44 protein-coding genes (1 of these 44 running past the window's edge) are annotated in these 57,671 nt (G+C 42.3%); 15 read left to right on the top strand and 29 right to left on the bottom strand.

Going from position 1 to position 57,671, the window contains the following annotated elements; translation table 11 throughout:
- Positions 1–1,368: the 5' portion of a cytochrome ubiquinol oxidase subunit I gene (locus FN961_RS03645; protein WP_143563190.1), read on the bottom strand. Its footprint begins 189 nt before the window's first position; only the first 1,368 of its 1,557 coding nucleotides appear in the window; the start codon lies at positions 1,366–1,368; its stop codon lies off the left edge, out of view.
- A gap of 1,308 nt (positions 1,369–2,676) precedes the next feature.
- On the bottom strand, positions 2,677–6,558 hold the full coding sequence (gene purL / locus FN961_RS03640; RefSeq protein ID WP_143563358.1) for a phosphoribosylformylglycinamidine synthase: 3,882 nt from the start codon (positions 6,556–6,558) through the stop codon (positions 2,677–2,679).
- 440 nt (positions 6,559–6,998) lie between these two features.
- On the opposite strand from purL, the gene mltF reads away from it, so the two are divergent.
- On the top strand, positions 6,999–8,441 hold the full coding sequence (gene mltF / locus FN961_RS03635) for a membrane-bound lytic murein transglycosylase MltF (protein ID WP_143563189.1): 1,443 nt from the start codon (positions 6,999–7,001) through the stop codon (positions 8,439–8,441).
- A gap of 193 nt (positions 8,442–8,634) precedes the next feature.
- On the opposite strand, the gene tadA is transcribed toward mltF, so the two are convergent.
- The 4 genes from tadA to guaB all read right to left on the bottom strand — a co-directional run bounded on the left by tadA (position 8,635) and on the right by guaB (position 14,573).
- Positions 8,635–9,168: a tRNA adenosine(34) deaminase TadA gene (tadA, locus tag FN961_RS03630; protein ID WP_143563188.1), complete on the bottom strand. Its 534-nt coding sequence runs from the start codon at positions 9,166–9,168 to the stop codon at positions 8,635–8,637.
- A gap of 113 nt (positions 9,169–9,281) precedes the next feature.
- Positions 9,282–11,213 (bottom strand): acyltransferase family protein, encoded by a 1,932-nt coding sequence (locus FN961_RS03625; RefSeq protein WP_143563187.1) that lies wholly within the window; start codon positions 11,211–11,213, stop codon positions 9,282–9,284.
- Positions 11,214–11,392: 179 nt separating this feature from the next.
- Positions 11,393–12,970, bottom strand: a complete 1,578-nt coding sequence (guaA, locus tag FN961_RS03620; protein WP_143563186.1) for a glutamine-hydrolyzing GMP synthase — start codon at positions 12,968–12,970, stop codon at positions 11,393–11,395.
- Between the two features lie 130 nt (positions 12,971–13,100).
- The gene (gene guaB / locus FN961_RS03615; RefSeq protein WP_143563185.1) at positions 13,101–14,573 is read right to left on the bottom strand and encodes an IMP dehydrogenase; all 1,473 of its coding nucleotides are present in this window, start codon (positions 14,571–14,573) and stop codon (positions 13,101–13,103) included.
- A gap of 120 nt (positions 14,574–14,693) precedes the next feature.
- Here guaB and xseA point away from each other — a divergent pair, with 120 nt between their 5' ends.
- From xseA to FN961_RS03600, 3 genes are all read left to right on the top strand, one after another.
- Positions 14,694–16,022 (top strand): exodeoxyribonuclease VII large subunit, encoded by a 1,329-nt coding sequence (xseA, locus tag FN961_RS03610; RefSeq protein ID WP_143563184.1) that lies wholly within the window; start codon positions 14,694–14,696, stop codon positions 16,020–16,022.
- Positions 16,023–16,592: 570 nt separating this feature from the next.
- The gene (locus FN961_RS03605) at positions 16,593–17,300 is read left to right on the top strand and encodes a HipA family kinase (protein WP_143563183.1); all 708 of its coding nucleotides are present in this window, start codon (positions 16,593–16,595) and stop codon (positions 17,298–17,300) included.
- Positions 17,297–18,139 carry a DUF3037 domain-containing protein gene (locus FN961_RS03600; protein ID WP_143563182.1) on the top strand — a complete coding sequence of 281 codons (843 nt, stop codon included), beginning with the start codon at positions 17,297–17,299 and terminating at the stop codon, positions 18,137–18,139. Before FN961_RS03605 ends, FN961_RS03600 begins: the two co-directional genes overlap by 4 nt.
- A gap of 429 nt (positions 18,140–18,568) precedes the next feature.
- On the opposite strand, the gene FN961_RS03595 is transcribed toward FN961_RS03600, so the two are convergent.
- Positions 18,569–19,051, bottom strand: a complete 483-nt coding sequence (locus FN961_RS03595) for a GNAT family N-acetyltransferase (protein WP_185972714.1) — start codon at positions 19,049–19,051, stop codon at positions 18,569–18,571.
- Between the two features lie 422 nt (positions 19,052–19,473).
- On the opposite strand from FN961_RS03595, the gene FN961_RS03590 reads away from it, so the two are divergent.
- Positions 19,474–20,169 (top strand): class I SAM-dependent DNA methyltransferase, encoded by a 696-nt coding sequence (locus FN961_RS03590; protein ID WP_143563356.1) that lies wholly within the window; start codon positions 19,474–19,476, stop codon positions 20,167–20,169.
- An 82-nt stretch (positions 20,170–20,251) separates the two neighbouring features.
- Here FN961_RS03590 and FN961_RS03585 read toward each other — a convergent pair whose 3' ends face one another.
- The 4 genes from FN961_RS03585 to FN961_RS03570 all read right to left on the bottom strand — a co-directional run bounded on the left by FN961_RS03585 (position 20,252) and on the right by FN961_RS03570 (position 24,034).
- Positions 20,252–20,794, bottom strand: coding sequence for a class IV adenylate cyclase (locus FN961_RS03585; protein ID WP_143563181.1), 543 nt, complete (start codon positions 20,792–20,794; stop codon positions 20,252–20,254).
- Positions 20,795–20,850: 56 nt separating this feature from the next.
- Entirely contained in the window at positions 20,851–21,480 is a 630-nt protein-coding gene (locus FN961_RS03580; protein WP_143563180.1) for a hypothetical protein, read from the bottom strand.
- Positions 21,481–21,923: 443 nt separating this feature from the next.
- Complete coding sequence (gene lptE, locus FN961_RS03575) at positions 21,924–22,574, bottom strand: LPS assembly lipoprotein LptE (protein WP_143563179.1); 651 nt, start codon at positions 22,572–22,574, stop codon at positions 21,924–21,926.
- 326 nt (positions 22,575–22,900) lie between these two features.
- A complete protein-coding gene (locus tag FN961_RS03570; protein WP_143563178.1) occupies positions 22,901–24,034 on the bottom strand; it encodes a porin in 1,134 nt (377 codons plus the stop codon).
- A 993-nt stretch (positions 24,035–25,027) separates the two neighbouring features.
- Between FN961_RS03570 and FN961_RS03565 the strand changes: the two genes are divergently transcribed.
- A complete protein-coding gene (locus FN961_RS03565) occupies positions 25,028–27,679 on the top strand; it encodes a beta-N-acetylhexosaminidase (RefSeq protein WP_143563177.1) in 2,652 nt (883 codons plus the stop codon).
- A gap of 92 nt (positions 27,680–27,771) precedes the next feature.
- Here the strand turns inward: FN961_RS03565 and der are convergent, their stop codons facing one another.
- From der to rlmN, 8 genes are all read right to left on the bottom strand, one after another.
- Positions 27,772–29,241, bottom strand: coding sequence for a ribosome biogenesis GTPase Der (gene der, locus FN961_RS03560; protein ID WP_143563176.1), 1,470 nt, complete (start codon positions 29,239–29,241; stop codon positions 27,772–27,774).
- Positions 29,242–29,400: 159 nt separating this feature from the next.
- The gene (bamB, locus tag FN961_RS03555; RefSeq protein WP_143563175.1) at positions 29,401–30,588 is read right to left on the bottom strand and encodes an outer membrane protein assembly factor BamB; all 1,188 of its coding nucleotides are present in this window, start codon (positions 30,586–30,588) and stop codon (positions 29,401–29,403) included.
- 11 nt (positions 30,589–30,599) lie between these two features.
- Entirely contained in the window at positions 30,600–31,220 is a 621-nt protein-coding gene (locus tag FN961_RS03550; protein WP_143563174.1) for a tetratricopeptide repeat protein, read from the bottom strand.
- A 12-nt stretch (positions 31,221–31,232) separates the two neighbouring features.
- Entirely contained in the window at positions 31,233–32,507 is a 1,275-nt protein-coding gene (hisS, locus tag FN961_RS03545; RefSeq protein ID WP_143563173.1) for a histidine--tRNA ligase, read from the bottom strand.
- A gap of 174 nt (positions 32,508–32,681) precedes the next feature.
- Positions 32,682–33,797 (bottom strand): flavodoxin-dependent (E)-4-hydroxy-3-methylbut-2-enyl-diphosphate synthase, encoded by a 1,116-nt coding sequence (ispG, locus tag FN961_RS03540; RefSeq protein ID WP_143563172.1) that lies wholly within the window; start codon positions 33,795–33,797, stop codon positions 32,682–32,684.
- A 77-nt stretch (positions 33,798–33,874) separates the two neighbouring features.
- Entirely contained in the window at positions 33,875–34,831 is a 957-nt protein-coding gene (locus FN961_RS03535; RefSeq protein WP_143563171.1) for a RodZ domain-containing protein, read from the bottom strand.
- The gene (gene pilW, locus FN961_RS03530; protein ID WP_143563170.1) at positions 34,831–35,619 is read right to left on the bottom strand and encodes a type IV pilus biogenesis/stability protein PilW; all 789 of its coding nucleotides are present in this window, start codon (positions 35,617–35,619) and stop codon (positions 34,831–34,833) included. Before pilW ends, FN961_RS03535 begins: the two co-directional genes overlap by 1 nt.
- Before the next feature lie 33 nt (positions 35,620–35,652).
- Positions 35,653–36,774 (bottom strand): dual-specificity RNA methyltransferase RlmN, encoded by a 1,122-nt coding sequence (gene rlmN, locus FN961_RS03525; RefSeq protein ID WP_143563169.1) that lies wholly within the window; start codon positions 36,772–36,774, stop codon positions 35,653–35,655.
- Between the two features lie 230 nt (positions 36,775–37,004).
- Between rlmN and FN961_RS03520 the strand changes: the two genes are divergently transcribed.
- Both FN961_RS03520 and FN961_RS03515 read left to right on the top strand, forming a co-directional pair.
- Entirely contained in the window at positions 37,005–38,093 is a 1,089-nt protein-coding gene (locus FN961_RS03520) for a CNNM domain-containing protein (RefSeq protein ID WP_143563168.1), read from the top strand.
- Positions 38,094–38,200: 107 nt separating this feature from the next.
- Complete coding sequence (locus tag FN961_RS03515) at positions 38,201–39,940, top strand: bifunctional metallophosphatase/5'-nucleotidase (protein WP_143563167.1); 1,740 nt, start codon at positions 38,201–38,203, stop codon at positions 39,938–39,940.
- A 305-nt stretch (positions 39,941–40,245) separates the two neighbouring features.
- On the opposite strand, the gene FN961_RS03510 is transcribed toward FN961_RS03515, so the two are convergent.
- From FN961_RS03510 to FN961_RS03500, 3 genes are all read right to left on the bottom strand, one after another.
- Positions 40,246–40,752 (bottom strand): GNAT family N-acetyltransferase, encoded by a 507-nt coding sequence (locus FN961_RS03510; protein WP_143563166.1) that lies wholly within the window; start codon positions 40,750–40,752, stop codon positions 40,246–40,248.
- 210 nt (positions 40,753–40,962) lie between these two features.
- Entirely contained in the window at positions 40,963–41,265 is a 303-nt protein-coding gene (locus FN961_RS03505; RefSeq protein WP_143563165.1) for an NrfJ, read from the bottom strand.
- Between the two features lie 143 nt (positions 41,266–41,408).
- Positions 41,409–41,630 (bottom strand): DUF3820 family protein, encoded by a 222-nt coding sequence (locus FN961_RS03500; RefSeq protein ID WP_143563164.1) that lies wholly within the window; start codon positions 41,628–41,630, stop codon positions 41,409–41,411.
- 518 nt (positions 41,631–42,148) lie between these two features.
- Here FN961_RS03500 and FN961_RS03495 point away from each other — a divergent pair.
- The 6 genes from FN961_RS03495 to FN961_RS03470 all read left to right on the top strand — a co-directional run bounded on the left by FN961_RS03495 (position 42,149) and on the right by FN961_RS03470 (position 48,212).
- Positions 42,149–42,892, top strand: coding sequence for an AAA family ATPase (locus FN961_RS03495; RefSeq protein WP_143563163.1), 744 nt, complete (start codon positions 42,149–42,151; stop codon positions 42,890–42,892).
- Positions 42,852–43,283 carry a CopG family transcriptional regulator gene (locus FN961_RS03490; RefSeq protein WP_143563162.1) on the top strand — a complete coding sequence of 144 codons (432 nt, stop codon included), beginning with the start codon at positions 42,852–42,854 and terminating at the stop codon, positions 43,281–43,283. The genes FN961_RS03495 and FN961_RS03490 overlap by 41 nt, the downstream gene beginning before the upstream one ends.
- Positions 43,284–43,525: 242 nt before the next feature.
- Positions 43,526–44,950, top strand: a complete 1,425-nt coding sequence (locus FN961_RS03485; protein ID WP_185972713.1) for an ABC transporter substrate-binding protein — start codon at positions 43,526–43,528, stop codon at positions 44,948–44,950.
- Entirely contained in the window at positions 44,947–46,713 is a 1,767-nt protein-coding gene (locus FN961_RS03480; RefSeq protein ID WP_143563160.1) for a GGDEF domain-containing protein, read from the top strand. The genes FN961_RS03485 and FN961_RS03480 overlap by 4 nt, the downstream gene beginning before the upstream one ends.
- Positions 46,714–46,824: 111 nt before the next feature.
- Positions 46,825–47,649 (top strand): M90 family metallopeptidase, encoded by an 825-nt coding sequence (locus tag FN961_RS03475; RefSeq protein ID WP_143563159.1) that lies wholly within the window; start codon positions 46,825–46,827, stop codon positions 47,647–47,649.
- A gap of 32 nt (positions 47,650–47,681) precedes the next feature.
- Positions 47,682–48,212, top strand: a complete 531-nt coding sequence (locus tag FN961_RS03470; protein WP_143563158.1) for a nuclear transport factor 2 family protein — start codon at positions 47,682–47,684, stop codon at positions 48,210–48,212.
- 41 nt (positions 48,213–48,253) lie between these two features.
- On the opposite strand, the gene FN961_RS03465 is transcribed toward FN961_RS03470, so the two are convergent.
- From FN961_RS03465 to FN961_RS03445, 5 genes are all read right to left on the bottom strand, one after another.
- Positions 48,254–49,729, bottom strand: a complete 1,476-nt coding sequence (locus FN961_RS03465; RefSeq protein ID WP_143563157.1) for an HDOD domain-containing protein — start codon at positions 49,727–49,729, stop codon at positions 48,254–48,256.
- Between the two features lie 340 nt (positions 49,730–50,069).
- Positions 50,070–51,788, bottom strand: a complete 1,719-nt coding sequence (aceB, locus tag FN961_RS03460) for a malate synthase A (RefSeq protein ID WP_229814623.1) — start codon at positions 51,786–51,788, stop codon at positions 50,070–50,072.
- An 831-nt stretch (positions 51,789–52,619) separates the two neighbouring features.
- The gene (locus tag FN961_RS03455) at positions 52,620–54,365 is read right to left on the bottom strand and encodes a tetratricopeptide repeat-containing diguanylate cyclase (RefSeq protein WP_229814624.1); all 1,746 of its coding nucleotides are present in this window, start codon (positions 54,363–54,365) and stop codon (positions 52,620–52,622) included.
- A 2-nt stretch (positions 54,366–54,367) separates the two neighbouring features.
- Positions 54,368–54,586 (bottom strand): hypothetical protein, encoded by a 219-nt coding sequence (locus FN961_RS03450; RefSeq protein WP_143563156.1) that lies wholly within the window; start codon positions 54,584–54,586, stop codon positions 54,368–54,370.
- Positions 54,587–54,646: 60 nt separating this feature from the next.
- On the bottom strand, positions 54,647–55,462 hold the full coding sequence (locus FN961_RS03445) for an SAM-dependent methyltransferase (RefSeq protein ID WP_143563155.1): 816 nt from the start codon (positions 55,460–55,462) through the stop codon (positions 54,647–54,649).
- Positions 55,463–56,001: 539 nt separating this feature from the next.
- Here FN961_RS03445 and FN961_RS03440 point away from each other — a divergent pair.
- The gene (locus FN961_RS03440) at positions 56,002–56,505 is read left to right on the top strand and encodes an outer membrane protein assembly factor BamE (protein WP_143563154.1); all 504 of its coding nucleotides are present in this window, start codon (positions 56,002–56,004) and stop codon (positions 56,503–56,505) included.
- A gap of 74 nt (positions 56,506–56,579) precedes the next feature.
- On the opposite strand, the gene FN961_RS03435 is transcribed toward FN961_RS03440, so the two are convergent.
- Both FN961_RS03435 and FN961_RS03430 read right to left on the bottom strand, forming a co-directional pair.
- Positions 56,580–56,912, bottom strand: a complete 333-nt coding sequence (locus tag FN961_RS03435; RefSeq protein WP_143563153.1) for an RnfH family protein — start codon at positions 56,910–56,912, stop codon at positions 56,580–56,582.
- A 29-nt stretch (positions 56,913–56,941) separates the two neighbouring features.
- Entirely contained in the window at positions 56,942–57,379 is a 438-nt protein-coding gene (locus FN961_RS03430) for an SRPBCC family protein (protein ID WP_143563152.1), read from the bottom strand.
- Positions 57,380–57,671 lie beyond the last annotated feature (292 nt).

Below are 57,671 nucleotides of genomic sequence, written 5' to 3'. Positions count from 1 at the left end.
AGAGATGGTCCAAGGTTGACGACCATATTCAGCCACAAACCAACCACACTCAATCGCAATCCAAGGAAGAGGTAAGCTAAATAGCGCCGCTTTTAATACCCAAGGCTTCTCTTCAATTTGATGACGTGTGCTCTGCCAGAATGCCGCAGCGAATACCAGTAGCATCACCATACCGGCACCAACCATGACGCGGAACGACCAGAACATAGGTGCGACACTAGGAATTGAATCTTTAGCAGCTGCAACAATTTGCTCTTCTGTCGCATCAACGACATTATCAGTGTAACGCTTTAGCAAGAAGCCATAACCTAAATCGACTTTCGCCTCTTCAAATGCAGCTCTTAGCTCAGGCGTTTCATTGCCCGCGCGCAGTTCAGTTAACATGCCATACGCTTTCATACCGTTACGGATACGTACTTCATGATCAGCAATCAGATCGTGAATACCTGTTACCTGCTCATCTAATGAACGTGTCGCAATGATGCCCATGGCATAAGGTATTTTGATGGCATAATCAGTTTCCATCGTCTCTTGATTTGGAAAACCAACGACCGTAAACGCTGCTGGTGCAGGTTCTGTATGCCATTCAGCTTCAATTGCAGCTAATTTAACGCGCTGCGCTTCACCAACTTTATAACCAGATTCATCACCCAGTACGATTACAGACAGAATTGACGCCATACCAAAGCTTGCCGCTATCGCAAAAGAGCGACGTGCAAATGGTAAATCACGCTTCTTAAGAATGTAGTAAGAGCTAATCGCGAGTACAAACATGGCACCAGCGACATAACCCGATGCAACCGTGTGAACGAACTTCACCTGTGCAACAGGGTTAAACACGACATCTGCGAAGCTTGTCATCTCCATGCGCATGGTTTCGTAGTTAAAGACAGACCCGACAGGGTTTTGCATCCAACCATTGGCAACCAAGATCCACAAAGCCGACATATTTGAGCCTAAGGCTACCAGCCAAGTAACGGCTAAATGTTGACGCTTGCTAAATCGATCCCAACCGAAGAAGAACATACCAACTAAAGTAGATTCAAGGAAGAAAGCCATTAATCCTTCGATGGCCAGCGGCGCACCGAAAATATCCCCTACATAGTGGGAATAGTAAGACCAGTTTGTACCAAACTGAAACTCCATGGCAAGACCAGTGGCCACACCAAGAGCAAAGTTAATACCGAACAACTTACCCCAAAATTTGGTCATGTCTTTATAGATCTGCTTATCTGTCATCACATAAAGTGATTCCATGATCGCTAGCAGAAAGGCGAGACCCAAAGTTAAGGGAACAAACAAGAAGTGATACATAGCCGTCATCGCAAATTGAAAGCGCGATAACTCAACAACCTCTTCTAAAATCATTAGTGACTCCTTAGGTGGTACATCCTTAAAACCATGAGTAGATCCCCATCTTTCATAGCTAAGGCCTATTTAGGAATATAGTTTTAATCGTATTTAACGCTTTTTAGCGGTATCGACGGTTAAACTGCATATTTTTATTCATTGACCGAGTTTTCAGACTATCGCCTATTCTCGATCAGACTTTTTTGACCGCTCTCACAAAAAAGCAATAAATTGTGACAAAGGCATAGAAAAAACAGTAAAAAACTAGCTAGAGGCTAATTTTCAGTTACTTAACTCGATTTCACTAAGCTTTCACCCCTGTTTTATACCATTCAAAATTGATTCAAATCAATCAAACACTCCGCTTAAAACGGGTTTTGTGGTTAAGGGCTAGTTCAACGCACAAGAGTCTTGACAAAAATACCAAGCATGATAGGAGTGCCATGAAATTGATAATAGATAGACTTTTACTTAGTTTAATAAGATAACAATCGAAACTACTGCCAAACACACACTCAAACTGCCGAACGCATCAAATTTATTACAACCATATAAAAATAAAAATAAACCATAAGATATTGTATAAAAAGAATAAATACAAAAATTAAACATATTTAAAACATAAAACAACACACCAAAGGATTAGTTTTAGTAATGATAAATTATAATTTTTCTCGTTTGAGCATTTTGACGTTCCAGCATATCATTCGTCCTGTGTTAAGGAGACGGTTCGTTAATCCGGTGAAGTTGCCCGGCACAACCAAACTCCGCTCACATCACTTAAATTACTGTGTGGAGAGACCCAAATGAGAAACCTATTCGATCGTCTAGTAAACAGCTACAAGCGTGTTTTCGTTGAACTTTATACAGCTAGAGAGCTATAAAATAGCTTTTTAGTACGCAAGTTTTACTTGAAGTTTTGTTAGCGCAAAGCGGCCACCTGACTCAATGAGTTAGGTGGCTTTTTGCTATCTAGCATCAAATAAATCCATTACCACCATCTCACTTTAGCCACCCCTTATATACTATAGTAGTCAATTAATCTCTCATAGTAAGGGATTTAAACACTTGAATAGCTTATTCCACTCAAATCCCTATTAATCTAAATTTAGTGTCTACTTATGCTCAAAATGATGCGTAAACCGTTAGTTATATTGATTTTATCTATGGTATTTAATCAAAAAAAAAGAGCATCGAAAAATTCGACGCTCTTTTTTTTCATCTTAGTTTAAGTATCCGTTAATTTAGCTAACGTCTACTGAACTGTGCTTGTGCAGTGATGAACTTAGGTTATGAGATACCGATTTAAAGTATCTCACGACTGATTTAGCCAATCTCAACACGTGCATTTCTAAACATTCTCATCCAAGGACTATCCTCACCCCAAGCATCTGGATGCCATGAGTTAGCTACAGTCCTGAATACACGCTCTGGATGCGGCATCATGATCGTCACTCGACCATCAGAGCTTGATAGTCCAGACAATGCATTAGGCGAACCGTTAGGGTTCTGAGGATACTGAGTTGCTATCTCCCCTTTACCATTAACATATCTCAATGCAATCGTGCCAGACGCTTCAGCTGCTGCTAACGCTTGATCTGAGATAAACTCGGCACGACCTTCACCATGAGACACAGCGATAGGCATACGCGAACCTTCCATTCCCTGAAGGAACAAAGAGGGACTCTTCTGCACTTCAACTAAACTAAAGCGTGCTTCGAAACGCTCAGAGCGGTTACGTACAAACCTAGGCCAGTGCTCAGTGCCAGGGATAATATCTTTTAGGGTTGATAACATCTGACAGCCATTACACACACCTAACGTTAAGCTGTCGTCTCGTTCAAAGAACTGACTGAACTGCTCACGAGCACGATTGTTAAACAGGATAGACTTAGCCCAACCTTCACCCGCGCCTAATACATCACCATAAGAGAAACCACCACAAGCCGCTAAGCCTTGGAAACCCTCTAAAGTAATACGTCCACTGAGAATATCACTCATATGAACATCGGTACTTTCAAAGCCTGCACGATTAAACGCTGCAGCCATCTCTAAGTGTGAGTTAACGCCCTGCTCACGCAAGATAGCCATCTTAGGTGCAACACCTTTTAAGATGTACGGTGCAGCAACGTCTTCGCTTGGGTCAAATTTAAGATCAACGGTCAAACCAAGGTCGTTGGCATCTTGCTTAAGTGCGAACTCTTCGTTAGCGCACACAGAATTATCACGTAAAGACTGCATTTGGTGCGTCGTTTCAGCCCAAATTGTTCTCAATGCAGTACGCGATTCAGCAAAAAGCTCACGCTCACCATCACAAATGGTGATCTTATCTTCTTGTGTTAGCGTACCAATGGCATGACAAGCAACACCAGCAGCGACGAATTTAGCTTGAATCGCCTCGCTTTGTGCACTGCTCACCTGCAACACACCACCAAGTTCTTCGTTATATAAACGCTCTATATCCGTGCCCGAGATAGAGGATAGATCGATTGACAACCCAGTGTGACCGGCAAAAGCCATCTCCACTAGCGTCGTAAATAGACCACCATCACTACGATCATGATAAGCAATGACTGAACGCTCACGAACAAGCGGCTGCATCACTTCAAAGAAACCACGCAGTAAACTCGCATCTTCAAGATCCGGGGCAGTATCACCAAGCTCACCGTAGACCTGAGCCAAACATGACCCCCCTAAGCGATTATGACCAGCGCTTAAATCCACCAGTAAAAGTTCAGTGTCGCCTTTATCAGTACGCAATTCAGGCGTCACTGTATTGCGAATGTCTTGTACTGCGCCAAATGCGGTAATCACCAAAGACATAGGAGAAGTGACGGCTTTCTCTACGCCATTGTCTTCCCAAGCCGTCTTCATCGACATTGAGTCTTTACCAACCGGAATAGTCAGATCTAACTCAGGACATAACTCTTCACCAATCGCTTTAACCGCTTCATAAAGACCGGCATCTTCACCAGGGTGACCCGCTGCTGACATCCAGTTTGCAGAGAGCTTAACGCGCTTGAACGAGCCAATATCTGCACCGGCAATGTTCATGATTGATTCTGCTACAGCCATACGAGCCGATGCGCCAAAGTCCAACAAGGCTAACGGTGTACGCTCACCTAGTGACATGGCTTCACCAGTGTAAGAGTCATAGCTTGCTGCTGTTACTGCGCAATCTGCAACAGGAATTTGCCAAGGACCTACCATCTGATCGCGATTAACAAGGCCGGTTACACTTCGATCGCCAATCGTAATAAGGAAGGTTTTCTCAGCAACCGTAGGTAAGCGCAGTAGACGATGTGCAGCTTCTTTTATTTCAATTTTATCTTGGTCTAACTGAGGAGAGACAGCTTTAATCGTCACCGCTTCACGACTCATCTTAGGCGCCTTGCCCAAAAGAACCTCTAAAGGCAGGTCAATAGGCTTATCACCAAAGTGCTCATCGGTTAAAGTCAGGTGACGTTCTTCAGTTGCCACACCAACCACTGAGAATGGCGCACGTTCACGCTCACAAATAGCGGTAAACACCGCAAGATTTTCAGGAGCAACCGACATAACATAACGTTCTTGAGACTCGTTACACCAGATCTCAAGCGGGCTCATTCCTGGCTCATCTGAAAGCACGTTTCTCAATTCAAAGTTAGCACCACGACCACCGTCGTTGACTAGTTCAGGGAAAGCATTTGATAAACCACCAGCACCCACATCATGGATAAACTGGATTGGGTTTTTGTCACCCATCTGCCAACAGCGATCGATCACTTCCTGACAACGACGTTCCATCTCAGGATTTTCACGTTGCACTGAAGCAAAATCGAGATCTTCACTAGACTCACCAGACGCCATTGAAGAAGCAGCACCACCGCCTAGACCGATATTCATTGCAGGGCCACCGAGTGCGATTAATTGCGCACCAACAGTGATCTCGCCTTTTTGAACATGTTCGCCACGAATATTACCTAGACCACCAGCCAACATAATGGGTTTATGGTAACCACGGACTTCTACGCCATTATGGCTGCAGACTTCCTGCTCATAAGTTCGGAAATAACCCAGTAAGGCTGGACGACCAAATTCGTTGTTAAACGCAGCGCCACCCAATGGGCCTTCGGTCATGATATCCAGTGCAGTAACAATACGCTCTGGTTTGCCGTAGTCGGCTTCCCAAGGTTGCACAAATCCTGGAATTTTTAAGTTTGAAACACTAAAGCCAGTTAATCCCGCTTTAGGCTTAGAACCACGGCCTGTAGCGCCTTCGTCACGAATTTCTCCGCCAGAACCCGTTGCAGCACCCGGATATGGGCTAATTGCCGTTGGATGGTTATGGGTCTCTACTTTCATTAAGATATGCATTGGCTCAGTATGATAAGCATAAACACCATTGTCTTCAGGGAAGAAACGGCCAGCTTCATAGCCTTCCATTACCGCGGCATTATCTTTATAAGCAGACAAGACACCATCAGGTGTCTTCTCAAAGGTATTCTTAATCATCTTGAACAAAGATTTTGGCTGAACTTCACCATCAATAGTCCAATCAGCATTAAATATTTTATGACGGCAATGCTCTGAGTTCGCTTGGGCAAACATCATCAGCTCAATGTCATTTGGGTTACGACCTAGCGCGATGAAATTTTCAACAAGATAATCTATCTCGTCATCAGCAAGTGCCAAACCTAAATCATTATTTGCTTTCTCAAGTGCGCCTCGACCAGCACCCAAAATATCAACGGTGTTGAACTCTTTAGGCTCAGTATGTGCAAACAAGACCTTGGCATCATCAAAGGTGCTTAGCATCACTTCGACCATGCGATCATGGATTAGGCCATTCAGTGTTTTTTGTTGTTCAATGCTCAGTACATCAGACTCAACATAGTAAGCAACACCACGCTCTAAGCGTTTAATCTTGTTAAGGCCACAGTTGTGCGCAATATCAGTCGCCTTCGATGACCAAGGTGAGATAGTGCCTGGACGTGGGGTCACAAAATGAAGTGAACCTTGTGGTGCATGCGCTTCAATAGCGGGACCATAAGTGAGGAGTTTGGCAAGTTGCTCTGTTTCACTCTTATCGAGGGATTCAGACAAATCGGCTAAATGGATATATTCAGCATAAATACCACTCACTGGAAGTGATTCACTGTCAAAAGCTTCCATTAGTTTTTGAACTCTAAATGCTGATAAAGCAGGGGCTCCGCGGAGGATCTCCATCACGTCATGTCACCTTATTAATTATAATTGCAGGGTCAGATCTGGCGCTATTATAGGGAAATATTTCTGACAAATCACTCCTAGTATTTTGTCGAAAACAGTGTTTGCTGACAAATACAAACAAACACAAATATCGGGCCATAAATGCTTTAATTGAGAAGAAATGGTGTAATTCTGGCTATTTAACAACCAATAATGCCTCAAGTGGTTATATCTCATGTTTTACTAATCGAATTGATTTCGTAAAAATAGCCGTTAACGGAAAATATTGAGCACGGACAAGGAGAAATTTAGACCATAATATAGACAGTGATTCATCCTTACTTCCACCCTCTTTCATAATAACTTCTGCCAAAAATTTGGTTTAACGCGACATATGATATAATCGACTGCTTGCCCAAGGAAATGGGCTCGATAATGGGTATTAAACTTTGGTGACTATGAAGAAAATCTTGCTTGTTTTACTGACTCTGACATTAGTGGCTTCCTGCCAGAGAGTCACTGTGGAGAGCACAAAGCTGGCACCTAAGGCCATTAAGAAAACGGTACTCAATGTCGGAACCCTCTACGGTTCACAAATCTACGTCACTACCGGGCAAGGTGAAGCAGGCTTCGATTATGAGATGGCCAACCTCTTTGCTGATTACCTCGATCTTGAACTAGAGATGAAGCCCTACTCAAATATTAAAGAGCTTTATCAAGCGCTCAATAAAGGCGAGATTGACCTTATTGCTGCAGGACTCGCCGACACTAAAACTCGTAGGGAAAATTTCCGACTCGGGCCACCTTTATATCGAGTCAACCAAGTCCTCGTCTATAAGCAGGGAACACCACAACCTAAAGATATTTCACAACTCGACGATGACATTACCGTGATCGCTGATTCTTCATTTGTTGAAACGTTAGCCCAGCTACAAAAAATGTACCCTGAACTTGTGTGGGATCAAGAAAAAGAGAAAGACAGTGATGAGCTTTTGGCCATGATAGCCAGAGGGGACATTACTTATACGATTGCCGACTCAACCACCTTTGAGATCAATCGCCGTTATCTACCTGAGCTCAGAGCGGGCCCAATTCTGAAAGAGAAACAAGCCATTGTCTGGCTGCTTCCGGCACAAAACAGCGACAAATTGATGAGTGAACTACTCAACTTTTGGCATGAAGAGAAGCTTGATGGCACCCTAGCCCACCTTGATGAAAAATACTTTGCCCATGTAAAACGCTTCGATTATGTCGATACCCGAGCATTCCTTAGAGCCATCGATAATAAACTACCAAAATATAAAGAACGTTTTCAACATTACGCAGGTGATCTTGATTGGAGAAAACTAGCCGCCACCGCCTATCAAGAATCACATTGGAACCCTAATGCTCGCTCTCCAACAGGCGTTAGAGGCTTAATGATGTTGACCCTGCCAACAGCAAAGCAAATGGGAATTGAAAATCGTCTCGATGCAGAGCAAAGCATTAAAGGTGGGGCAAAATACCTGAGTAATATTCTTAATCGACTACCCGATTCGATACCAGAGAATGAGCGAATGTGGTTCGCTTTAGCCTCCTACAATATTGGTTACGGTCACGTGGAAGATGCCCGTAAACTTGCTGATTCAATGGGATTAAATCCAAGTGCTTGGCGAGATCTAAAAGAAGTACTTCCTTTATTACAGAAACGAAAATACTATAAGCAAACACGTTATGGATATGCCCGCGGTAACGAGGCAGTTCATTATGTCGATAACATTAGACGCTACTATGATACCTTGGTCTGGGTCGACAATCAGAATATGTTATTGGAAGACGAACAGGCCTTAATAGAAGAATCACAACTTGCAGAGCAGTTAGGGCAAGAAGTACAGGAGTTATCTGGCGCTCAACCTCAATAACAAAAAGGAACAGCCAATGAAAAAAAGAACCATTAACAATGTATCCGCAAGACGTCGGTCTCAATTGAAGTTAAAACATCAACGAACCTTAAACAGACAAAAGCAGTTTTTCGTCTTTCTTCAGCCTTCTACCTAGTACCAACATTTGAGATTAACTGCCCAAATGCAGTTAATCTACTAAGCCCGTGCCACACTACTTAACTTCATTATTCAAAGTGTCGTTATTCAATGCATCACGTTTCAACTGTTGCTTAAGCACTTTCTTCTCTTTACGACGTCGTCTGAAAAACAAACTCAGCTGTTCACCGCACTCTTCAGCTAAAACCCCTTGGGTCACTTCTAGCTGATGATTAAATGCTGGATGACGAACCAGATCGAGCACGGTACCTGCAGTGCCAGTTTTCGCATCATTAGCCCCAAAGACTAAACGAGACACACGCGAGTGAACCATCGCGCCTGCGCACATAGCACAAGGCTCTAAAGTGACATATAAAGTGGTGTCTAATAGGCGATAGTTTTCTAATATTTTGCCCGCCTGACGCAAACACTGCATCTCAGCATGAGCTGATGGATCATGTGATCCAATGCAAAAATTAAAACCTGTGCTGATGACTTCATCATCTTTAACCAGTATGGCACCCACGGGCACCTCACCTTTCTCTTCGGCTTTTTCGGCCATATTCATTGCCATTTTCATATAATGAATATCGCGTTCTAACTGTGACAAGTTACACCTCAAACTCTTATGCTCAGACAACTGCCTTGGCTTTAACCTTGATTAACATTATACCCTTTCAATCCCACTCAGAATAAATATATTACCGCTTTCTTTAGGGATCGCTATAAAGCCCCTAGCCAGTTGACTCGTTCGATACGAGAACCAAAGAATCGAGCGCCTTGAAGAGTATGATGCCCATAATCATAAAACAGTTTTTGATAACTCTCCGTGATGGCGTAGCACACCTCTTTACTCCTATCACACACATAATCCATACGGTCGAGCACAATGACCTGTTTATATTTCATCGTAATGTCATCAATCTTACTATTCAGCTGTTTTCTGAACTGACCGGGATCACGGTGCTGAAATTGCTGAAAATGCTTGTTATTCACTTTCTGTATATCACTGGCGGTAATATTCTCAGCACCTTCATTTTGAAGAAGCAAGTTAAACAAGAAGTCAGCATAGGTTCGATGGCCAAACTCTTCAAATTCATAAATATTCTTAACTAAAGAGACCCTCTTTCCATCTTCAATCACCTGTTCTATCACAGAGCCAAACACTTCAATATCCTGTGTTTTATACTGGGAAACAAACATGATCACATCAGCCACACCGTAATTTGGAGAGTCGAATAATCGTTTATCTAGATTAAAAATTTCAGAACCAAAGCGCGCGATTTGAAACTGCTCCATGGTCTGCCCACTGCTGGTTAATACATTGAATATATCTTTAGAATGTGAATTGCCTACAATCAGCAAACGCACTCTGGGATCGGTATCGTCGAACCACAACGTTGTATCGAAGGCATTGTTATCGACGCCATACTCCGCATCACCGCTAAGCGCCCTTAGCTGACTCCAACTTTCAGCCCCTAATTCGCGGTTATCAGGCTGATACTCTCCCACCTTAAGTTGGGCATAGATCTCGCGGGATTTAAAGCCATCACTTAGGTTTAAAAGGCTGCCACCGATAAGAAAGATACTCGTAGTCACTCCGGTAAACGTAAACACAAATCGGCGGCTATAAGCACTTTTATTTCGAAATGGTTTCTCCACAAAGCGCCAACTCAAATAAGCAAGCACTAATACTCCCAAGCATAAGCTCAACATGAGTCCTGCAGACGGGTCGGTAAAGCTGCGGTATTTTACAAAAGCAAAAATGGGCTGATGCCATAGATAAGCGCTGTAACTTATCAGCCCAATTCCAACAAAGATTTTTTGACTTAATATGCGATTAACTAAGGTGCCCTGCTGAGCAAACACAATGATAAGGACTGTGCCCACCGTCGGCACTAAGGCATATAAACCTGGGAAAGGGATGGATTCATCATAAGCAAAAATGGCAAAACAGATTAAGGCAAGTCCTGACAGACTCAAGACATTATTCAAGCCAATATAAGCGGCATTCGGCGTGTGTCGGCTCAAGTAAAAAGCAGCAAAGACCCCAATTAATAACTCCCAACCCCGCATAGGCAGCAGATAGAAAGCGGCGGTCGACATCTTGTATGAGCCCCACCCTCCCAACGCTAAGCTTAATAAAAACACCACAAAGAGCACTGTCACTATCCAGGTTTTGCCCATGCGCCAGGTAAACATCAAAAACAGTGGGAAGAAGATGTAATATTGCTCCTCAACAGCCAAACTCCAAGTATGCAGCAAGGGTTTTAGCTCAGCCGCAGTATCAAAGTAATCACTCTCGAGCCAGAATAGGATGTTTGAGGAGAAAGTAGACACGGCCAAAATGCTTTGAATAAAATCTTTCATGTCTACCGGCATCAAGTAAAGCCAAGCAAATGGGAAACAAGCCGCCATCACAAAAAAGAGCACAGGCATAATCCGCCTCGCCCTGCGCTCATAAAAATTAACCAGACTAAACCTGCCCTGCTCCATCTCAACAAGTATGATGCTGGTGATCAGATACCCACTGATAACAAAAAAGACATCAACACCGACAAAGCCACCACTAAAAATATGGAATCCTGCGTGGAACAAGATAACAGGGATCACTGCCAGAGCTCGTAAGCCATCAATTTCCGGACGATATTTCAATATCAAACCCACCCTAATTTTTTAATTTTAATGTTGATTTTTTAAGTATATGAAAGGTTTGAAGGCTTCGCGATTAAAGAGATTAGACAGGAGGGAAACTACAGGCATAAAAAAAGGGTTAGTGTATTGAATACACTAACCCTTTTATTTCACTAACAGTGAAGATTCACTTTAGTTGATTATTCCCACTCAATAGTGGCAGGTGGCTTACCTGATATATCATAAACAACGCGAGAGATGCCATCGACTTCATTGATAATACGGTTCGATACACGACCGAGGAAATCATAAGGAAGATGTGCCCAATGAGCTGTCATAAAGTCAATGGTCTCAACAGCACGCAATGAGACGACCCAATCGTATTTACGGCCATCACCCATCACGCCAACTGAGCGTACAGGAAGGAAAACAGTAAATGCTTGGCTCACTTTGTTGTAAAGGTCGGCATTGTGCAGCTCTTCGATAAAGATAGCGTCAGCAAGACGAAGTAGATCGCAATACTCTTTCTTCACCTCACCTAATACACGTACACCTAGACCAGGGCCAGGGAACGGGTGACGATAAAGCATGTCATAAGGTAGACCTAGCTCTAGACCAATCTTGCGCACTTCATCTTTAAACAATTCACGCAATGGCTCAACCAGTCCCATCTCCATATCATCTGGCAATCCGCCAACGTTATGGTGTGATTTAATCACATGAGCTTTACCGGTTGCGCTGCCTGCAGATTCAATCACATCTGGGTAGATAGTGCCTTGAGCAAGCCATTTGGCATTAACACACTTCTTAGATTCTTCATCGAAAATCTCGACAAACACACGGCCGATAATTTTACGTTTAGCTTCAGGTTCAGCTTCACCTTTCATCGCATCTAAAAAGCGATTTTCAGCATTCACATGGACAATATTAAGTCCGAAGTGATCGCCAAACATATCCATCACTTGCTCTGCTTCATTAAGACGCAGTAAGCCATTGTCGACAAATACACAGGTCAACTTGTCACCGATAGCACGGTGAAGCAACATAGCAACAACTGATGAATCAACACCACCCGATAAGCCCAAAATCACTTCATCGTCACCAATCTGTAGCTTCAGCTTTTCGATTGCATCTTCGATAATTGATGATGGTTTCCAGTTCGCTTCACACTGACAAATGTCCAGTGCAAAATGCTCAAGCATACGCTTACCCTGACGAGTATGTGTCACTTCAGGGTGGAACTGTACGCCGTAGAATTTTTTATCTTCGTTAGCCATAGCCGCATACGGACAAGTGGCTGTGGTCGCAACAGCAACGAAACCTTCTGGGATTTCAGAGACTTTATCACCGTGGCTCATCCACACATCTAACAGAGGCTTTCCTGAATCACTGATCGCATCTTCGATACTCTTGAACAGTTCAGACTGAGTCTGAAGTTCAACCTGCGCATAACCAAATTCACCTTCACCAACGCCTTGGATAACTTTACCACCAAGCTGTTCTGACATGGTTTGCATGCCGTAACAGATCCCAAGTACAGGGATACCAGCATTAAAAACATATTCCGGTGCACGTGGAGAGTCTTCTGCTGTGACACTTTCAGGACCACCCGCTAGGATGATGCCGTTTGGTGCGAACTCTTTAATTTGTGCTTCAGAAACATCCCAAGCCCAAAGTTCACAGTAAACACCTATTTCACGAATACGACGTGCGATCAGCTGAGTGTACTGAGAACCAAAATCTAAGATTAGGATCTTATGCTCATGAATATTGCTCATGGAGAAACCTTTATTTTGTCTAAATTGCCAATATCAACTTCAGCTCAGGTTGAGACTAAGGTTGACTAAAATGGATTAACAGACGGGCGACACAATGTCGCCCGTCTCAATCATCTTTTTACAGATTTAGTTATGAACCAAAGCTATAGTTCGGTGCTTCTTTGCTAATCGTTACATCGTGAACATGAGACTCGCCCATACCCGCAGAGGTAATTTTTACAAATTCCGCTTTTTCATTAAGCTCTTTAATGGTTGCACAACCGGTAAGACCCATGCACGAACGTAAACCGCCCATGTGCTGATGGATAATCTCTTTCAGCTTGCCTTTGTAAGCAACACGACCTTCAATACCTTCAGGCACAAGCTTGTCAGCAGCATTGTCACTTTGGAAGTAACGATCTGAAGAACCTTGAGTCTGAGTCATTGCACCTAATGAGCCCATACCACGGTATGACTTATAAGCACGGCCATTATAAAGTTCTGTTTCACCAGGCGCTTCATCTGTACCAGCAAACATAGAACCCGCCATAATGCATGATGCACCGGCAGCTAATGCTTTCGCTAGGTCACCAGAGAAACGAATACCACCATCGGCGATAACCGGAATATTGAGATGTTTAACCGCTTCAGCGGCATCAGACACTGCCGTTATCTGTGGTACACCGACACCAGTAACGATACGAGTGGTACAGATAGAACCAGGGCCGATACCGACTTTAACCGCGTTAACACCGGCTTCTACAAGGGCTAATGCACCTTCGGCAGTAGCCACGTTGCCACCCACGATTTGAAGATCAGGATACTTAGCGCGAGTGTCACGAATACGCTGTAACACGCCTTCTGAATGGCCATGTGAAGAGTCGATAAGCAAGATATCAACGCCAGCAGCAACTAGAGCATCAACACGCTCTTCGTTACCAGGACCTGCGCCAACCGCAGCACCAACACGCAGACGACCTAACTCATCCTTACATGCATTCGGCTTACGCTCAGCTTTTTGGAAATCTTTAACTGTAATAAGGCCTTTAAGCTTAAAGTTGGCATCAACCACGAGCACTTTCTCAACACGATGAGAATGCATGAGTGTTTGAACTTCATCTAGCTTAGTCCCTTCAAGTACCGTCACAAGACGATCTTTAGGTGTCATCACCTTATCAACTGTACGGCTCCAATCAGTGATAAAACGCACATCACGACCAGTTATGATACCCACAAGTTCGTGTGCATCATTCACGACAGGATAACCGGCGAACCCATTTTTCTCTGTCAGTACTTTAAGCTCATCAAGAGTGGTTGCCGGCGTTACGGTGACAGGCTGTTGAACAATACCCGCTTCGTAAATTTTAACCTTACGAACTTCTTCGGCCTGTTGCTCAATCGTCATATTCTTATGAATAAAACCGAGTCCACCTTCTTGAGCGATCGCGATCGCTAAGCGAGCTTCAGTCACGGTATCCATGGCTGCAGACACAATAGGTGTGTTCAGTTCTATCGTATTAGTCAGACGAGTCTTGAGAATGGCAGTATTAGGGAGAACGGTAGAGTGTGCTGGAACCAGCAACACATCATCAAAAGTAAGTGCTTCTTTTTTTAATCTTAACATGCAACATCTCCCCAAGAGAGTAGTAAATAAAGGTGAAAATATTGCGGCGAGATTATACCTTGCATATTTGGCTTGGTAAATGGAAAATAGTAAAAAAGTGCCATTAAGCGTGAAAAACTGATGAATAAGCCAAAAAATAACGTTTACACCGTCTCCCGTCTCAATGGAGAGGTTCGTCAACTTCTCGAAGGAGAATTGGGTAAAGTTTGGCTAAATGCGGAGATATCGAACTTTGCTGCCCCCGGTTCAGGCCATTGGTACTTAACTCTTAAAGACCACTTCGCGCAAATTCGCTGTGCCATGTTCAAAGGCAAGAATCGCTCTGTCACCTTTAAGCCCATCAACGGCCAACAAGTATTGGTAAAAGGTTCGATCAGTGTTTATGAGCCAAGAGGCGATTATCAGCTTATTCTTGAATCGATGATGCCAGCAGGCGATGGCATGTTAGCTCAGCAGTATGAAGCGTTAAAAATGAAGCTCGCTGCAGAAGGCCTATTTGCCACCGACACCAAACGCCCATTGCCAGCCAACATTAATAAAATTGGTGTCATCACCTCAGCCACTGGCGCCGCACTCAGAGATGTACTCAATGTCTTAGCCAGACGTGACCCCTCTATCGAGGTAGTAGTCTATCCGACCCAAGTTCAGGGCGAGCCCGCTGCCAAACTTATCTGCCGCGCCATCGAAGTGGCCAATGCCAGACAAGAGGTCGATGTATTACTGCTCACCCGTGGTGGTGGTTCTCTTGAAGATCTGTGGTGCTTTAATAGCGAAGATCTCGCCCACACCATCTACAACAGTGCCCTGCCCGTCGTCTCAGCCGTTGGCCATGAAGTGGATACCACCATCAGTGACTACGTCGCCGATGTAAGAGCGCCGACTCCTTCAGCAGGCGCTGAGCTGCTTTCAAAGGATGCCGACGACAAAGCTCATAAACTGGCAGCAGGTTTATCTCGATTGAAGCAAAGTTGGCAACACTACCAGCTGAAAACAATTCAAAGAACCAGCAATCTGGAGAATCGTCTCCATCGACAAGATCCTAAACGCACGCTAGAGCAGTTCGAACAAAGATTTGATGAGATGCAGCTACGCCTTAACGCTGCACTCAACACCCGATTACATACCTTGACCATCAAGCAACAAAACTTGCACCATAGACTCAGCCAACAATCTCCTGAGCACAGATTAACCCTAGAATCTAAGCGTCTTGATTATTTAACCACGCGTTTAAACGATGGCATGAAAGACAAGTTACATGATGTCGAGATGAGATTGAAAAATAGCGCCCATCAACTGCAAACAGTCAGCCCGCTTGCCACGCTAAGCCGCGGTTACAGCATCACACAAGATGCGGCAGGTAAGGTGTTACTGGATGCTGCAGATGTCAAAACAGGCGATCTGCTCACCACAAAATTGCTCGATGGCGAGCTTCGCTCTAAGGTGCTTTAGTCACTTATCGGATAATAAGTTTCCAAGTCTCTTTGTTTGGGCTGAATTGGTATTGGGTTATTGTCAGGTAAGCATGCCTTCATTGACGTCTATAGCCTCTACGACAGCGTCCTTGCCGTCGAAGGTCACAGCCGCGTTCACACCTGAGTGTCTATCTCTCGAATTAGATTCATGTTGTAACGTCTAATGAATGAAACGACAAAGTCGCTTGGTAGTTAAGGTACGACAAAGTCCCTTGGTGATCACATGTGATTACCGAGTGATAAAACACGTTTTTGGACAGGAATTGGTTAGAATGTTAGCTCTAGCTGGCCTTGTATTAATTAGAAAAAGTATCTTCGTTTATTCTTGCTCCGCACCCTTACCTGTAGGTAAGTTGCGTGATGTATATCCATGCTGCTATGACTGACGAAGTAAAGCAACTCACGTTAGCTTTAGGATAATTAACTAGAAGTAATGGTGATCATACTAGGCGATTATTGAATAATTATTTGATTTTATATGTATAAAACCGTGATACTTGACTGAAAATAATACCGTTACTAACAGTGATCTCTTTGGAATGACTTAATGATTGGAATCACCAAGATCATTCGGCAGATGAAACAAGGTCAAACAGGACCTTTTTTGTGTGAAGCTGATGATGGACACAAATATATTGTAAAAGGCGCAAGAGCGACAGGAACAGGCCTAGTAAAAGAATGGTTAGTCGGGCATTTATGTCGTGGTTTTGGTCTTCCAATTCCTGACTTTAAACTCGCGTATGTTGATAATGTACTTGTTGAATTTGATTATGATGACCTTGGGGCTGGTGTATGTTTTGCTTCACAGTATATCTATAATATTCAAGATATTACAGTCGCTCAGAGAAAGCGTATCGATAAGCAATTACTCCGCGATCTATTTGTCTTTGATTACTGGATTAGAAATGATGATAGAAATTTAACGGCTCTTGGTGGGAACCCTAACTTGTTTATCCACCCTCAAACTAATGGGGTCTATGTGTTGGATCATAATTTATCATTCGAACCTGATTTCGATTTAGATACTTTTAACCAATGTCATATCGGGGCTGAAGCTTGGAATGAAAAAATTGATTTCCTCGATAATCAATTTTATGAAGAACGCTTTAAAGCTTCTTTAGCTACACTTAAAGAAGCAATAGAGCAACTCCCTGATGAGTGGCTTGAAGTATTCGATCTCGATAGCATTGAAGCACAAATCAAAGTAGTATTGCTTCACTATAAACACACTGATTTTTGGGAGGGCATACAATGAGCAACTTATGTAAATACGCAATAATACGTTTTATGCCGTTTGCAGAAACAGAAGAATTTGCAAATGTTGGTATTTTATTATACGCCCCAAAGCAAGGGTTTGTTGATTTCAAGCTAGCGCCAATGCGATTTGCTAGAGTGACTGACTTTTTTGATGATCTTGATGGTGCATTATACAGCAATGCACTTAGAAGTTTTACTGAAGAGTTGGAGCGAGTTCGTAGCTTTGGACGAAAAATGCTTGGTAGGGAACAGGTAAACTTTTTTCAGGAAGTTACTCGTTACCGTGAAGGTGTGATGACATTCGGTGGAACGAGTTCAATGTTATGTGATGATCCAACTATCGCATTAGAAGCACTTTTTGAGCGTTATATTGGAAGAAGCTTTGCGACTAAAGAGTATCGTGAGCAGCAGATGGTCAAAGTGCTTAGGCATGAGCTTAAAACCCATGTAGATAATGTTAGGTTTAAACAGCAAAGGTTGGTTGCTGATTATGTGCCAGTTAATATGCCTCTTGTGGCCTCTATTGGTAACATAACGAAAGTAATAAAACCTATCGCTTTTGATCAAGCTAGACCACTTAACCTTATAGAGCACGGAGAGCAATGGATTAGCCGAGTTAAGAGGTTGATTCAAGCTAAAACTATTAAGCCTGAGCACATGATGTTTACAGTTGAAAATCCTATGACAAAAGATAGCAATATCATAAGGGCTTTTAATGAAGTTTCAAATGAAATGCTTAATATTGGGGTAAATGTTACTCAGTTTGAAGATAAAAAAGCTATTTATAGCTTTGCATCTAACCTTCATGAGAATGAGACTTTTGAACTCATAAATTAATTATTCAACCAGTAAATATAGTTATATATTTGCTGGCATCTTTTCCTTACCCCTTCTTTCATTTACCTCCTAAGACGTTAAACCAGAAATAACAGAAAATTACGGGTCAGATTTTGCATTAGCTGAGTTATTGCAAACGCTGATAAACAAGGATGTGAACAAATTTTCCTCTAGCTAACTTTGGTGCAGAAACGATTTACAAAATTCTACCAAGTAAAGCCAAATCGAAGAGATAGATGATCAGGTGTAGATGCGGCAGTGACCGTTCGTGACATGGACGTCACGGCCGAGATTATAGGGATATACTCGTGTCGTGTCACTGAAGTAGCTGCACATACCCTGCTGGAGGCAATAAACAACCATGAAGATACGACCTTCAAATACACCACCAAATATCAAACCAGCCGAAAGCTATACAAGAAAATGTGATCAATCTTCATTCGAAGATTGGTATACACAACACATGACTAACTCACCATTGTGGTCTTGTTCGCCATTAAAAATAAAGCCTAGTTGTTGGTATAGTTTAATGGCGTGAAGGTTGTCAGCATACACACTTAAATAAAGTTCAACGACGGCATAACGTTGATATAAGTAACTCATCACTAACTCAGCAAAACGCCTACCCAGCCCTTGACCTTGGAAGTGAATATCAATTAAAAATCGATCAAACCAAATCCGTTGTTGCGGCTCACAAAACTCCCCGAACATGGCAAAACCTACAAGTTGCTGTTGATAATATAATGCCACGGGAATAAAGCGATGCTCTTGTTTGGCTTCCGCTAAACAGTCACTTATGGGTTCAATAAACCCTTGTTGTGCTGGTGCTAGAGATAAGGCTAATAATGGCATTAAATTGCTGTCATTGACCGCAACGATGACACAATCATCTCGTAGGTAAAGGGGTTGCATGTTCTACTCTCTATGGCAAACGGAGCGAGATTATACTTAAACTCAAACCGTCTCCCACAGCTATTGCTTCGTTATGTGTACTTTGTCACTCAGCCATGCTCTTGATTGCCGAACTCAAGATTAAACAACTTCACAAAAGCTCGTCGTCGCATCATATATTCGCTCTGTTTCAGCTAGCTAAATCGTCGGTAAACAGGACAACACTATCAAGAAATAAAAGCATCAGGCTTTAAAAGGTTTGTTGCATCACATTATTGATAAAATCATCAGGTGAACCTATCTCAATTCTCTTCGCAATCTAGGGTGATTAATATAATATTCGCCACCCTTAATTTTGCTGGTAAAACCCCGTGTCCCTCGCTCAAAGTAGAAGTGCATCTTCAACCGCGTTATATTCTGATTTATCTGGCTACTACGATTTAATGTGTGCGGACATCAATTACCAAGCACAAAGCAACCATGTTCGAAGATTACATCGACTGTTCGGCAATGACGGTGTCGCCCATCTTGATTTAGCCTGTGGTACTGGGCCTCATATTCGTCACTTTATTGATAGTGGCTTTCAAAGCCGTGGATTAGATATCAATCAGCCGATGTTGGATATCGCTCAAATACGCTGCCCTGAAGCTGAGTTTATCTTAGGGGATATGTGCCATTTTAGTATTGAGCAACCACTGGATTTGATCACCTGCTTTCTCTACTCCATTCACTATAACGATGGTATTGAGAAGTTACAGCAGTGCATTGCCAGTGTGCATAACGCACTGAGTAAAGGCGGAATGTTTTGCTTCAACACCGTGGGTAAAAGTCAAATAGATAACACCTCTTCAGTCAGGCATACCGCTGAATATGACGACTGTCATTTTACGTTCACTTCAGGCTGGAATTATTGCGGCGATGGTGAGAGGCAATCACTGAGACTCAGCATTGAAAAAAGCACACGAGAAGAAACTCAAATTTGGCATGATGAACACCCGATGGTGGCCATCAGTTTTGACGAATTGGAACAGCTGCTACAGCCCTATTTTGACGTACATATTTTTGAACATGATTATGACAAAATCACCCCATGGGATCAGGTCTCTGGCAATGGGATATTTGTCTGCGTAAAACGCTAACATGGCAGTTCTGTGACATAAAACTCTGTACCATAGACGACAACGCGCATCGTTATGGTACAGAAGCCATTAATTATTGATGTCATTCACTGAAAAGAGTTCGATAAGACTTATACTCAAGATCACTGCTGTTAAGGCCAAACTTCCCCGCTAAGCCTTCTAGGTCAGCTTTATAATCTGCAATCAGTGACTCGTCGTCGGTCATAATGGCAAACTCAGCAAAGTCTCCAATCCCCTCAAGATTATCTAAAGTCAGGTGATATTGACCGATAAAATAGATACTGCGTATTTTTTTCATCGAGAGGAAAACTTGATAGCCCATATTCACCAGCATGCTTTTGGCTGATTCTGCATTGGTAATGTTCGTCGCCTCGCAGCGATCAGCTTCCGGTCCCTTAACAATCCACAGCTTGATACCAGACGGCTCAATTTCACGAATGCAAAGGCTCTTACTATCACTCAAGAGTGTCTGTTTTGGCGTATCAAAATACCAATCTGACTCAAGGTTATCTTCAAACATGACTTCATAGTTGAGCGTGTTTAATATCCGCAAAAAATCAGCTCTCGACTTCAATCGATACTTCAACTCAACTTCATATTGACCTTTAAAATGTTCCACACTCATTCCAACACCTTTAACACTAACTCAAGCGAACATTATAATTTAAGGCCAAAACCGGACTATTTAACCAATTCTTCCGTTAAATTACCGATACCGTAACTCACGAGTTTAGCATCAGGACATTTATCAGAACCATGACCACTATCGCGAAACTGAGATGAAATAAGATGAGTGACCTCATGGGCAAAGGTATTGATGAGTTCACCACTTTCAGTACCTTCAGCGGCATACCAAGCACTGATTCTGTTAGGCTCTATCGCCACTCGGTTACGCGTATGATCAGTATCGGATCTTTGTGCTTGAGCTATCGCCATCCAAGGGTTTCTGGGGTTAATTGAGAACACTTCTGGTAAGCCTTTTTGTAACTGATTAAACACATCTTCACCAGAGAGCAGATCCTTGGTACCATTATCTTTCAAGTCACAGCTAGCCAACCAGGTTTGAGACGTAACACGCGTTTGAAACTCCCTGCTCTTCCAGACAGAACACACTACCGCAGCCGCCTCTAAAATCGCCTTCTTTTGCTCAAGGTTTAAGTTTTGAACGCCTATCTCAAAACAGCCACCCGGTACTTTGACATAACTGCCAGGCGCTGGGGTAGTGACAGGATCAACATACCCTCGCCATGCAACCCAAGAACAACCGCTAATGTGAATTGAAACGAATAAAAGTATCAGAAATCTCATCATTATTACTCCGTTAATTATTTTATGAGAATTTATCCCAGTGTTAGAACAGCTCAGAGCTGAGAAAAACGATTAGCTTCGGGCATTCAAATGACGACTAATTGAACACACCCACGTCATTGTCTAAAATTTCAACGATCACAGTATCCCCTCAGTCAGGGACTTTCAATCCCTTGCGGCAGCCATAGAACATAAAAAAGATGGACGTCAGAAAATTCCTGCCACTGATAAGAATAACAAACAGCACATTGGAGTGATTAGAATTCGGCGTGCTTATGCATAACCAGCAGGTATCCGCCAGCTCTTATTAGAACTGGCGCAGGGCTGTATGCGACATTAGCTTAAGGCAGAAAATAAAAATAGAGGAGCCATGAAATACAGAAACTTACACTAGTATAAGTTTCTGTAACAGATTCTGTATAACTGGCTTTTGTAGGCGTGTATTTCTAGGCGTTGAAAGTGTGTCGTTTTAGTTCTTCAAAACACTTATCTGTCGCTTTTTCTATAACGGCTTTTAACCCTTTGGCATTTTTATCCAGTAACGTTTGATTACTAAACCCTTCGTTATACTCAATCACATTACTGCAAGATCCCTGAGAGATAACTTTAGCGGTCTTAGTATCAATTAGACGTACTTGTGAAGAGTAATCAAGGTTATACCGACCCCAACCAAACGGTTGTTGCACGATGCTCCAACTTTGGATTTCACTATCAAGAATATAATCAGCCCCATATCGAGCCGCTAAAAACGTTTCGTTGTTATCTAATGTGATCGGCTCATTAACCACTGTCGCGTTCAAGCCAAATCGTTGGGTTAAATCAGCAACCAGCTTTTCTCCAACCGTATTTGTCGGGCTTTGAATATTGAGCTCGTTAAGGTTAATTCGACCTTGAGGAAAATCAGAAGTGTCACCACCTGCTGTGATGTACGTGATAAAACTCGGCAGCTCTCTATAGACAAAGACAACAGACTTCCCGTCTAATAGTGACAGATCAGTTTGAGATAATTGAATATTGTCTGTCGCTGTACATCCAACGCTGAGTGACGCCAATGCAATAAGGCTCATTGATTTTTTTAAACTGCTGAGATTGACCATATTCCTACTCCATAAAAAAATAACAAACAACCACAATTAGAGTAACCACGAATAAACAAAACATCAACATTTGTCTTCTTTATTTTTCAAACGCTTACGTTAGGTAATGCTGATATAAGGTTCAGTGACTAGAGGGATCACTTGGAATATTGAAGTTAAGCTGAGTGCTCTCGCCAAGAGCGATAAGCGAAATGGAGTAAGCTAGAATAGAGAGTCACTGATTGAGAGGAAATTAAAGGCAACCTTTCGCAGCAGTGAACCTGCTGCGTAAAGGTAACCGTTTTAACTAACTGTGTTTAATCACAGTTATCGGCTTCTAGAGAGACTTAGAAAGAGTATTCAACGCCCACTGAGAATTCATTGAAGTCAGCAGACTTCCAGCGATAAGAAACTGCATCTCCAACTGGAGTATTGACAATCTCTGCTGCTTTACCAAAATCAACTGTACGAATACGGGCATAAAGTACGGCTGATGGATCAACAAAATACATGATTTGGGCTGACAAGACGCTGTCTGCAGAATCATCGATGGTTTGACCGTCACGCTCAAGATCGAAATTCTTCGCATAACCCAATTTGTACTGCCATAAACCTGTGGTATACATCAAACCTGATGTCATGGCATTTTGTTTCTCTTCAGTACCATTGGTTTCTGACGCTTCCATCATCTTGTACTGAGCAAAGAAAGAGATACCATTGTCAAACCAGCCTTGAAGGCCCACTAGATAAGTGTCATTTGACCATAAAGTGTCTTCAGCTTGTACATCACGGTTGCCTTCATAGGCTGCATCAAACTGAATAGGACCTAATGTGTAGTGACCAGCAAAACCTACCCAGTGATCTTTACCTTCACCTAAGCCAGCTTTATCACCAGCACCAGCGGCAATATCAAAAGACAAGGCATCAAAATACAAAGGTGTATCCCAACGAATGGTGTCTGATTGACGGTCTTGATTTTTCATGCCGCCAATACCACCACCCCAGTCGTATACATCACCCATTCCAGGGTTTGAGCCCGGCCAGTCAACCAACTCATACAAGGGGGTTAATACTCGGCCAGCACGGATTAAACCCAGCTCAGCACTTTCGAAACCAACAAATGTATCACGGTCACCAAACCCAGAACCTGAACCACCAAAGCTTGGGTCAACATAACCGCCTTCAACTTGCCAAACAAACGTAGGGCCAAAATTAGCAAATTGCTTTTTACCACGGAAACCAATACGGGTTTCGTTGTTTAACTGCAGCCCACTTAAATCTTCGTCACCTTTGACAGTACCAGTATCGTAATCGCGATATGCGGCTTGTAATGCGACAATACCGTATACCTCGTAAGACATATTTTCCAATAAACTTGCTGGATTAATGGCATCTACATCATCAGCAGCGATTGCAACGCCACCCATGAACATACTTGAAATTGCCGCACCTATTAGCGTTTTTGTAAAATGAGACTTCATGTTCACCCTTAACATATTGGTTATTTTTATATTAGTTATTCCCCCCTTTCATTAACCCTAGGTAATGATTAAGTGAGAATATATTTTGACCGTATTGCGTAAGTAAAAATAATTATCAAAAGCTCTTATTCAAAATATTAATTAGCTCTCGCTAATGCTTAACATTTATTATTAACAATTTAGTTACGTAAATTTAAATAGCCACCATTCAGATAACACTTATTTTCCTGATGTAATTAATCACTTTTGTTAATTATTACCACTCAGTTAACATTTTATATTCACGTACCACCAATATGTATCGAGCAGTTCGCTTAACTTCAAGGTTAAACAGGTATGTATACGTATAAACAAACAGCATTCATTATTGATGAGTGATACAGAAAAGCTACTTACCCGCATAACCAATAAACACTCAAACTAATGAAATTAAACAACTAAAACCTAAGTGCCGGTCTAGTAAAACTGTTTAAATCGTTACATTTTGTCATTCGTATAATGGTAATTGATTTATTTAACATCGAAAATTAAACAATAAACTTGAATGCTATCCTTGAATACTAGCAAGGATTTTACGTGTAAATAAATAGAGAAACTACTCTCGATTAACAATATTTTATAAATCACGATATATAAATATCAATTATTAGTGTTCCCTTACACAAGCCAACAAAGCGTGATAAAGATCACTCTTTAGCGGGTTTTACGGTACTTAATGCTATTTCAAATTGGTTAACGAGGTATAACTCTCATATATGAGATGGAGATCGCACAACTAATGGTGGTTTTTTTGTCAATTTTCTATAAAGATAGGCGCTATAAAAGTGATAATTAAGATTAGTTTAAAGATATAATTTTAAACTCTCTATTATTTACCAATTCTTAATTTGTTCTATTTTTAACCACGTTAATTTTTACCAAAAATAAATATACAAACGATTAACAATAAAAGGTTGGATTATTTTCCAGCAACATTTATAAATAGGAAGTAAGATGAAAAAGCTCACTTTAATTGCAGCCTCTGTGATTGCTACACTTGCTGGTTGTTCATCAACGAGCAATCCAGAACAGAACATTGTAGATTCTCTGGCTGACAATTTAGATATCAAATACACCATCGTGACTAATCAGGGAGCTGACAATGGCTTAGCTTGCCAAGATCTTGGTGCTGAGTTTGCTTCATGTAATAAAGTCAATATGACGCTCATCAACCAAGGTGACACCATTGATTCAAAAGATTGGACTATCTATTTTCACAGTATTCGTCTGATCCTAGAGGTTGGAAACGATCAATTTAAAGTGACTCGCATAACCGGTGATCTGCACAAGTTGGAACCGACTGACAAATTTGATGGCTTTGCAGCAGGAGAAACAGTTGAGATCCCATTGGTTGCAGAATATTGGCAGTTATTTGAAACCGATTTTATGCCTGGTGCTTTCGTTGTGGCTAACAATGCAGAGCCTAAGCTAATTGCGTCACTTAACACCGAAAACACCTCTTCATATGTGACTGAGCTAACACCCCAACAACAAAAGCGTGTCACTGCTGACAATAACGTGTTCGCGACTCCCCAAACACGTTTTGAGAAAAATGCAGATGTATTGGCATTAGATATCACCAGCGCATTATTACCAACGCCGATGCATGTTGAACTCGCTGAGGGTAAAGTCGATATCAGCCAAGGTATAGCACTGCCTAAGCAGCAGTTCGCTGATGCACAGTTTACCGCCATTGAAACCCGCGCCAAACTCATTGGTGTGGATGTTGAAGGCAAGCTGCCTGTTGCCATCGCACTAACACCAAAACTCTTTACCGGTGAAATGGCTGTATCTGGTGCATATCAGCTTGATATCACAGCTCAAGGCATCAATATTAAAGCGTTTGACCAAGCGGGCCTATTTTACGCTTTGCAGTCTGTTTTTGGCCTAGTCGATAGTAGTAATGCAAGTGAACTACCACTGCTTAGCATTAAGGATGCACCACGTTTCGATTACCGCGGTGTCATGGTAGACGTTGCCCGTCATTTCCACACCAAACCAGCCATATTAGCGACCTTAGATCAAATGTCAGCCTACAAGATGAACAAGCTTCATCTTCATTTAAGCGATGACGAAGGCTGGCGTATTGCTATCCCAGGTCTGCCAGAACTGACAGATGTCGGTGGTAACCGCTGTTTCGATTTAGACGAAACGCGCTGCTTATTACCTCAGTTGGGATCAGGTCCTACGTCAGACAACTTCGGCTCAGGCTATTTTAGCAAGGCGGATTACGTTGAAATACTGAAGTACGCTAAGGCCCGTAATATCGACGTGATCCCTGAGATCGATATGCCAGCCCATGCTCGTTCAGCCGTAGTGTCGATGGAAGCGCGTTATAAGCGCTTAATGAAAGCCGGTGATGAGGTCGGTGCTAGCGAATATCGCCTAATGGATCCACTTGATACCTCTAACGTAACAACGATTCAGTTCTACGATAAGAGAAGTTTCATCAACCCATGTTTAGCGTCATCGACGCGTTTTGTTGATAAGGTCATCAGCGAAATTGCTGCGATGCATCAAGAAGCTGATATGCCGTTAACGACGTGGCATTTCGGCGGTGATGAAACAAAGAACATCAAGCTAAATGCGGGTTTTCAAGATATCAATGCCAATGATAAATTGAGCTGGAAAGGTAACATCGATTTATCCCAGCAAGATATGCCTTTTGCTAAATCACCACAGTGTAAAATACTGTTAGATAAGGGCGTGGTCAGCGATTTTGCTCATCTACCAAGTCACTTCGCTGAGCAGGTGTCTAAAATAGCCGCCAGCAAAGGGATCCCAAGCTTCCAAGCTTGGCAAGATGGCCTTAAGTACAGTGAAAATGCACAGTCATTCTCCACTGAAAATACACGCGTGAACTTCTGGGATACTCTGTATTGGGGCGGAGCAGCTTCCGCTTACGAGTGGTCAGATAAGGGCTATGATGTGATTATTTCTAACCCTGATTATGTCTACATGGATATGCCATACGAAGTCGACGCGAAAGAGCGCGGTTACTACTGGGCAACCCGTGCTACTGATACTCGTAAAATGTTCAGCTTTGCGCCAGAGAACTTACCGCAAAATGCTGAAACATCGGTAGACCGTGATGGTAATGGCTTTAACGGCGTCGGCGGTGTTGAAGGCAAGGCATTCCACGGCTTGTCGGCCCAGTTATGGTCCGAAAGCGTGCGTAATGATGAACAATATGAGTACATGGTATTCCCACGAGTCCTTGCTGCTGCTGAGCGTTCATGGCACAAAGCAGATTGGGAAAACGATTACAAAGCGGGCGTCGAGTATTCACTAGAAACTAACTTAGTAAATAAACAAGCGCTCACTGATGATTGGACACGTGTTGCCAACATTATTGGCCAACGTGAACTCACCAAGCTTGAAAAAGCGGGCATTGATTATCGTCTACCGTTACCCGGCGCCAAGATTGAAAATGGCATCTTAGCGATGAATATTCAGTTCCCTGGTGTGGCACTGCAATACTCTACCGATGGTAAAAGCTGGTTAGATTATTCAGCTCAAGCTCAACCGAAAGTAACTGGTGAAGTTTGGATCCGTTCAATATCTACCTCTGGTGAACGCGCTAGCCGTGTCACTAGCTTGAAGTAATGCTTTAAACACATTTCAGGACAAGACAACAGGTACAAAAAAGGCCAGCTAATTAGCTGGCCTTTTTATTGAGTAAACACTCAGTGGAGTGGCTACTTCTTGTCTTTGATGTGCGTCATCATACGCTTACGACGACGTTCTTGGCTTACTGTTAACTTCTTAGTGTGTAAGCCTTCAAATGGGTTGTCACCGTCCTGGAAACGGACTTGGATTGGTGTACCCATGACTTTCAGTGAACGACGGTAGTAGTTCATCATAAAGCGCTTGTATGAATCAGGTAGCTTCTTAACCTGATTTCCGTGTACAACCACGATTGGCGGGTTATAACCACCGGCGTGAGCGTACTTAAGCTTCACACGACGGCCATTCACCATAGGTGGCTGATGATCGTCCTGTGCCATCTGCATGATACGCGTCAGCATAGAGGTACTCACACGGCGAGTCGCACTTTCATAAGCTTCTTGAACAGATTCAAAAAGATGGCCTACGCCAGTACCATGAAGTGCTGAAATAAAGTGTATACGAGCGAAATCGATAAAGCCAAGACGACGATCAAGCTCACTCTTCACTCTGTCTTTGATGTCTTGATCGATGCCATCCCACTTATTGACGGCAATAACCAGTGCACGACCAGAGTTAAGTACAAAACCTAATAGACCTAAGTCTTGCTCTGCGATCCCTTCACGAGCATCAACAATAAGCAGCACGACGTTACTGTCTTCAACCGCTTTAAGGGTTTTAATGACCGAGAATTTCTCTACGGTTTCATTCACCTTACTACGGCGGCGAACACCAGCAGTATCAATCAAAATGTACTCACGACCATCACGTTCCATCGGAATGTAAATACTGTCACGGGTGGTGCCAGGCTCGTCATATACGACAACACGCTCTTCACCTAAGATACGGTTCGTTAAGGTTGATTTACCCACGTTTGGCTTACCGATAATGGCAAGTTTAATCGGTAGGTCTTGCAGACGCTTTTGATCAGCTTCAGCATCCTCTTCGGTGTACTCTTTCTCTTCTTCATCTTCACCTTCTTCGTCACCATCACGAACAAGACCTAAGGCTTCTGCATAAGGAGCAAGAGCGTATTCAATCATGTTTGTTACACCACGACCTTGCGCAGCTGCCATCTGGTAAACTTCGCCTAGGCCTAGTGCCCAAAACTCAGCACATGCCGAATCAGCGTCGATACCATCAACTTTATTCGCAACCACAAAGGTGGTTTTTTCACGACGTCGAAGATGCTCAGCGATAGCTTGATCTGAAGCCGTTAAGCCCGAACGTGCATCCGTTAAAAATAGGACTACGTCCGCTTCTTCAATAGCGGCCATTGACTGCTCAGCCATGTGAACTTCAATGCCCTCTTCAGTGCCATCAATACCGCCGGTATCAACCACAATGAATTCATAACCTGACAAATGTGCACGGCCATATTTGCGATCCCGAGTTAGCCCAGGATAGTCGGCCACCAAAGCATCACGCGTACGCGTTAAGCGGTTAAATAAGGTCGACTTACCGACATTCGGACGACCAACAAGGGCCACTACTGGAATCATTTTATGCCTCTATCTACAAATTCTTTAAAATATAAAAAACGAAAAAACTTCGATTTAGTAAACAAAAAGCCCCCGGAACTCGCTTCCAGGGGCTAATACCCAAACCACTCCAGGATGAAGCATCTTGAGGTTGCTTGGGTATATCAACTAAACATAATTTTACGGGAGCGTTATTCTAGCTACTTTTCCGCTTCTGGTTTGAACGTATATATTATCGTCCACAACCAAAGGCTGACTAAATATACCTGAACTGTCGACCTGTATACGGCCAACAATTTTACCATCACTCTTATCAATAAAGTGTAGATAACCTTCAAAGTCACCTACCACAATATAATCTTTAAATACTGCTGGAGACGTTAAGTCACGATTAGAAAGCTCGGTATTACTCCAGTTTTCTAGACCATTACGTCTATCGACAGCATAGATTCGGCTGTGATCATCGACAAGAAACAGATTCACACCTGAGTCAGCCAATTCATGAAAACTTGAATATTTACGTGTCCACACTACGCGACCCGTTCTCAGTTCCATCGACACAAGATTACCGTTAAAGCTCACAGCATAGAGGTTATCCCCTATAATGAGCGGCATCATATCGATATCGGCCATGCGGGTAAACTCATTACCGCCTTTTGGCGTATAAATCGCTTGTTCCCATGCAGCTTGACCACTGTTCTTGATCACAACGGCTATTTTACCATCGGCTGTTCCAACAAAGAAACCACCGGCCTCATAGTTTGCTGCGCCTGTGCCACGCAATGTTAATGTTGGCAGCTTTGACTCATACACCCACTGCTTTTCACCGTCATCCACATTAAAGGCTTCGAGCGTACCAGCACTGGTACTGACAACGACTAAATCTTCAGCAACTGTCGGGACAGAAAGAAGCTCACCACCTGCAATAACTGACCATTCAGTATCGCCAGTTTCTGCATCCAGCGCACCCAGTAATCCACTTTCACCACCGATAAAAATCTTATCGCGAGCAGCGGTTACACCAGCGGCTATTTTAGCACCTTTGTTCTTGGCTAAAACATTGTCCTTAAAAGCAGAACTAAAATCCTTTTGCCAGACCTTTTCACCTGTCGCTTCATCAAATGCAACCACCTGACCATAACGATCGGCAACGTACAATTTATCATATCGTGCCGCTGGACGTAGGCGAGAATAATATGGGCCTACACCATTGCCTACAGAGGCACTCCAGCTTACGGTTGGAAATACACTTGCCTCAATCTCAGACAAAGGACTAACTGGCTCTTCTTCTACATCACTGGACGAACAGGCTGATAACAGACCTAAGCTCAATCCACATGCGAGCAATGTTTTGCACCAAGACTTCATGGGCAGGTTCCTTATGCCTTATTCAAATTATCTAGCTTCATCTGTAGCGCAGGACTTGCCGTTGCTCCACCGTTATCCACGGCAGCTTGATAAGCCGCTTTAGCTTGTTCAGCATCACCTTTACGAACCAAGAAATCGCCTTTAAGCTCATCTCTTTGTGCGGTAAAAGCAGGATCTGATACTTGCTCTAGTGTCGTGATAGCAATCGCGAGCTGGCCTTGTTCAGCCTGAACACGTGCCAATCGAATGGTCGCGACCATCACTAAGCTAGTATCAGCAGCTGTGGCAATCACACTTTTCAGTGTGCTTTCAGCTTTATCTAAATCACCCGCTTCTACAGCTGCTTTAGCAACAATAAGCGATAACAGAGATTGATAACCTTTTTGGTTGTAGTCTTTGGCAAAAGTTTCGGCTGCTGCAAGCATGCCTGCTTCTGTCATCGCTGGGGCGCTCATCGCTTGAAACGCTTCTGAGGCTAACTCAGCCTGAGCAATTTTATGTTCAGAATAATAATTCCAACCAAATAAACCGCCTAAACCAACTACTGCACCAACGACAATCGAAGTTCCATAATCTTTCCAGAACTGTTTGATAGCATCTACTTGTTGTTCTTCTGTGCTATAAATTTCCACGCAATCTTCCTCTTAAATCTGCTTTGCGATATAAGTTGCTAAACCATCACGTGCAACTAATTCTTGTTCTTTTTTCTCGCGAAGGTACTTAACTGCAACTTGGTTATTGGCAATTTCGTCATCACCGATAACAAGCGCAATTTTGGCACCACTTTTATCCGCGCGCTTCATCTGTTTCTTGAAGTTACCGCCGCCACAATGACTCATAACCCTAAGGTTAGGCAACTCACTTCGTAGCGATTGAGCAATTTTTATCGCTTCAATCTTACTTGCATCACCCATCGCCGTCACATAAACGTCGACAGTTGCAGGAATATCGCTAGTTAACTCTAATGTTTCGAGCATCAATACGATACGCTCTAATCCCATAGCAAAGCCGACAGCCGGTGTATCTTTACCGCCTAACTGCTCTACTAATCCATCGTAGCGTCCACCTGCAAGTACAGTACCTTGTGAGCCTAAACTCGTGGTAACCCACTCAAAAACGGTGCGATTATAATAATCTAAACCGCGTACTAAGCGAGGGTTGATGACGTATTGGATGCCAACAGCGTCTAAGAGTTCACATAAATGTGAAAAATGTGTCCGAGACTCTTCGCCAAGGAAATCCATCAACTCAGGTGCATCGACTAATAACGCCTGTACATCAGGGTTTTTAGTGTCTAAAACACGCAGTGGATTGGTGTACATACGACGCTGACTTTCTTCATCAAGTTGCTCTTTGAACTGCTCTAAGAACTCGATAAGCGCGCTGCGGTATGTCGCACGTTCAGCAGGATCACCTAAGGTGTTAAGCTCTAGCGTCACATGTTCTGTGATACCAAGCTTCTCCCAAAGACGGGCTGACAACATTAGCACTTCAGCGTCGACATCAGCAGAACCGATACCATAAACCTCAACACCAAACTGGTTAAATTGACGGTAACGACCTTTTTGAGGACGCTCATGCCTAAACATAGGACCCATATACCAAAGGCGCTGCTCTTGGTTATATAGCAAGCCATGCTCATTACCCGCACGTACTGTCGATGCGGTGCCTTCCGGACGAAGCGTCAGACTATCTCCATTACGGTCATCAAAGGTATACATCTCTTTTTCAACGATATCAGTAACTTCACCGATTGAACGCTTAAACAGATCTGTACTTTCAACGATTGGCGTACGAATTTCGCTGTAACCATAAGCGGCAACAGTGTCTCTTAATACGGTCTCTAGTTTTTGCCATAGAGGACTTTGGGTAGGCAGAATATCATTCATTCCGCGAATAGCTTGGATCTGTTTTGCCACAGTATAGACTCGTCCGATTTAACTATAAATTTAACAGCGCCGTGCAGTATATCTCATATACCTAAGCTACCTCAAGGTGCGCATTTATGAGCGCTTATTGGATAGCTGAACAAGGCTGTTTTCAACTCACAAAAAAACGCCGAGACAGGCTCAGCGTTGATAAATGATTCTTGGTTATTTGCTTAAATCTTGTACTGGAATACGCGCATTGATAATGGACGCTTTCGCTCTGATCTTAGCTTCGAGTGAGTCGACAATATTATCATTATCAAAGCGCTCTTTTTGTCTAACACCATCATCGAAGTAGCCACTTTTACGGTTACCACCAGTCAAACCAATGTCTGAGACTAGGGCTTCACCTGGACCATTGACCACACAACCAATAATGGAGACGTCCATGGGCGTGACAATATCTTCAAGGCGTCGTTCGAGTTCATTCACTGTGCTTATCACATCAAACTCTTGACGAGAACAAGATGGACAAGCAATAAAGTTGATGCCCCGTGAGCGAATACGCAGGGACTTGAGAATATCAAACCCCACTTTAATCTCTTCGATAGGATCTGCGGCAAGAGAGATACGTAAAGTATCACCAATACCTTCAGCCAGCAGCATACCTAGGCCCACTGCAGACTTCACAGAACCTGCGCGTAACCCACCCGCTTCAGTGATACCTAAGTGAAGTGGCTGTACTATCTGTTTTGCCAGTAAGCGGTAGGCTTCGACGGCAAGAAACACGTCGGAGGCTTTAACACTCACCTTAAATTGATCAAAGTTAAGTCTATCGAGAATGTCCACGTGGCGCATCGCTGATTCTAGCAAAGCTTCAGGCGTGGGTTCTTTGTACTTATCCATCAAATCTTTTTCTAAAGAACCGCCATTGATGCCGATTCGAATAGGAATATTCTTATCTCTGGCACAATCAACTACACTTTTAATGCGAGATTCATTGCCTATATTGCCCGGATTAATACGCAAGCAATCGACACCATATTCAGCCACTTTAAGGGCAATACGATAATCGAAATGGATATCGGCAATGAGGGGAATATTGGTTTGTTGCTTAATCAGTTTGAACGCTTCTGCTGCATCCATTGTCGGCACTGAAACACGGACAATATCCGCGCCAACAGCCTCAAGCGCGCGAATTTGTGCAACCGTCGCCGCGACATCTGTCGTTAGGGTGTTTGTCATTGACTGAACCGCTATTGGTGCACCATCTCCAATAGGAACATCACCAACATAGATGCGGGTTGAAGCACGTCTTTTAATCGGGTTTTCGTTGTACATCTTGTTTACTCTATTTGTCTATTACTCGCTGATGCCGTTTGGTACAACATCATTTAATCTTCGCTTTGAGTTTGGATCTACTCGGAAAAAGGAAGACTGAATCTGGCGACTCGCCCGTTAGGATAATCAGCTAAACTCACGTTTTCGTCGTTTAACGTAATGCTGACCGCCTGAGGTGCGCCTAAAGTGAACTTAAACGGTTCACGTCCTGTCACATCAAGTTTGCTGCCCGCTTTTTCCAAATCATTAATCAAAGTCTTACCATCGGCATCAGTCACATTAATCCAGCAATCCGCGGTTAACGTTAAACTGAGTGTTGACTCACCAGTAGCAAGCTCAAGGGCTTGTTGAATAACCGCTGGTTGCGCTCCTTGACTAAGACTCGCACTTGCAATAGCAGGTGCGCGTGTAGTCACGGCATCTGCATGCGCTATATCTAAATCATCAATGCTTGAGGTTTCAATGCCTGTGCTCTCGATACCAGAGTCTCGTTCCTTGTTTGGATCAGGTAACGCTTTAGTTGAAAAAGACTCAGGAACCGAATTATCCATCTCTTCCACCGTGGGCTGTGAAAAATCAACACTCGCTTGAGTATCCGACTTTTGTACCCACCATAAAACAAGCAGCGCTAATAGGATAAAGACAATAGCATAGGTAACGAACATTAAACGCCCATCACTTGCCTGACGAGTCGTTTTGCGGGAAAAACTTTGCATTTCAGGCTCTTTGGCCTCTGGGAATTGAAGTTCTATGCAAGTTTGTAGCGCTTCATTATCAACTTCAACAAGACGCGCGTAATTTTTTACATAGCCTTTCACGTAAATAGCAGAAGCTATCTCGTCGAATTTATTTGCTTCAATATCATGGACAATACAGGGCCGCAAATGTAGCTGCTCTGCAATATCATCAACACTTGCCCCTTGCTTATTGCGGGCATCTTTTAACAGGGATCCAATACTTACTTGATCGGATGTGTCATGAGTTTCATTACTGTCTGCTGCATCCTTGAGCATATCGACTTTTTTATTTGTCATCAGTGCATACTGGCTCGATATCGCTTAGCCTCATTAGATGAGGGAAACTTGGCTAAAAGTAATATGCCAAACCTTCTGGCTTCATCTTCATCGTTCAACGCTCGCTCTATCGTCACACCTAAGATTAAACTCTCGGCAGACTGGGCGATAATACGATGGTAACGCGCGAGTTGCGCGCGAGCATCGAGATAATTATCTTGCTCAATCTCGATCTCTGTTAATTCAATTAACGTGCTTTGACTTCTGGGATTATACTTGAGCGCGATACTAAAATACTCACGGGCTTTATTAATCTCACCCGCTTTGCGGCTGCAGATCCCCAGATTTTCATAACTGTCGCCGGCTCGGGTATATTTAGGCATTTTTACAGCCCGAAGAAACATCTTCTCAGACTCTTTAAATTTATCTTGTTGGCAGAGAAACACACCAAAGTTATTGAACCCGTCACCGCTGGCATCACTGGCATTAATCGCCTTTCGATAAGACTTTTCAGCATTATCAAGATCACCCACAGTTTGATAATAATATGCCATCGAAATATGCACATCTTCAATATTGGGCGCGAATTTAATCGCCTTATCTAAATTGTATTTAGCTTGTTGGCTATTACCTCTGCGCAAATAGGTAAGCCCTAATTGAGCACGCTTTTGCGCAGCCAGTACATTATCAAACGGCCTTTCAGAAACAGGCACGTCGGTACCACTATAAGTACTTTGTGAAACACAACCCCCCACCATACCCGTACTGAGTACGATAAGAGTGATGATTTTGGGCAGTCCATGCTTCATTAACAAGCCTATCTATCTAAAATATACAATGAGTTAGTTTATTGTGACCGATATTTGACTATCTTGCATGCGTTTTTTCGCTAAACGCTTAGTTCTGTCTCTAATATCACCGGCTAACTGTCCACAAGCCGCGTCAATATCGTCTCCACGAGTCTTACGGACTATCACTGTTAGGTCATATTCCATCAATACTTTGGAGAAACGATCGATACGTGAATTTGAAGAACGACCGTAAGGTGAGCCAGGATATGGATTAAATGGAATTAAATTAATCTTACAAGGCGTATCTTTCATTAATTTAGCAAGCTCATGCGCTTGATCAGTACTGTCGTTGATATGATCTAACATCACATACTCAACCGTCACACGTCCACGGTTTGCATTCGATTTTGCGATATAACGACGAATACCAGCTAAAAACTCCTCTAAAGGATATTTTTTATTCACTGGTACAAGCACATCACGCAGTTCATCATTTGGCGCATGGATACTAACAGCCAATGCTACATCTAGCGCATCACCCAGCAAATCCAACGCAGGAACAACACCAGATGTTGATACCGTAACACGACGTTTTGAGAGGCTAAAACCAAAATCATCCAACATGATATCCATCGCTGGGATCACATTTTTAAGATTAAGTAGTGGCTCACCCATTCCCATCATAACGACGTTAGTAATAGGACGTTCGCCAGTATCTTTAACGAAACCGATAAAATCTGCGACACGCCAAACTTGTCCAATAATCTCAGAAACCGTCAAGTTACGATTAAATCCCTGTTGCGCTGTTGAGCAGAAAGTACACTCCAACGCGCAACCAACTTGAGAGGAGACACACAAGGTTGCTCTGTCACCTTCAGGGATATAAACCGTTTCGATTTCCTGACCTTGCCCAACATTAATGGCGAATTTAATGGTGCCATCTTCAGATTTTTGAAAGCTTGAAATTTCTGGCGCAACCACCTCACAGCGAGCACTCAGCTTGGCACGTAAGGCTTTATTGATATTAGTCATCGCCTCGAAGTCACTCACACCAAAATGATAAATCCACTTCATCAATTGATCGGCACGAAACGGCTTTTCACCCATTTCAGTGAATAATGCTCTTAACCCTTTACGGTCAAGATCCAATAAATTGATCTTCTTCTCACTCATTTTGACTAACCTCAACACCTAATACACGCCACAGGGCGGCGAATTATACAGACAGAACCCTATTTTAGCTAGTTGTGATACTCGCCGCACTTATATTCATTGCTAAGATACTCCCTTTCCAGCTGCTATCCCATAAAATATGTTTAATACTCCACTTGGTAGGAAACGGGTGGTAATTAATGTTAGAATCACGCCGGACTAATATTGGTCCGCAAATATAATTCCATTACATGATCACCCTCATCGTTATTGTTTCTGTTGCTATTGGCGTTTCTTTCCTTTGCAGCGTGTTTGAAGCCGTTTTACTCTCTGTCACTCCAAGCTATATTGCAAACTTGGTTCACACCAATCCAAATGCAGCTAAACGCCTTGGAAAACAGAAAGAGAATGTCGAGTCTCCACTGGTCTCTATTCTGACCTTGAATACCATTGCCCACACAGTTGGTGCAGCTGTTGCTGGTGCACAAGCAGCAAAAGTATTCGGTAACGATATGCTGGGTGTATTTTCTGCAGTATTGACTTTCTTGATCCTATTTTTCTCAGAAATCATTCCAAAAACCATAGGTGCAAACCATTGGCGTAATTTAGCGCCATCAGTTTCTGTTGCGCTACTATGGATGGAAAGACTCATGTTCCCGTTGATTTGGATGTCACAACAAGTGACACAACTCATGGGTAAAGGGGATGAAGGTCAGTATATTCGTCAAGAGATGAGTGCAATGGCTAAAATAGGCCAAGAATCTGGTGAGCTCGATGAACAAGAGTCAAAAATTCTGACTCAGATGTTATCGGTAAAAGAGATGCCAGTTACAGCTATCATGACACCAAGAACCGTCATGTTTAGTTTGCCAGCTTCGATGACTCAGGAAAAATTCTCCCAGCTGCATAAAGCTTCACCATTTTCCCGTATTCCAATTTTTAATGAAGATCCAGATGATGTTATTGGTTATGTTAACCGTGACAGCATTTTACTTGCCGAACGTAAAACGCCAAATGCGACTATCGGTGAGCTGAAACACAATTTAATTGCTGTACCTGAAACGGCAAAAATATTGCCACTATTCCAGCTACTCACAAAGCGTAATACTAAAATCGCGATGGTTGTGAACGAATATGGTACTGGTGAAGGTATTGTCTCTTTAGAAGATATTATCGAATCACTTTTAGGTCTGGAAATTGTTGATAGCAACGACCCAGTCACTGACATGCAGCAACTTGCTCGCAGGTTATGGAAAAAGCGCATGACAGATAAAGGGATCACCTTCTCCGACGATGGCGAGTTTGACTCCTATATCCAGACGCCAAAATCTGACTCTTAATTTGAAAGAGTCATGACAACACCGAAAGGGAAACGTGAGTTTCCCTTTTTTGTTGCCATCGCCCAGTGTACAATCCACAGCTGTTCGCCCTAAAAGATACCCTTCCCATGTCTACTCGTTACGCCCTTAAACTTGCCCACATTAACGACACCCACTCTCACTTCGAGAGCAGTAGTGTCCGCTTCAACTATGAAGATGAGGGTAAGTCTTACGACATCTATAGTCACAGCGGCGGGTATGCAAGGATCAATTATCAGGTCGACAATGCCAGAGAGCAGGCTCTTGACGCTAAACAAGCGTTTCTATTTCTTCATGGCGGCGATAGCTTCCAAGGCTCCCTCTATTTTAGCCAGTTCAAGGGAGCCGCTAACGCTCACCTACTCAATCTATTAAAACCTGACGCCATGGTCATTGGTAATCACGAGGTCGATGCCGGCAGTGAACCCATTCTTGCTTTTCTCGACAGCATTCAATTTCCGTTACTCGCGGGGAATATGGATCTGAGTCAGGAGATCAGCACCAAAAAAAGTGCACTTAAAGGACATAAGAACCTTTATGACTATCAGCATGAGCAGGGAATGGCAAAGGTCATCATTAAGCCTTTGCAAAATAAACAACTGGCTATCATTGGGATTACGTTAGATCAAATGGCCGAGATCGCACGTCCGGATCCCGACACCCATTTCGTCAATGCGATTGAAACAACCCGCAAAACCGTACAACATTTAAAGTCAAACGGGATTGACCATATCTTAGTCTTGAGCCATTTAGGCTTTGACCAAGACAAAGTGTTAGCAGAGCAAGTTGATGGGATAAGTCTAATTGTCGGTGGCCACACTCATACATTGCAGGGCGACTTTAAAGAGTTTGGACTCAGTGTAACCCCATATGGCGTGAGCGTTAACAACACGCCAATCCTACATGCGGGTAAGCACGCAGAGACTATTGGCCTTGCAGACATTGAGTTTAATGCGCAGGGCCAAGTCACGAGTCTGACTGGCCATAATTACTTTATGTTAGATAGCCAATTTATTCTCGAATCTAAACATGATGTCACCCAAGGTGTGTACGACAAGGTGCATGAGCATCTAAAACAGCACCCAGGTATATTATGGGACAATGAAGATACGGCGATAACGAAAGTGATTAATACACAATACAAACCCGCTATTGCAGCCCTTGAGCAGCAAGTGTTGGGATTTGTGCCTAGAAACTTGGTTCACACCCGCCTGCCCAGTAAAGCACTTCCTCACGGCAGTGAAATCGCTCCTTGGGTCTGTAAAAGTATCTATCACGAATCGAAGCGTCAGCTCACTAGAGTCGACTTTGCCCTTCATAATGCCGGTGGTGTCAGGCAATCTCTCAATAAAGGAGAGGTCACACTTGCCTATGTCATTGGGCGGCTACTCCCCTTTGACTTACCGTTAGTTCACTATGAAATCCAAGGGCTTCACCTTTTTGCCGCCATAGAATCAGCGATCAACTCAGCAACCAATAACAGTGTCACAGGCACAGGTGCTGGCAGTTTTCCCTACACTTATGGATTGAAGTATTGTTACGATGGAAGAAAGCCATTAGGCGAAAGAATCTTGTCTCTGGAAGTGTTCGATAAAGACGGTATTTCATGGATTAGTGTCGATAAGCAGGCTACTTACTTCGGTGTTTCCTCAGCTTATACGGTTTCAGGCAAAGAGGGTTACACGCCTTTATTACAAGCGGAAACTCAAGAACCGATCGAAGATCTCACCCTCCCCCTTGCCTTTATTCGTTACCTGCAAAGAGAGCAGTCACAGCTCGAAGAGACGTTGATTCCACACGTTCATTACACCAGCCACTTAACATTCTAAGCGGTATCTAAAGAATAGAACCTAAGAGTTATACCAATGACATTAAGTATCTGTTCATTCAGCGGGAATTCAAAGCGCTGAAGGCAAGGCGGATGATTGAAGCTAATAGTTATTCTATATCTAAATCATTCAACACAGCATCCAGGGCTTTGAAACCCGCCCTACGGGAGGCTCTCAAACATTCCACTTCTGCTTTGCATTGACTTACAAGGGAATAGCCATTCTTTCATCAATGCGCCTTGAATTGAAAAGTTTGAGCACCTCTGAATTGATAACATATTTAATGTAATTGGTATTAGTATTGGCTACAGCTCTTTTTCCATCAAAAAGCCCATGATGATCCGCCCAAGCTTCTCTTGATAACTTTTGTGGCGTAGTTTAAACCCCCGAGAAAGAAACAGCGCCTTAGAAGCTTTGGATGCATCCACTGACAAAGCTGAAAAACCTTGTTCACTCGCCCAGTGTTCTAACGTCTCATATAACTTATGTGCCACGCCCTTTCCCTGATAATCAGGATGGACATACAAGCTATCGATATACCCTTGACTGTAAAACTGCGTTTCAACATTGATAAAGCCACAGCATCTCGGCTTACCGTTAACAGAACAGCTTACATCTAACACCACCCAAGCCTGACTACGACTCAAACGTTTATTCCAGTGGTACGACGAACGGGGAGCCGCAGACCAAGCAGACTTATCATCACAGGAATACACGTCATCATCGAGATGGTGAATCGACTCATGGAAGATATTGCTTACCGCCGTGGCATAACACTTACTGTATGGGAGAACTGTAAAACTCGATGGCATGGGTGATGGACTAGGCAACGATTAATGGAGGGATTGTATCGAGATCAAATACCAATGTCATCGACTTCAACAATATCTGCAAAGGCAGAAAAAATAGATCACTTTCTCATTCTAATTGGTACGTGACATAAAAATGGTGGCGATTATCAGATAATCCAGCCACCATATATCACGCTTTTTTTGACAGCCACTAAGCCATCAAAGACAGGCTTATTTCTTATCGATACGGCCAACAAATAGAAGCTCATCGAATGTACGGTTCAAGGTCTTACTTGTGAAATCATTCATCCACATCTGCTCTTGAACGACAACTTTGTCACCTTTACTGATCTCAATTTGTGGACCAGCAGCCCAAAAAGTCTTATCAGACTCTTTAATCTGAACATAAGTGTAGCCACCGCCATTCATAGTATCGATAACAATACCTTCATGCATTACACCCTGCGCCCATGCACTAGAGATACCCAAAGCCAGTGTTGCTACAGCCAGTAGTTTTGCAAGTTTAGCGATCATTGTCTGTTCCTTTATCTTTTAATACTGAATTTATACAATGAAATCATTAAAGCATGCAGCACAGAATAAATCTCTAATAAACAAACCAAAAGCTGGAGTAATATCCATCTTTTAGATCAAGATCATAAAACCAGAAACAAAAGCTAATTTCTTGGAACTTTAAGCAGAGGCTGCAGCATACCCTCTAATCCATTGAGCTTAATCTCGTACATTAAGGCAAGCTGCTCACCCAACTTCCCCTCTGGGAACCCTTTCGAATGAAACCAGACAAGATAGGGTTCAGGTAGTTCCAGTAACTTACGGCCCGCATACTTACCAAAAGGCATCTTCTGGTTAATCGCCTCTAACAATACCTGTTCATTCATATTCATTTCCAACACGGATGTTCTCGTTCCGAGTAGCTTAACCAATCAAGCGATGATCTCAAACAAGATATCTGAAAATCTTAACTTGTCTCCTCGCTGTGACAAGTATCCATAAACTGTCACAACATTTCACAGACATGAACTGTAAACTCAATATCACAGCTAAAGTCATTATATCTTTTTTCAATAACTAACCACTTAGCTAGCTTAGTTAGTAATAACCAAAACTAAATTTACATCTATACCCTCCATAATCTCCCAAGATAAAATCAATTCACCAGTGTAAAATTAACATTTAAGCAACTAACAGACTGATTATGTTGCATTAATCACAAGTACATTTATTTAGCACCTCGAAGGTCAAAAAGGTAACAAATGAGTCATTATGTCAATTTAACGGCGTCAGATAAAAACGATAAAAACGATAAAAACGTCAAAAATCATACAGTTGACCTATATATCATTTATATCTAAATTGATAGCTAGACAACAAAATCCATTGACTTGAGGGGATAGAGATGATCATTCTAGTGGGAGGTGAAAAAGGGGGCAGTGGTAAAAGTTGTATTGCTCAAAACATAGCCGTGTTTTTAACAACTGACTGTGGCGCTTCTGTCATTATGGTTGATTGCGACCCCCAAAGGACCACATCAGATTGGATTCAAGCGAGGAATAACAACACAAGCCTAGCCACAATTAACTGTGTGCAACTTTACGGAAAAATTCGTAATGACCTGCTCAGTCTCGAACAACATTATGATTTCGTCATTGTTGATTGCGGCGGGCAGGATAATTTAGCACTCAGAGCCAGTATGTCAGTGGCTTCTCATGTACTTATGCCACTGAGGCCGAAACGCCGGGATCTTAAAACAGTCAATCATATGGATGATATTGTCGCCACTTGTATGATGATCAACCCCAAGATGCGCGCGTCATTTGTTATCACTCAGTGCCCGAGCTTACCCAGTCAAGCCAACCGTATTTTAGAGGCAAAAGAGGTCTGCAGAACTTACGACATTAATGTATTAGATGCCATCAACTATAACCGTAACATCTTTGATGACAGTGAAGAATCTGGTTTATCGGTTATCGAAATAGATCCAAAAGGAAAAGCGGCATCTGAGATGAGAGCCATTGCATGTGAAATGTTAGATGCGAAAAATGCCACTGAGATAAGAAATCGTATCGCCACGGCTAAAATGAATAACACGAGAGGTGACTATGGGTCTGGCAGATCTCAAGAAAAACTCTACGCCGTCTAATACTGGGCGAACTCACATAGCAAGACACCAACACATCAACATTGAAGACTTTATTGATGAAGCCACTCACTACGCTGCTGGATTGACCCTAGTAACGAATGAAATGGTTGAGGCTATTGCACCTCCCTCAATCGTGAATACTTCGGAGTCTCTAAACCAATTACGCGCCATAGATGAACGAGTGAATACGATACCTGAGACACGAAAAACACGAGAGCCCTATCGAAAAGCCACATTTACATTAAGCGAATCTGCGATCTCTCACTTGGCAGAGCTAGCCAGTGGGTGTGACATGGCAAAATCTAAATTAATACGATCGCTGATTGAACATCATTATTCTCTCAATAAACAGGAAGCCCTACAAAAGGAGAGTTCAATTATTCACGACTAGCACTACCGTTTCTCCCACCCTTTTATACTGGCAGATACAGTTTCGACCTAAGCAGTAACTTTTGCCCTGCCAGTACTTTTTTTATACAAAACACAATCAGTTGCCCCCCTTTGCGCAATCAAATCTCCCTACTTAGTATGAGTAAGCGATAGAATTGAAGTATTACCTATACAAATACGCAACATAATAGTATTAATATAATCAAATAAAGTGGTAAAGCGGAGTAATATCACGTGTATAAGGTGTTTAACAAATTTATAACCTTTTTGTTCGCTTTTCATTTTTCCGTGAGTTACGCGCAGTTTTCACTCGACCAAATTCCCGACATAGAAAACAAGCAAACACTCAATTTAGTCGCAGAAACCGGATTTTGGACAGTACATCTCAAGGAGAACATGTTACCTAAATTTACCGAGCAGACCGGAATAAAGGTAAATGTCATCACCACCTCGCTTGATAAGATGTATTCGCTGCAAACAGAGTCGTTAATCGAAGGTTCTGGCCGATATGATTTACTGACGATGGAGGCTGGTTGGGCAAAAGAGTGGGCTTCTAAAGGATTAACCGTTCCCCTATCTGAACTTGCCAACCTCTACGATCCCAGCGGTGAAAGAGGAATCAACAACTACCTTGAACCCTACTACCCCTCTTTATTGAATATTCTCTCCTACCATGGCGAGATCTACGCAATCCCTTATAACAACTATGTGATGGGCAATCACTACCGAGCCGATCTGTTTGGCCACCCAAAAGAAAAATTCAACTTTAACGTTAAATATGGTTACCCTCTTGGGCCCCCGACCAATATGGATGAACTCAAAGATGTCAGCGCTTTTTTCACGCGCACTAAAGGGGAAGAATTAGGAGGCAAGATACTGGATAAACCCTTTTACGGCATCGCCTTAATGTCAGGAAATCGTCCACATATCAATGATGAGTTTTCATCGATTCTTTGGAGCCTAAATGGCTACTGGATGAAGCCCGAATACGATCAGGAAAAAAAGATAAAGCTATTCCAGCTCCCGCGTAATAACAACGAACTTATCCGCACCGCCAATATCTACCAAGACCTTAAGCACTTTGCCTACCCTGCAGATGAAAACTTTGCTTTTAAAGAAGCCTCTGACGCACTCGCTAACGGTAATGTCGCCATGTGGCCTTTTGCCTATAACAACCTATGGAATGCCTCTTTTAAAGTCGAATCAAATATCTCAGGGGCTAAATTAGCTGTAACTCAAGTACCTGGAGGCAAACCATATAATGGCGCTTACGCCTTTGCCGTCGCCTATGATAGCCTTAATCCTCAGGCTGCTTACTGGTTATTAAAATACATGGGTTCTTATGAAGCTCAGCACGCTTATGCATTAGGCGGAGGCAACCCTTGCAGAGTTGATGTCGCCACAGCGCCAGAGTTTCAAACTGAAGAGTTGCGCCACATAGGAGGCGCATTTAGTTCTAGCCACAAAGCCAATATGACCTGGTCAACTGAGGTGCTCAATTATGGTCATTTTACCAGCACAGCAATGGGGGACATCTACCCTGAGCTGAGTAAAAGCAGTTTTAGGCTATCAACTAATAGTGATATCCCCTCTGAAACATCTAAGCTAATCAACAAGATTGAACAGATTCAAAACCGTTATGGTGAAATACCAGTGGTAAAAAGATGAGACTAAAAAAACCTTTAGGCAGTTTAAAAGATAAATTAAGATTATTGTTGTTCATCACAATATTGCTCACGCTTGCAATCGGATTAACATCGATTGGTTTATCTCAAAACCTGCAATACAAGCTGGATCATTTAATCAATAAAGATGTCAGCAAAATATTGTATGCGTTAGAACTATCTAAGGACAGCCAAGAGCTAGAGCTGATCACTGTAAAGCTTAAAAGCTTCAGTACCGACAAACAACGTGTCGAACTGCTCAATAAACTGTCGGAACAATGGGTTGAGATTGAAAAAAAGCTACTGACACTGATAAATTTAGAGGATGATAAAACACAAATCCAGCAGCTTCATAATCACCTAGACAGCATAAAGTTAGCCACTGAGCAGATCCCACTTTTAGAGCAACTTACCGAAATAGCTCAGGAAGCTCAGATACAAGCTAGCCACCTTCACCTCAACATGAATCTAATCGAAAAAGGGTTTTCCCGCGCCATATCCAATGAGCTAACACAGCTAGATCAAATGGCTAATACGCAACTCAGCCAACAGAAATACACTCAGCTGCAGCAATCGATTGATGACCATAGGGAATTATCAGATTTCTTGCACAAGGGCGTACAGGTCTTCAGGCTAGCTGCAGAGGTAGATGAAGGAGCGGATAACCACATCAATAATCAATTACAGCGGGAGACGATGCGCCATTACTTAGCGCTAAAACATCACTCAATCTCCTCTGTTACCGCCTCAGAGATAAAACAAGACTGGCTTTCACAAATACGCCCTAATTTAATTGGCCCTTCAAACCTGTTCATTTCAAGTAGAGATGCATTGAATAGTAGTCGAATTGCCAATGTGCACTTAGAGATACAAGCGGAAGCCGCTGCAGAGATTGCACTTTTTTCATCAGTATTAGTAAAGCGAGTAGAGCAGCAAGTGGAAGTCGAAGGTCGGCAATTAAAAAATGACAGTATCGCCTTTGTTATTCTGGTATTTTTTGCAGGTGTTCTCTACACCTTTCTTATCTGGCTAACCAACTGGCACTTTATCGCAAAAGGCATTATTCAACCAGTAATAGCAACCAGTAATGCCATGCAAGCTATCGCAAATGAAAAGCAAAATGCGCCATTGCCTCAAGCCGATAATTTAGAACTACAGCAGATGGTGACCTCTTTAGAAACACTAAGAAGTTATGCCGCACAAGTGAAGTCAATATCAGAGATTGATGGCTTAACTGGGGCTTACAATCGACGCTTTTTCGACCACAAATTAAGCCAAGCATTAACTTCAGTTGTCCATTTAGACCCGTTTATCTCCATCATACTGTTCGATGTCGATAATTTTAAGCAGTTTAATGATCGATATGGCCATGTTACTGGTGATCAGTGTTTGAAGCGTATCACCAAAGCAATAAAAAATATGCCTGAGATGCAAGGGCAAATATTTGCCAGATTCGGTGGGGAAGAATTTATTGTTTTCCTAACTTCAACAGACAATAGAATTGCCAGCCTAATTGCCGAACTCATGCGCAAAGAGATCGTTAAACTCGCTATCCCTCATGCAGACTCACTACACCAGCAAATCATCACCATCAGTGTCGGGGTCAACACCATCAGCTCAGATATTGGAATCACAGTGGAAGAGTTAATCCACCAGGCTGATCTGGCACTTTATCAAGCCAAAGCATCAGGGAAAAATACGATATACCCAAACTACTTAGAAGTACAGGATCCAACCTGTCGAAAAGTCACAGAGTTTAAGGCATGACATAACTAATTGCGTTATTCATAATTCTAGCCTCCAGCATTTTAAACTTGAATTGTCATCACATTGACCATATCTATTTTATATTAGTAATTTAGAATGGATGAAGGTCTTATGCTCGCAATCGTAATCGTCTCTCTACTGGCGCTCTCATCTATCGCTTGGATAGCTTCTCGCTCATGGAGAGTCGCCAAGCATAGAAAACAGGTCATTAAGCACCCTTTCCCGTCCAGTTGGCGCACGATTCTCAAACAACGTATGCCCTACTTCCGTTCATTACCAACAGATCTTCAACTGCAACTCAAAGATCTCATACAGGTTTTTATCGATGAAAAAGAGTTCATCGGCTGTGATGGCATAGTCATTGATGATGAGATGCGTGTCACTATCGCCGCACAAGCTTGTCTACTGCTGCTTAATCGTAAAACAGATTTCTATCCTAAGTTGAAACAGATCTTAGTTTACCCGTCAGTCTTTATTGTGAAGGGGCATGAGCAGCATAGTGGTGGCGTTGTGGGGGATAAACAGAGGTTACTTTCAGGTGAGTCCTGGGAAAATGGCAAAGTCGTTCTATCATGGCAAACAACCCAAGACGATGCAGCAGACCCAAAAGATGGCAGTAATGTCGTCATACACGAGTTTGCCCACCAGCTGGATCAAGAAGACGGCAATGCCAATGGCGCCCCAATCTTAAGCTCTCTTCATGATTACTCTAGTTGGTCTGAAGTATTAACCCGCGAATTTTCACAACTTCAATCTCAAGCGGAGCAAAATATTCCATCCATATTCAGCTATTACGGTGCAACAAATCCGGCCGAGTTCTTCGCTGTTATCACTGAGGTGTTTTTTGAACGCCCACAAGACTTCTATCACGCTCACAGAGAACTCTATACAGAGTTAAGCCATTTCTTTAAGCTAGATCCAATAAACTGGCATTAACGTCATAATAAGAAAAATAAAGGAAATCATTAATGAAGTTTATCTCTAATAAAGTGCTCCAACTTTTACTGTTACCCGCAGCTTTCCTGCCTGCAATGACAATCAGTACATTCGCGCTAGCCGACTCTACGCCAGTTAGCTCTGCCATCACGCCCAAAGTTAATGACAATCAAGTATCCCTTGAAGCGGCACAGGTTTTAGACAGGTTACACCAAGCAGCAAGCGATGCCGATTGGGATAACTACTTTTCACTCTATCTAGCTGATGCTCTCTTTATTGGTACTGATGCCAATGAGCACTGGACCATGGATGAGTTTCAGCAGTACGCACGCCCAACACAAGGCTGGACCTACACACTCAAAAGTAGAAAGCTGTTAAAACGAGACAAGGTGATTGTTTTCGATGAACTGCTGGACAGTCAATCCTATGGCTTAAGCCGTGGTACAGGCACATTGATATTGACCGACACAGGCTGGAAAATAATGCAATATCATCTCAGTTTTCCTATCCCGAATGAAATAGCAAAAGAGATAACGGCAACCATCAAATCAAAGAGTAAGTAAGAGTATTTAGCTTTCACCATTCAGCCTAGAGACTCTAATCATCAATGGCCTAAGGCTGCTGTGAGACATAAATTGGCAAGTTGTGTGAAATGAGTAAAGTTATCAAATTCTGACTGGCCTAATGTTCGGGCTGTAATAGCTCTATCGGCATAAATAATACCAATCACCTTTTTTTCAACAATTAAAGGCGAGAGCATAAAGCCAGTAGCAGAAACTTTATTTTTAAGATCATCATTCATATAACGCAGCCATTTATCAACACTCGGCTCGTCAATGAACATAGACTGCTTCAACTCAATACTGTCACTAAATAAGCATGCAGTTTGTTCAAGAGAGATGATAAATTCACTTTTCATCTGCTCAGCCCCCTCACCTAACACCACTCTAGGCTGTAATCGTTTCCGATTAGGCGAAAGCAAGAGCACACCACAACGATCGACCCCAACTCCCATTAAAATACCTTCTAAGGTGATAGTGAGCACTTGATTAAAATCAGCGTTAGTCACGGCACAATCTGTCAATGCTCGCAGTTTTTTCAACTGCTCATTCATGTTTGGCATTCGCGCTATCGGCTTATTTATTTCAGCCTCTAGATCTCTCGTTAACATCTTTGGATTAGGAAGGTATTCAACAAGTACTTTCGCACCATAGGCTTCGGCTAGTTTCTTGGTGGCTTTGCTGCAACGTATCATGCGCCCTTTTAACTCATCAACTTCAATCTCTAGCATATTGGCAGTCTGTTGGAGATTATGCTGAAGCTCGCTCGCTGACGGATTTTCTTGGGTTAGTATTTCACAGATCTGATTAGACAAAAATATACTGCGGATCTCAGGGGTTCTTGCATCTGGGCTATTCAGTGCTTTTTGTAATACTTCCCCTAAGCCCCAAGCTCTAGCGATACCTTGAGACAACATATTAAAGGAGGTGCCCAATAGCTCTCGTACAATGGCTTTCTCCTCTTTAGCGTCGCAACATTGAGACGTTGAAGCATCAAGGGCGATGGCTTCATCACTGCCGGTACTCCAAAAGGCGCTTTCGCCTAAGTGATAGAGTAGAGAAGCGATAAAGACCTCTTCCTGTAACTCCTCGTCATGATCCCTTAGCATCATTTTTGCTAGCATGGCAGCTTGAAAAGCCCTTGCCATCAATTTTAATAAACGTTGATATACATTGGGGGTTAACCCCTCAGACTCTAATAAACTGCTCAAGAGTTTAGCGGTAATGCAGATACTGCGAATATTATCGAAACCGAGCATCACGGTCGCTCGGCTAACGGTTGTGATTTGATTATGACCTTTACTGTAGGTGGCGCTATTGGCAACCCTGAGAATCCGAGAGGTCAGCGCATTATCGTGCATCACACTCTTACCCAATATCCCTAAAGAGGAGACATCATCTTTAGCCAGCTTCTCAAGGGTTTTTACCGTCGAGCATAATGCAGGCATCTCTTGATCACTAATCCGTTTAGTCCAATAATCGATTCCTTTCGATTTAGGGTGAACAGTGCTTTTAGTCATTGATTTCAAATCATTCTCTAGAAAGGTAAAACAGCTTATTTAAAGTTTTATAAGTATAGATATAAAACATGTTACATACACGTTACGCAACTATTTATTCATATCTACAGCCATAACCTCATCAGCTAATACTTTGATTAAACTCAAGACAAAAAAAAGCGACCCGCTAAGGTCGCCAACACAAGCAAACATTGTCGTAGCAATGAAGCACAGTTGAAAGGAAAGAAAAGCCCGCACAGTACGTAGGAATACCGCACGGGAACAACCGCTGAAATTCAGCAAATTGAAACTTGTATCGTCAAAACCAACTAAGTAGACTGGCTTGACTAAAATAGTCGGATTATTCGATTAACATCTCATCACCAGGCTCAGTCAGAAACGCCACAAAATCATCACAGAGGGTGATCTGTTCAAGTAATACTGCAGCCTGTGTAAAGCGCCCATGAGTAAAACGTTTTTCACCCACTTCATGCTTAACTTTTGCGAGCTCTTCCACTAAACAAGCTTTAAACAAAGCCTTAGTGACCACAACGCCATTAGACAAACTCTGTTCATGCTTGATCCATTGCCAGATTGATGCGCGTGAGATCTCAGCTGTGGCTGCATCTTCCATCTGTCCATAAATGGGCACACAAGCATTTCCACTAATCCATGACTCGATATATCGCAGCGCGATGCGGATATTCAGCCTCATTCCGGCTTCGGTTCGCTCTCCATCACAGGGAGTTAGCAACTGCTTAGCTGCTATGGGGCCATCAACATCTCGAGTAATATGAAGCTGGTTAACATGATCAACGCCTATATACTCATTAAATATTCCCATCGCCGTATCTGCTAAATCAGGATGAGCAACCCAAGTGCCGTCGTGACCATTTTTAGCCTCAAGCTCCTTATCAATCCGTACCTTATCGAGTACAGCTTGAGTTAACTCATCAGTTCTAGCAGGAATTAACGCCGTCATGCCGCCCATGGCTAACGCACCACGTTTGTGACATGTTTTCACTAATAAACGGGAGTATGCACTCATGAAAGCCGTATCCATGGTGACGTCATGTCTATCAGGCAATATTCGATCACCGTGATTTTTTAATGTCTTAATATAACTAAATATATAATCCCAGCGACCGCAGTTAAGCGCGACAATATTGGAGCGCAATTCAAACAAAATTTCATTCATCTCGAATACAGCTGGCAAGGTTTCAATCAAACACGTGCACTTTATGGTGCCTGGCTGTAAACAAAAACGTTCCTCTACAAACGCGAATACCTTAGCCCACCATCTTGCTTCAAGATGACTCTCTAATTTCGGAACATAGAAATATGGGCCACTGCCCTTAGCCAATAATTGTCGATAGTTATTGTGAAAATAGAGTGCAAAATCAAATAATGCCGCCGGAATCGCGATACCATCAAACTCAAGGTGTTTCTCAACCATGTGCAAACCACGAACGCGACAAACCAGCACTGCAGGATCTTCATTGAGCTGATAATGCTTGCCTGTTTCAGCCGAGGTATACTCTATCTCGCCTCGTACTGCGTCACGTAGATTCACTTGCCCTTCAATAATCGCTTTCCAACTCGGCGCGAGCGAATCCTCAAAGTCCGCCATAAACACCTTAACATTGGCATTTAACCCATTAATGATCATCTTGCGATCAACCGGTCCTGTGAGCTCCACCCTTCTGTCTCTTAAGTCATTGGGGATCCCTCTAACCTGCCAATCACCTTCTCTTATCTTTCTGGTCTGAGGTAAATAGTCTGGTAACTCTCCAGCATCGATTTTGGCCAGCCTAAACTTTCTTGCATTCAGTAGTTCAGGAACTTGAGTGGCAAAGTGGTCACACAAACTAGAAAGTAGACTTAATGCACCTTCAGTTAAGACTTTCTCCTGACCGTCAACAAACTTGCCAGTGACCTTAATGGCCTCTTCCTTACTGCTAGGCGAATGAATCAATGCGCTCGCTTGTAGATGAGTTGCAACATCATCATGAGCATCTGAATCTAATTGAGGCATTCTCATTGCTCCCAACTCTGTATTATCTACCACTTGATGTGTCATCCGCTCTTCTCCAAATATCGGCACTCTGCCACCTGTGTATTTAGTTCCTTCTAAAATCAAATAATGATGAGAAAACTAAAACCATAGCAGTACCACAATATATCTTTTTAATCGTGTTAAACCTGTATTTTGAACAAAAGCTACTAACAAATGTATGCCTTTGCAAGTCTACAAAATGAACTTAACTGTATTATCGATTAGGAGACATTGATGTCTAGATAGCTAAAAAAGTGTAACAGATTTACCGTAAGCCTTTATATATAAACAGTAAAAACAAAAACACATTCTAGCAAAATCCATGATAGGTTAAATTTATCAGATAAGTTCACCACATAAAATCATGAATTAAATTACGTAATATAATAACGTTGTGCAATGAAATATTAACAACGAACAAATGAAACGGGCTGTTAGTCAATATTAGTTTCCGTTTCGAACTAACCCCATCGTAAAGCGATAAAAAAGATAGATTTAAACCACTTAGAAACATATCAATTGCCTGAAAATTAAAACAAGCGTTTAAACCTTACCTTTACGTAAGATAGAGAAAAAGAGAAACATTCCATTTACAACAGCCAACTTACGTTTGTCGATCAATATTGTTTTAGCGGTCTACTTTTGTTTAAAAAATAATGAAAAAAGTCAAAAAAAGTGCATTTAATTTCAATAAAGCGTCAAAGAGAAGCAAATTGCACAGAGTTATTTTTGGGAGGGAGGTTCATTTACTGTCGAAGGTAGGCTTTGATTACAGGGTAAGAACTAGGATAAAGCCAAAAAAGAGGCTAATAGAGGTAGAGGGGACGAAGCAACATTGTGTCTAACACATCTTAATCATGTCACTTCGCTACTGTAGACAGAAACACGATCTCTTCCATGCTCTTTAGATTGATACATGGCAACATCAGCACGCTGTATAATGGGGTCTAAACTTAAGTCCTTCACGGTACTGGTCGCAACACCAAAGCTGGCGCTGATGGTAAACTCATGACCCGAATAACGAGTTTCTATCGCCAAAATTTGAGCCCTACACTTTTCAGCCACTTTTTTAGCCGTATCATTGTCGGTATTAGACATGAATAGTGCAAACTCCTCGCCTCCAAAACGGGTAAATATATCACCACTGCGACACTCTATACTGACGACTTCGCATACCTTTTTAAGTACCCAGTCACCCATAGCATGACCATAGCTGTCATTGATATTTTTAAAGTGGTCCAGATCGAATAGAATCACACTGAAATTAACACCTGATATGGAGTCTTTAACGTATCTGTTTTCGGCTTTGTCTTGGCCAGTACCCCGATTATATATCCCGGTTAACACATCAAACTGAGCCAAGTTCTTGTACTTACGTTTCTGTAGCGTCATATTAATTGCAAACAGAGTCAGTACAATGAAACTTCCACAGATCAACAGGAACATCATACGTTCATTGTTACGTTGTAATTCGGTTAACTCAGCCTTTGCAGTGTAAAGCTCACGGTCTTTGTTGAGTAAATGGATCTCTCGAGTCTTCTCACCATTCTCAAATTTAGCCATCTGATAAGCGTTAGCTTTAGCTTTTGTATCATCGAGCAAAGTATTACTCAGGTCTTGATGAAGTACAAAATAATCATAGGCTTGTTTATAATCACCGGCTTGATATGACAACTCGGACATAACCTTCATCGCGATTTCTTTAAATTCTAGGTTCTTTGTTTCATTGGGAAGTGAGATAACGAAGCTAGCATACTCTTTTGCTTTTAGGGGCTGTTTCAAACCTAAATAAGTTTCAGCAAGAAGAGCGTGAATGTGGTTAATTTCTAATTGATATTGAAATATTTGATAATTATTTAATGAACCAACGAAGAGTTCAAGTGCTTTCAGGTAATTACCTCTTTCTAGCTCTACCATGCCTAAACCTTTCATAGACATGGCTCCAACCAAGGGAAAACCATTAACTTTACAAAATTCAGAACTATCTTTAAAGGCTGACGTAGCCCCATCGAGTTTGTTCAATTTTAGTTTTGAAACTGCGAAATAGAGTTTTGAGTGACACTGATTTTTCAGGCTTAGTTTTTCCTTGAAACGACTCGCTTTTAAAGAGTACTTTTTTACCTCTTCATAAGCTTGCAGCGATAGGTATAGGCCTGCTAAACGGATATAAACTTTACCTTTTTGTTCCATATTTTTTAAATTATCAACCAAAAGTGAGTTTAGTGACATAACATCTAAAGCTTTTTGATATTCAAGCAATGAAACATATGCTGTAGCTTGTTGTAAAAAAATAGAAACCTGTAATGAATTAGACGGATGTAAACTTTCTGCATTTTCAAAATAAATTAAAGATTTTTTATAGTTACCATTAATAAGTTCTCTGGTTCCCTGAAGGAGCAGGAATCGAGCTTTTTGTTCTACACTAAATTTTGATTTACTATTATCAATATCACTAATTAACAAGCTTGCTCTATCTGAGTCAATAATGGCTTCTTCTAGATTATCTAATATCCCATCCAGTTTTTCGCTATCGTATGCCTCAACAGTTCCCACAAAATATGTGAGAACTGATACCAACAATATTTTAAAAGCCAATTTCACAGTTATTTATTCTTTGGCGAACTAATAACTTGAAAAGCTCTACTTTGGGTTTTATCTCCAGATAGAGCTTTAAGCTTCTTATCATCTCCTGATATTACAGCTTTAACCTCTTCATCTGTTAAGCCATTTTCTTTCATTACACCTTCAGGATCTTTCTTGTAAGCGTCCATCAGATCAGAGTCTGAACCCAACTTTTCAAAAAAATCATTAAAATTTGACATTCATATTTCCTTTTTAGTATCTGTCATATTGTTAATTTCTTACTCGTTCTTTCATTAAATTTACCCTAACTCTGCCTCAGTGATCCCTAACTTAGCTAATATCGCATGATTAATCTCAAGCTTGCTAGCAGGCGGAATCAATAAAGTACTGATTGCCGTCAAACGGGAAAAAGGCAGTTCTTTTAGGGTTAATGTATCAATTCTGGGTGCTTGTATCGGCAAATTAGGGGCTTCATAAATAGTGATCTCATGATCCAGCGGATACCACTCACTGAGTTGTTCAACCAATACCTGTAAACGATCAGAAGAGGTATGAAACTCAGTTAAAGTATGCTCGCCGGCTATCCCAATCTGCCAAAGTAACAAATGAGTGGTAGGATCTGGAGTATGTTTATAGAACATAAACTGACTGGCTTCGAAGCTTTGATGACCTGAATTACCGGGATCAATACCTAAATCAGCCCATAGACACGCTTCGGCAGAAATACCAGGTTCCATCTTGGCGCTGTAACCTTCATCTTTAGCTTGCTCAATAGCAAAATGTGAAACGCAGGCAAAAACACCTGGATGTCCGTACAAGGCGCAGACCACTTTCTTGCCTAAGCGCACTTGTTCTAAAATGGCTTGCACCATCTGGTCATAAGTATCCCGGCGGTTCTTAATTTCATCCCCCTGGGCATAGAAGGGTTGAAGACTTCGCACATCACCATTAAGGGTTTCTAGCCATCGCTGTGCAAAACCATCGGACACTAATGAAAATACCACATCGGCATTTTCGATATAACTCTTACTCAACACGGTTATCTGGCCAGCTAGATTTAAGCCGGTACCAACACAGACTAAACTCCCTTGGGCGTATTTAGCTTTTAACTCCATTGCTGCCTCTATACCTTGACGGTTACTTTAGTTATTGTCATTGCTCTAGTTATTTTTTTAATAATGATTAACTTTACACTCATTGTTACGCCAGTTAGCAACAATTACATTCTCATAACTTTCATGGTACTTTGCAAGTAGTTATTGAAATCGACAAGACATGTTAACCTCAAGTTAAATAAAAGGTTAGTCATTAAAATTCAATAGATTAATAAAGAACACCTAACATCTTGTCCAATATTTTATGCAAGATGGCGAGATATTAGTTTTGTAAATACCGATTTTGTCTAACTACCAGTACCTTTTATGAGCAGAACTTGTCGCGAATGAGAAGAAAGCTGAGGAACGAAAAAAGCCTAATGTTGTCACACCTATAGCTTAAACAGGGTTCTTGAAACTAAAAGTCATAAATTAGCAGCACAAGATCCACTTAACTCAAATCGAATTACTTTTCGTTAACCAGAGCAAGGATAACCCTTGTCAGCATAGGGAGTGCTTCGGTATGATATCCAACAGATTTTTAGGAAGTAGCGTATTCAATGACAATTAAAAAGAAAAGTCTTACCCTTTTGGGCGCTGTTGCGCTCTCGATTTCGCTCAGCGCTTGTAGCGTCTTTGACTGGTTAATCTATAAACCCGATATACCACAGGGTAACTATATGGAAACTCAACAAGTAGAAAAGCTACGTGTTGAAATGACCAAAGAGCAAGTTGAATATATTCTTGGCCGCCCAGTGTTACGCGACAGTTTTGCCGATGACACTTGGTACTATGTGTATCACTACAAAAGTGGTCGTGATGCCAGTATCACTCATAAAGAGTTGATCATTCACTTTAACAATGATCAGTTAACGAGCGTAGTGGGTGATTATGATTTGTCGGAGGAGTTTAATACCCCTCTCGATCAGAGTCGCTTACCTGATGCAAGCCAAATTGGTGAGGTGGAACAAGCGGTTCCATTAATCCCTGAGCAACGTCCAGATGCTAAGCCTTTAGTTGAAGAGACAGACCCAGAAGCACAGGCAAGTAAGAAGTTTGAATAAATAGCCTAATAAAAAAGGTGCTAACGCTTATGCGATAGCACCTTTTCTGTTTCTATTGACGACAAATGATTAGGTTATAGTTTTGCGCCAGTAATTTTATTGCTGCGCCCTTCATCTTTCGCTTTTTCAGCTCGCTTACGCCGAACATCTTTCGGATCGGCAATCAAGGGACGGTATATTTCAACTCTTTGACCAGGCAGCAGCACCTCAGTATGCTTGACTGCACGGCTAAAAATGCCCAGTTTGACTGACTCAAGATCTATATTCGGGAAAAAAGTGATCATCTCACTCTGCTTCACCGCTTCAATGCAGGTGGTACCGGGTGCAACTTTCACCATGATCCGTTTTTGCTGAGTCGGCAATGCGTAAATCACCTCAACCGCAAAATGTTCTTGTTCTATCTTCATTATAAATTCTCTTTAACGCCAGCATTAGCTTACTGCTCTTTATAGATGACTTTTGCTCTTCCTGTGAATGCCGTCACCATAGAGGTCATAAGATCTTTAAATATTTTCCCAAAAGCCATATCAACTAAACGACTAGAAAACTCAAAATTCAGATCAAAATCAATTTTGCAGGCATCTTCGGTTAATTCTGTAAAACGCCACTCACCGCTTAAATATTTAAAAGGACCATTTTCAAGGGCGAGTTGAATACTCTTACCGGGAACGACCTGATTTCTCGTCGTAAAGGTTTTACTGATCCCCGCCTTAGACACATCGACAGATGCAAGCATGGTTTCCCCATCGAACTCCAGAACTTCACCTCCAACACAGCCAGGTAAGAACTCCTTGTAAGATTCTACATCGTTGACAATTTCATACATCTGCATTGCACTAAAGCGCACCAACACACTGCGGGATATCTTTGGCATTCGACTCTATTACCTAAAAACAATAACCTAGAAAATGTAGGTAGGATAATCTCTATAATCAGATTTTAACACGATCGTAGTAAAACTCATATTTCCTATCGACCAGATAAGGCGTTTCAATTTATACCAATCAGTATAAAGATTTGATCGCTCAGCGAGAGTTTCGCGGTTCTGAGGCAAGGTCATTAATTGCTCCTGCATTAATGACATTCACCACATCCATGTGGCTTGCAGCGAGTGAAGAGCATAGTTATTCTACGGTTAAGCTCGTTAACACAGCATCAGAACCGCT

The organism is Shewanella hanedai (assembly GCF_007197645.1).
Classification (GTDB): Bacteria; Pseudomonadota; Gammaproteobacteria; order Enterobacterales; family Shewanellaceae; genus Shewanella; species Shewanella hanedai.
This window is presented reverse-complemented; position numbering and strand designations above follow the sequence as displayed.

Coding starts and splice junctions, on each gene's coding strand:
- FN961_RS03510 (WP_143563166.1), bottom strand. CDS start 40,752: ATGCCATCGAGTTTTACAGTTCTCCCATACAGTAAGTGTTATGCCACG.
- FN961_RS03480 (WP_143563160.1), top strand. CDS start 44,947: ATGAGACTAAAAAAACCTTTAGGCAGTTTAAAAGATAAATTAAGATTA.
- FN961_RS03435 (WP_143563153.1), bottom strand. CDS start 56,912: ATGAAGATAGAACAAGAACATTTTGCGGTTGAGGTGATTTACGCATTG.
- lptE (WP_143563179.1), bottom strand. CDS start 22,574: ATGGTCAATCTCAGCAGTTTAAAAAAATCAATGAGCCTTATTGCATTG.
- FN961_RS03535 (WP_143563171.1), bottom strand. CDS start 34,831: ATGACAAATAAAAAAGTCGATATGCTCAAGGATGCAGCAGACAGTAAT.
- mltF (WP_143563189.1), top strand. CDS start 6,999: ATGAAGAAAATCTTGCTTGTTTTACTGACTCTGACATTAGTGGCTTCC.
- FN961_RS03465 (WP_143563157.1), bottom strand. CDS start 49,729: ATGACTAAAAGCACTGTTCACCCTAAATCGAAAGGAATCGATTATTGG.
- FN961_RS03505 (WP_143563165.1), bottom strand. CDS start 41,265: ATGATCGCTAAACTTGCAAAACTACTGGCTGTAGCAACACTGGCTTTG.
- ispG (WP_143563172.1), bottom strand. CDS start 33,797: ATGTACAACGAAAACCCGATTAAAAGACGTGCTTCAACCCGCATCTAT.
- FN961_RS03500 (WP_143563164.1), bottom strand. CDS start 41,630: ATGAATGAACAGGTATTGTTAGAGGCGATTAACCAGAAGATGCCTTTT.
- FN961_RS03445 (WP_143563155.1), bottom strand. CDS start 55,462: ATGGAGTTAAAAGCTAAATACGCCCAAGGGAGTTTAGTCTGTGTTGGT.
- FN961_RS03570 (WP_143563178.1), bottom strand. CDS start 24,034: ATGAAGTCTCATTTTACAAAAACGCTAATAGGTGCGGCAATTTCAAGT.
- FN961_RS03590 (WP_143563356.1), top strand. CDS start 19,474: ATGTGTGCGGACATCAATTACCAAGCACAAAGCAACCATGTTCGAAGA.
- pilW (WP_143563170.1), bottom strand. CDS start 35,619: ATGAAGCATGGACTGCCCAAAATCATCACTCTTATCGTACTCAGTACG.
- FN961_RS03595 (WP_185972714.1), bottom strand. CDS start 19,051: ATGCAACCCCTTTACCTACGAGATGATTGTGTCATCGTTGCGGTCAAT.
- FN961_RS03605 (WP_143563183.1), top strand. CDS start 16,593: ATGATTGGAATCACCAAGATCATTCGGCAGATGAAACAAGGTCAAACA.
- FN961_RS03565 (WP_143563177.1), top strand. CDS start 25,028: ATGAAAAAGCTCACTTTAATTGCAGCCTCTGTGATTGCTACACTTGCT.
- FN961_RS03520 (WP_143563168.1), top strand. CDS start 37,005: ATGATCACCCTCATCGTTATTGTTTCTGTTGCTATTGGCGTTTCTTTC.
- bamB (WP_143563175.1), bottom strand. CDS start 30,588: ATGAAGTCTTGGTGCAAAACATTGCTCGCATGTGGATTGAGCTTAGGT.
- FN961_RS03430 (WP_143563152.1), bottom strand. CDS start 57,379: ATGCCAAAGATATCCCGCAGTGTGTTGGTGCGCTTTAGTGCAATGCAG.
- guaA (WP_143563186.1), bottom strand. CDS start 12,970: ATGAGCAATATTCATGAGCATAAGATCCTAATCTTAGATTTTGGTTCT.
- FN961_RS03580 (WP_143563180.1), bottom strand. CDS start 21,480: ATGATGAGATTTCTGATACTTTTATTCGTTTCAATTCACATTAGCGGT.
- FN961_RS03490 (WP_143563162.1), top strand. CDS start 42,852: ATGGGTCTGGCAGATCTCAAGAAAAACTCTACGCCGTCTAATACTGGG.
- FN961_RS03450 (WP_143563156.1), bottom strand. CDS start 54,586: ATGTCAAATTTTAATGATTTTTTTGAAAAGTTGGGTTCAGACTCTGAT.
- FN961_RS03585 (WP_143563181.1), bottom strand. CDS start 20,794: ATGAGTGTGGAACATTTTAAAGGTCAATATGAAGTTGAGTTGAAGTAT.
- aceB (WP_229814623.1), bottom strand. CDS start 51,788: ATGACACATCAAGTGGTAGATAATACAGAGTTGGGAGCAATGAGAATG.
- guaB (WP_143563185.1), bottom strand. CDS start 14,573: ATGTTAAGATTAAAAAAAGAAGCACTTACTTTTGATGATGTGTTGCTG.
- der (WP_143563176.1), bottom strand. CDS start 29,241: ATGATTCCAGTAGTGGCCCTTGTTGGTCGTCCGAATGTCGGTAAGTCG.
- purL (WP_143563358.1), bottom strand. CDS start 6,558: ATGGAGATCCTCCGCGGAGCCCCTGCTTTATCAGCATTTAGAGTTCAA.
- xseA (WP_143563184.1), top strand. CDS start 14,694: ATGAATAAGCCAAAAAATAACGTTTACACCGTCTCCCGTCTCAATGGA.
- FN961_RS03470 (WP_143563158.1), top strand. CDS start 47,682: ATGAAGTTTATCTCTAATAAAGTGCTCCAACTTTTACTGTTACCCGCA.
- rlmN (WP_143563169.1), bottom strand. CDS start 36,774: ATGAGTGAGAAGAAGATCAATTTATTGGATCTTGACCGTAAAGGGTTA.
- FN961_RS03475 (WP_143563159.1), top strand. CDS start 46,825: ATGCTCGCAATCGTAATCGTCTCTCTACTGGCGCTCTCATCTATCGCT.
- FN961_RS03440 (WP_143563154.1), top strand. CDS start 56,002: ATGACAATTAAAAAGAAAAGTCTTACCCTTTTGGGCGCTGTTGCGCTC.
- FN961_RS03600 (WP_143563182.1), top strand. CDS start 17,297: ATGAGCAACTTATGTAAATACGCAATAATACGTTTTATGCCGTTTGCA.
- FN961_RS03495 (WP_143563163.1), top strand. CDS start 42,149: ATGATCATTCTAGTGGGAGGTGAAAAAGGGGGCAGTGGTAAAAGTTGT.
- FN961_RS03515 (WP_143563167.1), top strand. CDS start 38,201: ATGTCTACTCGTTACGCCCTTAAACTTGCCCACATTAACGACACCCAC.